The organism is Brevibacillus fluminis, from assembly GCF_003710825.1.
Lineage (GTDB): Bacteria > Bacillota > Bacilli > Brevibacillales > Brevibacillaceae > Brevibacillus_D > Brevibacillus_D fluminis.
The window spans coordinates 287965-345635 of the sequence record NZ_RHHQ01000008.1; the positions used below are offsets into that span (position 1 = coordinate 287965).

53 protein-coding genes (2 of these 53 only partly in view) are annotated in these 57671 nt (G+C 48.5%); 14 read left to right on the forward strand and 39 right to left on the reverse strand.

Features of this window, described 5'->3' with window-relative positions; translation table 11 throughout:
- Positions 1–272, reverse strand: the beginning of a protein-coding gene (locus EDM56_RS10795; RefSeq protein WP_122917914.1) for an EamA family transporter. 646 nt of this gene lie to the left of the window's left edge; the window shows 272 of its 918 coding nt (coding positions 1–272); the start codon lies at positions 270–272; its stop codon lies beyond the left edge, outside the window.
- 189 nt (positions 273–461) lie between these two features.
- Between EDM56_RS10795 and EDM56_RS10800 the strand changes: the two genes are divergently transcribed.
- The 3 genes from EDM56_RS10800 (at position 462) to EDM56_RS10810 (ending at position 4117) form a co-directional block, all read left to right on the forward strand.
- Positions 462–1154 carry a queuosine precursor transporter gene (locus tag EDM56_RS10800; RefSeq protein WP_122917915.1) on the forward strand — a complete coding sequence of 231 codons (693 nt, stop codon included), beginning with the start codon at positions 462–464 and terminating at the stop codon, positions 1152–1154.
- Positions 1155–1402: 248 nt separating this feature from the next.
- The gene (locus EDM56_RS10805) at positions 1403–2809 is read left to right on the forward strand and encodes an MBOAT family O-acyltransferase (protein WP_122917916.1); all 1407 of its coding nucleotides are present in this window, start codon (positions 1403–1405) and stop codon (positions 2807–2809) included.
- Positions 2810–2830: 21 nt separating this feature from the next.
- Complete coding sequence (locus tag EDM56_RS10810) at positions 2831–4117, forward strand: DHHW family protein (protein WP_122917917.1); 1287 nt, start codon at positions 2831–2833, stop codon at positions 4115–4117.
- A gap of 68 nt (positions 4118–4185) precedes the next feature.
- Here the strand turns inward: EDM56_RS10810 and EDM56_RS10815 are convergent, their stop codons facing one another.
- Entirely contained in the window at positions 4186–5064 is an 879-nt protein-coding gene (locus EDM56_RS10815) for an alpha/beta fold hydrolase (RefSeq protein WP_246009343.1), read from the reverse strand.
- Between the two features lie 354 nt (positions 5065–5418).
- Here EDM56_RS10815 and EDM56_RS32225 point away from each other — a divergent pair, with 354 nt between their 5' ends.
- From EDM56_RS32225 to EDM56_RS10835, 3 genes are all read left to right on the forward strand, one after another.
- Entirely contained in the window at positions 5419–5895 is a 477-nt protein-coding gene (locus EDM56_RS32225) for a 2'-5' RNA ligase family protein (protein ID WP_425456303.1), read from the forward strand.
- 821 nt (positions 5896–6716) lie between these two features.
- Entirely contained in the window at positions 6717–7301 is a 585-nt protein-coding gene (locus EDM56_RS10830; protein WP_122917920.1) for a TetR/AcrR family transcriptional regulator, read from the forward strand.
- Positions 7302–7356: 55 nt separating this feature from the next.
- Entirely contained in the window at positions 7357–8547 is a 1191-nt protein-coding gene (locus tag EDM56_RS10835) for an MFS transporter (RefSeq protein WP_122917921.1), read from the forward strand.
- Positions 8548–8700: 153 nt separating this feature from the next.
- On the opposite strand, the gene EDM56_RS10840 is transcribed toward EDM56_RS10835, so the two are convergent.
- The gene (locus EDM56_RS10840) at positions 8701–9087 is read right to left on the reverse strand and encodes a carboxymuconolactone decarboxylase family protein (RefSeq protein ID WP_122917922.1); all 387 of its coding nucleotides are present in this window, start codon (positions 9085–9087) and stop codon (positions 8701–8703) included.
- A 283-nt stretch (positions 9088–9370) separates the two neighbouring features.
- On the opposite strand from EDM56_RS10840, the gene EDM56_RS10845 reads away from it, so the two are divergent.
- On the forward strand, positions 9371–9604 hold the full coding sequence (locus tag EDM56_RS10845; protein WP_246009362.1) for a DUF3951 domain-containing protein: 234 nt from the start codon (positions 9371–9373) through the stop codon (positions 9602–9604).
- 124 nt (positions 9605–9728) lie between these two features.
- On the opposite strand, the gene EDM56_RS10850 is transcribed toward EDM56_RS10845, so the two are convergent.
- Entirely contained in the window at positions 9729–10130 is a 402-nt protein-coding gene (locus EDM56_RS10850; protein ID WP_122917924.1) for an NUDIX hydrolase, read from the reverse strand.
- Positions 10131–10189: 59 nt separating this feature from the next.
- On the opposite strand from EDM56_RS10850, the gene EDM56_RS31470 reads away from it, so the two are divergent.
- The gene (locus EDM56_RS31470) at positions 10190–10357 is read left to right on the forward strand and encodes a hypothetical protein (RefSeq protein WP_183192388.1); all 168 of its coding nucleotides are present in this window, start codon (positions 10190–10192) and stop codon (positions 10355–10357) included.
- Positions 10358–10538: 181 nt separating this feature from the next.
- Positions 10539–10958 (forward strand): coproporphyrinogen III oxidase, encoded by a 420-nt coding sequence (locus tag EDM56_RS10855; RefSeq protein ID WP_122917925.1) that lies wholly within the window; start codon positions 10539–10541, stop codon positions 10956–10958.
- 8 nt (positions 10959–10966) lie between these two features.
- Here EDM56_RS10855 and EDM56_RS10860 read toward each other — a convergent pair whose 3' ends face one another.
- Positions 10967–11347, reverse strand: coding sequence for an MmcQ/YjbR family DNA-binding protein (locus tag EDM56_RS10860; RefSeq protein WP_122917926.1), 381 nt, complete (start codon positions 11345–11347; stop codon positions 10967–10969).
- A 325-nt stretch (positions 11348–11672) separates the two neighbouring features.
- Here EDM56_RS10860 and EDM56_RS10865 point away from each other — a divergent pair, with 325 nt between their 5' ends.
- From EDM56_RS10865 to EDM56_RS10875, 3 genes are read left to right on the forward strand one after another with little or no spacing between them, the layout of a single operon-like run.
- Positions 11673–12563, forward strand: coding sequence for a PEP/pyruvate-binding domain-containing protein (locus EDM56_RS10865; RefSeq protein WP_183192389.1), 891 nt, complete (start codon positions 11673–11675; stop codon positions 12561–12563).
- A gap of 11 nt (positions 12564–12574) precedes the next feature.
- The gene (locus EDM56_RS10870; protein WP_122917928.1) at positions 12575–14209 is read left to right on the forward strand and encodes a PEP-utilizing enzyme; all 1635 of its coding nucleotides are present in this window, start codon (positions 12575–12577) and stop codon (positions 14207–14209) included.
- On the forward strand, positions 14196–15536 hold the full coding sequence (locus EDM56_RS10875; RefSeq protein ID WP_122917929.1) for an MFS transporter: 1341 nt from the start codon (positions 14196–14198) through the stop codon (positions 15534–15536). Before EDM56_RS10870 ends, EDM56_RS10875 begins: the two co-directional genes overlap by 14 nt.
- A 99-nt stretch (positions 15537–15635) precedes the next feature.
- On the opposite strand, the gene EDM56_RS10880 is transcribed toward EDM56_RS10875, so the two are convergent.
- From EDM56_RS10880 to EDM56_RS10990, 23 genes are all read right to left on the reverse strand, one after another.
- On the reverse strand, positions 15636–16964 hold the full coding sequence (locus tag EDM56_RS10880; protein ID WP_122917930.1) for an MFS transporter: 1329 nt from the start codon (positions 16962–16964) through the stop codon (positions 15636–15638).
- 216 nt (positions 16965–17180) lie between these two features.
- Complete coding sequence (locus EDM56_RS10885; protein ID WP_122917931.1) at positions 17181–17585, reverse strand: acyl-CoA thioesterase; 405 nt, start codon at positions 17583–17585, stop codon at positions 17181–17183.
- 48 nt (positions 17586–17633) lie between these two features.
- Positions 17634–18752, reverse strand: coding sequence for a cupin domain-containing protein (locus EDM56_RS10890; RefSeq protein WP_122917932.1), 1119 nt, complete (start codon positions 18750–18752; stop codon positions 17634–17636).
- Between the two features lie 17 nt (positions 18753–18769).
- Positions 18770–19270, reverse strand: a complete 501-nt coding sequence (locus tag EDM56_RS10895; protein WP_122917933.1) for a DinB family protein — start codon at positions 19268–19270, stop codon at positions 18770–18772.
- A 1-nt stretch (position 19271) separates the two neighbouring features.
- Entirely contained in the window at positions 19272–20216 is a 945-nt protein-coding gene (locus tag EDM56_RS10900) for a fumarylacetoacetate hydrolase family protein (RefSeq protein ID WP_122917934.1), read from the reverse strand.
- A 108-nt stretch (positions 20217–20324) separates the two neighbouring features.
- Entirely contained in the window at positions 20325–21878 is a 1554-nt protein-coding gene (locus EDM56_RS10905; RefSeq protein WP_122917935.1) for a class I adenylate-forming enzyme family protein, read from the reverse strand.
- A 24-nt stretch (positions 21879–21902) separates the two neighbouring features.
- Entirely contained in the window at positions 21903–23081 is a 1179-nt protein-coding gene (locus EDM56_RS10910) for an acetyl-CoA C-acetyltransferase (protein ID WP_122917936.1), read from the reverse strand.
- Positions 23082–23089: 8 nt separating this feature from the next.
- On the reverse strand, positions 23090–23869 hold the full coding sequence (locus EDM56_RS10915; protein ID WP_122917937.1) for an enoyl-CoA hydratase/isomerase family protein: 780 nt from the start codon (positions 23867–23869) through the stop codon (positions 23090–23092).
- Between the two features lie 34 nt (positions 23870–23903).
- Complete coding sequence (locus EDM56_RS10920; protein WP_122918269.1) at positions 23904–24770, reverse strand: 3-hydroxyacyl-CoA dehydrogenase family protein; 867 nt, start codon at positions 24768–24770, stop codon at positions 23904–23906.
- Positions 24771–24859: 89 nt separating this feature from the next.
- Positions 24860–27088: a helix-turn-helix domain-containing protein gene (locus tag EDM56_RS10925; protein ID WP_122917938.1), complete on the reverse strand. Its 2229-nt coding sequence runs from the start codon at positions 27086–27088 to the stop codon at positions 24860–24862.
- A 110-nt stretch (positions 27089–27198) separates the two neighbouring features.
- A complete protein-coding gene (locus tag EDM56_RS10930; RefSeq protein ID WP_122917939.1) occupies positions 27199–27786 on the reverse strand; it encodes a hypothetical protein in 588 nt (195 codons plus the stop codon).
- A gap of 75 nt (positions 27787–27861) precedes the next feature.
- Positions 27862–29094 (reverse strand): FAD-dependent monooxygenase, encoded by a 1233-nt coding sequence (locus EDM56_RS10935; RefSeq protein WP_122917940.1) that lies wholly within the window; start codon positions 29092–29094, stop codon positions 27862–27864.
- A 149-nt stretch (positions 29095–29243) separates the two neighbouring features.
- The gene (pgmB, locus tag EDM56_RS10940) at positions 29244–29897 is read right to left on the reverse strand and encodes a beta-phosphoglucomutase (protein WP_122917941.1); all 654 of its coding nucleotides are present in this window, start codon (positions 29895–29897) and stop codon (positions 29244–29246) included.
- 27 nt (positions 29898–29924) lie between these two features.
- On the reverse strand, positions 29925–31661 hold the full coding sequence (locus EDM56_RS10945; RefSeq protein ID WP_246009345.1) for a glycoside hydrolase family 3 protein: 1737 nt from the start codon (positions 31659–31661) through the stop codon (positions 29925–29927).
- 79 nt (positions 31662–31740) lie between these two features.
- A complete protein-coding gene (locus tag EDM56_RS10950) occupies positions 31741–33114 on the reverse strand; it encodes an MFS transporter (RefSeq protein WP_183192390.1) in 1374 nt (457 codons plus the stop codon).
- Between the two features lie 26 nt (positions 33115–33140).
- Entirely contained in the window at positions 33141–33869 is a 729-nt protein-coding gene (locus EDM56_RS10955; RefSeq protein ID WP_183192391.1) for a histidine phosphatase family protein, read from the reverse strand.
- 184 nt (positions 33870–34053) lie between these two features.
- Complete coding sequence (locus EDM56_RS10960) at positions 34054–36570, reverse strand: GH39 family glycosyl hydrolase (protein ID WP_122917944.1); 2517 nt, start codon at positions 36568–36570, stop codon at positions 34054–34056.
- Between the two features lie 29 nt (positions 36571–36599).
- The gene (locus tag EDM56_RS10965; RefSeq protein ID WP_122917945.1) at positions 36600–37724 is read right to left on the reverse strand and encodes an alpha/beta hydrolase; all 1125 of its coding nucleotides are present in this window, start codon (positions 37722–37724) and stop codon (positions 36600–36602) included.
- Between the two features lie 80 nt (positions 37725–37804).
- Positions 37805–39142: a glucose-6-phosphate isomerase gene (locus EDM56_RS10970; RefSeq protein ID WP_122917946.1), complete on the reverse strand. Its 1338-nt coding sequence runs from the start codon at positions 39140–39142 to the stop codon at positions 37805–37807.
- A 192-nt stretch (positions 39143–39334) separates the two neighbouring features.
- Entirely contained in the window at positions 39335–40948 is a 1614-nt protein-coding gene (locus EDM56_RS10975; RefSeq protein WP_122917947.1) for an amidohydrolase, read from the reverse strand.
- Positions 40949–40984: 36 nt separating this feature from the next.
- On the reverse strand, positions 40985–41806 hold the full coding sequence (locus tag EDM56_RS32080; RefSeq protein ID WP_122917948.1) for a methyl-accepting chemotaxis protein: 822 nt from the start codon (positions 41804–41806) through the stop codon (positions 40985–40987).
- 38 nt (positions 41807–41844) lie between these two features.
- On the reverse strand, positions 41845–42270 hold the full coding sequence (locus tag EDM56_RS10985; RefSeq protein WP_122917949.1) for a DUF3237 family protein: 426 nt from the start codon (positions 42268–42270) through the stop codon (positions 41845–41847).
- A gap of 269 nt (positions 42271–42539) precedes the next feature.
- Positions 42540–44171, reverse strand: coding sequence for an amidohydrolase (locus EDM56_RS10990; RefSeq protein WP_122917950.1), 1632 nt, complete (start codon positions 44169–44171; stop codon positions 42540–42542).
- 397 nt (positions 44172–44568) lie between these two features.
- Here EDM56_RS10990 and EDM56_RS10995 point away from each other — a divergent pair, with 397 nt between their 5' ends.
- Positions 44569–45990 (forward strand): sigma-54 interaction domain-containing protein, encoded by a 1422-nt coding sequence (locus EDM56_RS10995; RefSeq protein ID WP_122917951.1) that lies wholly within the window; start codon positions 44569–44571, stop codon positions 45988–45990.
- On the opposite strand, the gene EDM56_RS11000 is transcribed toward EDM56_RS10995, so the two are convergent.
- Genes EDM56_RS11000 through EDM56_RS11010 form a run of 3 tightly spaced genes read right to left on the reverse strand, consistent with a single transcriptional unit; the run spans position 45987 to position 49715 of the window.
- On the reverse strand, positions 45987–47138 hold the full coding sequence (locus tag EDM56_RS11000; protein WP_122917952.1) for a Ger(x)C family spore germination protein: 1152 nt from the start codon (positions 47136–47138) through the stop codon (positions 45987–45989). The two genes, EDM56_RS10995 and EDM56_RS11000, sit on opposite strands and share 4 nt — an antisense overlap.
- Positions 47139–47150: 12 nt before the next feature.
- Positions 47151–48245: a GerAB/ArcD/ProY family transporter gene (locus tag EDM56_RS11005; protein ID WP_122917953.1), complete on the reverse strand. Its 1095-nt coding sequence runs from the start codon at positions 48243–48245 to the stop codon at positions 47151–47153.
- Positions 48246–48263: 18 nt separating this feature from the next.
- On the reverse strand, positions 48264–49715 hold the full coding sequence (locus tag EDM56_RS11010; protein WP_122917954.1) for a spore germination protein: 1452 nt from the start codon (positions 49713–49715) through the stop codon (positions 48264–48266).
- Between the two features lie 121 nt (positions 49716–49836).
- Here EDM56_RS11010 and EDM56_RS11015 point away from each other — a divergent pair, with 121 nt between their 5' ends.
- Complete coding sequence (locus EDM56_RS11015) at positions 49837–50064, forward strand: hypothetical protein (protein WP_122917955.1); 228 nt, start codon at positions 49837–49839, stop codon at positions 50062–50064.
- A 33-nt stretch (positions 50065–50097) separates the two neighbouring features.
- On the opposite strand, the gene EDM56_RS11020 is transcribed toward EDM56_RS11015, so the two are convergent.
- From EDM56_RS11020 to EDM56_RS11055, 8 genes are all read right to left on the reverse strand, one after another.
- Positions 50098–50856, reverse strand: coding sequence for an HAD family hydrolase (locus EDM56_RS11020; RefSeq protein WP_246009346.1), 759 nt, complete (start codon positions 50854–50856; stop codon positions 50098–50100).
- Positions 50843–51655, reverse strand: coding sequence for a DeoR/GlpR family DNA-binding transcription regulator (locus tag EDM56_RS11025; protein WP_122917957.1), 813 nt, complete (start codon positions 51653–51655; stop codon positions 50843–50845). Before EDM56_RS11025 ends, EDM56_RS11020 begins: the two co-directional genes overlap by 14 nt.
- 18 nt (positions 51656–51673) lie before the next feature.
- On the reverse strand, positions 51674–52693 hold the full coding sequence (locus EDM56_RS11030; protein ID WP_122917958.1) for an ABC transporter ATP-binding protein: 1020 nt from the start codon (positions 52691–52693) through the stop codon (positions 51674–51676).
- Positions 52690–53496, reverse strand: coding sequence for an ABC transporter permease (locus EDM56_RS11035; protein ID WP_122917959.1), 807 nt, complete (start codon positions 53494–53496; stop codon positions 52690–52692). Before EDM56_RS11035 ends, EDM56_RS11030 begins: the two co-directional genes overlap by 4 nt.
- Complete coding sequence (locus EDM56_RS11040; protein ID WP_122917960.1) at positions 53493–54341, reverse strand: ABC transporter permease; 849 nt, start codon at positions 54339–54341, stop codon at positions 53493–53495. Before EDM56_RS11040 ends, EDM56_RS11035 begins: the two co-directional genes overlap by 4 nt.
- 74 nt (positions 54342–54415) lie before the next feature.
- Positions 54416–55234 carry an alkaline phosphatase family protein gene (locus EDM56_RS11045; RefSeq protein ID WP_122917961.1) on the reverse strand — a complete coding sequence of 273 codons (819 nt, stop codon included), beginning with the start codon at positions 55232–55234 and terminating at the stop codon, positions 54416–54418.
- Positions 55235–55246: 12 nt separating this feature from the next.
- Positions 55247–56359: an ABC transporter substrate-binding protein gene (locus EDM56_RS11050; RefSeq protein WP_122918271.1), complete on the reverse strand. Its 1113-nt coding sequence runs from the start codon at positions 56357–56359 to the stop codon at positions 55247–55249.
- Positions 56360–56525: 166 nt separating this feature from the next.
- Positions 56526–57671, reverse strand: the 3' portion of a protein-coding gene (locus tag EDM56_RS11055; RefSeq protein ID WP_122917962.1) for an amidohydrolase. 501 nt of this gene lie beyond the right edge of the window; the window shows 1146 of its 1647 coding nt (coding positions 502–1647); its start codon lies off the right edge, out of view — the gene reads right to left on this strand; it ends in the stop codon at positions 56526–56528.

Sequence of the window (57671 nt, forward strand, 5' to 3'; positions counted from 1 at the left end):
TGCTGTAGTGAAATTTGATAAAAAATACCTGTCATCGCATTCAGCGTACCGGCTAGCAACAACTGCACCAGCTGTTTGCGGTTTACTTTCTCCCATTGGCGGAAGAGCGTCGTGCCTACGAGCAATAGCATAAATCCCGAGAGCAGCTGCATTCCCAGCACATCCGAAAATGAGTAGCCGCGCTCATACGCCATCTTGATCGTAATTGACACAAAGCCGTATACAATAGAGCCGAAAATCACGAGTCCAATTGCTTTCCACTTTTGATTCATTTCGTTTTTTGCACCTTTTTTCTGCTGCTTTTGTCTAGTCGCAAGCTTTTTTACACAACCTTGCTATTGTAGCATACTTTTCGCTTGTACTTTATTTGTAAAAAAATTAAGATATAGTAATGTTTTGCCCGTTAGGTAAAACCATCGCGGTTCGAAAACTCCCGCGTTATCAAAACTAGGAGGCGCATCATGTTTAATTTTTGGTATGGCATTATTTTTGTTCTCGTCAATTTTTTCTTCTTCCTCATCTGTTACCGCATGTTCGGTAAAACCGGGCTGTACGCCTGGGTCGGCGTCGCTACGGTGCTGGCTAACATCCAGGTAGTCAAGACCATCGAGCTATTCGGGTTCGTGATGACACTGGGCAATACGATGTACGGGACGATCTATTTGACGAGCGATTTGCTCAATGAGAAGTATGGGGAAAAAGAGGCGAAAAAAGCGGTCTGGTTCGGCTTTTTCACGTTGATTATGACGACGGTCATCATGCAGATGGTACTGCTGTTTCAGCCGCAGGAAGGCGATGTGGCCCAACCTGCGCTGCAGACGATCTTCGGTTTGATGCCGCGGCTGGCGCTTGGTAGCCTGTGCGCATATGTAAGCAGCCAATTCATCGACGTCAAAATTTACTCGTTCCTCAAGCGGGCTTTCCCAAAACGGGAGCAGCTGTGGATCCGCAATAACGGCAGCACGATCATCAGTCAATTGATCGATACCCTGATCTTTTGCACGATCGCTTTCGCTGGCTTCTACCCAGCAAACGTCTGGTTCGATATCTTCATTACGACCTATTTGATCAAATTCGTGATCTCGGTTGCGACAACGCCGGTTTTGTACATCGCGCGCAATTTCACCTTTACCGGGGAACGGGCGAATTCATAAGAAAGCACGAGGCTCTCTGTTCGCAGGGAGCTTTTTCTTGTTTTCGTCCCACAAAAGCGATACCTGGGTATTTTGGAGTTTTTGGAAGGGGATTGAAGTATTTTGTCGAAATTCCACTAATTGAAGGTTTTTACGCTTATCTACTAAACGTATAATTCAAAGAGACTCATGAAAAGGATGCGTTTCCTTTCATGAGTTTTTGATGTTTGGTTATCGATTTGAATTGCCAGCCTCAGGAGGAAATCACATTGGTCTTTAGTTCCGTCAGTTTTTTGTTTTTCTTTTTGCCGCTAGTCCTTGCCTGCTATTTTGCCGTTCCGTTTCGATTTAAAAATACGATTTTATTGATTTTCAGCCTGCTCTTCTACGCCTGGGGTGAGCCGCGGTATGTTGTTCTCATGGTTTTATCCATTTTGATGAACTACGGCTTCGGGAGATGGATTGATCAAGCGGAACATCCTGAAAAAAAGAGGCCCGCGATTTTAACGTTCGCAATCATTGTCAATATTGGACTTCTGAGCTTCTTTAAATATGCGAATTTCTTCACAGATGTTGTGAATCAAGCCCTGCAAACGAATTTTCATGTAACACCTGTGCCGCTGCCGTTAGGCATTTCGTTTTATACATTTCATGCACTTAGTTATCTCATTGATGTTTATCGAAAAGTAGAAAAAGCGCAACGCAATCTGTTCAATTTGGCGCTTTATATTACTTTTTTCCCGCAGCTTGTCGCAGGCCCTATTATTCGCTACAATTCTGTTGCCGAACAGCTTGGAAAGCGCGTATTCTCTTCCATTCAATTCGCAGAGGGAATCAAACGATTTCTTTTGGGATTGGGGAAAAAAGTGCTCTTGGCTAACCCGCTGGGCTTTGCAGCAGACACCATGTTCGCAACGCCTGCGATGGATCTTTCAACAGGAGGCGCCTGGGTTGGAATCATCGCCTATACGTTGCAGATCTATTATGATTTTTCTGGCTATAGTGATATGGCGATCGGTTTGGGGAAAATGTTCGGCTTCGAGTTTGCGGAGAATTTCAATTATCCTTATATTTCCAAAAGTGTTTCCGAGTTTTGGAGACGCTGGCACATGTCTCTTGGCAGCTGGTTTCGAGATTATGTGTATATCCCGCTCGGCGGAAGCAAGGTAGCAACATGGAAAATCTACAGGAATTTATTGATCGTGTGGGCTTTGACAGGGTTGTGGCATGGGGCGAGCTGGACGTTCATTGCTTGGGGAATTTACTACGGAATCCTAATCGCTCTGGAAAAGGCTGGTCTCGAAAAGATGCTTCTCAGACTCTATCCTTTCAACCACGTTATCGTGCTGCTGCTTGTCATGATCGGGTGGGTTTTCTTTCGTGCCGACAACTTTGGGTATGCAACGGATTTCATCTTGGCCATGTTCCATTCACGCGGTAACCCAGTATTCGATTCCCAAGCGCTCGCACTGTTATCGATGAATTGGATTCCGTTTTCCATTGCGATTCTTTTCGCCGCACCGATATTTCCCAAGCTGCAAAAATGGCAATTCGGCAAGCCGATCAGACAAGTACAGACCGTTTTCGCCTTGCTGTTCCATTGCTTCCTCTTTGTGGAAGTAATCTTGTATCTGATCAATTCAACCTATAACCCTTTCTTGTATTTTCGATTCTAGCTTATCAAGAGGAGCACGGAAATGAGTAAACCCGTTTCAATCGCTTATATCGTCGCTTTCTTAACGATACTTTTCGGATTCACCATCGCCAGCATTTTCACGGCTCATAAAGACATCTCTGCCATCGAAAACAGAACGTTAAGCAAGCTGCCCGATTTTAGCTTTGCAGCTATTACAACACCCCGTTTTTTCGAAAACATGAATCAATATTTCAATGACCAGATCGTGTTTCGCAACGAAATGGTGAAACTGTATCAAAAGCAGCAAAATTCCAGTCTGTTTAACTCCATGCTGTTCGAAAACATGCTTCGCGATCGAACGCAATCCAAACCCGAAGACGGAACGGTCGTAAACGATTCGCGCACCGTGTCCAATTTGGTTCTGATCAATGAAAAGTGGATTATGCCGGTTCCGGATAAAACCGTTCATACAAACGAAATTGACGCTGCCACGGCAAAATTAAACGCAGCGTTCGCCAACGCCGAGGCTCAAAAAACCGAAACGTTTTTCGTTTTTAATCCGTCGAGAACGATCTCATTGATGCATTTGTATCCTCCTTACATGCAAACGGACGCTTATGCCAGATCGAGAGACTATTTCTTGTCGAAGCTCGACAAAAAAATAAACGTCGTAGATATTCGCAAAAAGTTTGATACCTTTACGAACGCGCAGCGGGAAGGCATGTACTTAGAAACCGACCATCATTGGAATATCAAAGGCGCCTTTACGGCTTATCAAGAAATGATACGCCAACTTTCAAGCAAGTCTGCCCTTTTTAAAGGTAAGCCGATGTCGCTCTACGATATCAACGTTTCATCTTTAACGGATGGCCGTTTCGACGGAAGCTATAACAGGCAAAGCAATAATGCTATTGATCCCCAAAACGCCGATCGAACGATGATTTATGAACCGAAAACGCCGTTTACTTTTCAACATTTTGAAGTGATTAATGGAGATGGAACCCAAACCATTCGAGATTTTCGCGATTTTTATGGATACAAAAAAGGACAAAGTACGGTTTCTTACGGCACCTTCTTTGGCGGAGACAGACGCAAAATCACGTATGAAAACCCGAAAGCAGGCAACCAGCTGCGGGTCCTGTTACTGAAAGATTCATTCATGAATCCGATAACACCATATTTGGCCCAAAGCTTTCACCAACTAACGGTTTACGACAATCGTTACTACCCGGAATTCAGCTTGAAAAAAATCTTATCAAGCGAGCACTATGACATCCTGATTATCGCTTTGCATGATGATAATCTGTTTAGCAACAATTATGATTTTGAAAAAAAGGTGAGCAAGTAAGAAAATCGTTTGGCCAACGCGAAATCACTTCTCTTGAAAAGTGATTCGACGTTGGCCTGTTTTATTTATCATGGAACGGGAACCGCCGACCTCTGCAGATCCAATGAAAGGGACGCGGCAAAACACCTGACCTCTTCATGAAATCGGTCCGGCACCTTTGTTACGATCTGATGGTTTACACCCGAAATAATGACAGTGCGGGCATTCGGCGCGTGCTTTTCGATCAACTGGGCATATGGGTGCATCCGCTGGTCTTCTTGACCGCACAGGAGAAGCAAGGGCGATGAGATTTCCGATAGACGCGCTGTACAATTTTCTGCATGCCCTGCCCGATACAGTTGGAGCAGTGTCGATGAATCCGTATTTTCCATATGGGAAATCCACTGTTTCTGAATCACCGGATCATCGACGTGAGAGGAAGCGATGGAACTGGCAAGAAGTCCAATGCCATGCATCGCAGTCAAAGCTTCGGCCATGTAGAAACGCGTATGTAGAAACAGTTCGTTCACCTCAGAAAATCCACTCACCAGAATGCCCCCGGCAAAAAGGTTAGGTGACGCAAGCAAGCATTCCAATGCAAGCGGACCGCCCTGCGAATAACCGCATACAATTGCTTTTTGATCGGTGATGCGGGCAAGCAGCTCACATAGCTGCCCCGCGATTGCAGATAAAGAAAAGGACTCAGGTATCGGTGAGCTGTCACCGTGGCCCGGTAGATCAGGGATGATCAGTTGAAAGTGGTCTGCCAAGGCATGTTGGGCGAAAAAATTTACGTGCCCGATAGCGGGTGCATGAATGAACAGAAGCGGCGCACCGCTTCCTAACTGCTGAAACGAGTAAACCTGTCCGTTCGCTAGCGTGATCTGGTTCAGTCGAGCCACATCCTTTCCAATATCTACAGCCTTTTGTATAGGATGAGCGGAATGATGGGATTTTATCTCCTTCATGTTTTCAAAAACTCATCCGATAGTACCTTCTTTTGGATGGGAACGATTGCCTACTGCATTTATGAGTGTCATTCGGTAAACCCGAATAGCTTCATGCCGGGAAACGGTTATTTAAACGTGCTTAATGAAGGGAATCCTTGGTACCCTCGCCTCATTGGTTTATTTCGTACTCGTTTTTTGGTATCAAGAAAAGTTCAAATATATGTTCATCACGCTTGGTATACTTGGAATACTGTGTTTCTTTCTCGGGTATCCGCTGTTGTTTTAAACAATAAATAAAACGATGTTTTACGGAGGCGATCCCTTATACTTCGAGCGGTTCATATCTTTCCTAAGTTCCCAAATCTCGATAAGATTGAAAAATTACGCAAGAAATATGATTCCTTATACGGTCTCATACCTCCTCATATCACCCTCGTATTTCCATTCGAAAGTGATCGTAGTCTGGCCGACCTTCATACTCATTTCGTTGCCTCCGTTGACAAAGTTCGACCTTTTAAACTTTGCGTAAACGGAATAACAGCAACATCAGACAATTATTTGTTTCTCAATGTGACTGAAGGTTCAAATAAAATAAAAGATCTTCATGACCGTCTATACACCGGCATTCTACGCGGTTTCTTAAATGAACAAATACCTTATACGCCACATATTACCGTTGGAAGATTCCCTTATACTGCTGCGCTTGAACGGGCTTTTGCGGTTACTCAAGGTTTTTCCGAAACATTTGAATGCTACGTCACAGAGATAACCGTCGAGAGCATAAAAGACGATCAAAGTTCAGTAATTGAATTCACTGTCCCATTGGGCATCAATGATTTTACTAAATAACGAAAAGTAATTTTGTGTTTTTAGGTAATATCCTTCTGTTAAACAAATGAATGAAAAGAGTGTTCAAATGGCCTACATCATCGGAACGATTATTTGGTTGTCTCTCGTCGGAATCAGTATCTTCATCTGGTTTTCACCAGATGGAATTTTCTTTATCCTTTCGAAATTGATCTCACTTGCTCTTGGCATTGGCAGTACTGTTGTTTATTTGATTTACCTCCTCATCATTTTTTTCATAAAACGAAATGTGGTCGGTATATGGATTGTCGTTGGACTCCTCATTTTTATAGTAGGATTTTTATGGAATGTGGGATTACTAAAAAGCTTCTTCCACTGACAAAATGGGCATTTTATTACGCTACAAATCTGTTCCACGCGGTAACATTATTCATGTAAGCACGTCAAATTAGTAACAACGAATTCGAGGTGAATACCTTTGTGGATGAAACTTTCTGCCCTCATTTTGAACATTCTGCTTGGGATCGCAGGGTTTTATGTTTTGATGTTTGTCTTACTAACTGGAGGTGCACTTGGTAGTCGGTCCCCAAGTCCCACTCCCTTAGGCTATTTGGTCATTCTCGTTTACGTTTTACTTTGTTTCGGAACCAATTATCCTTTTGCCAAAAGGTCCTCCAAAATTTGGAGGTACTGCCTGACGAGTGTTTTAGTATGGCTTTGTTCATTTTTCATTACCATTCTTTTATAGCTGCTGCCCATGTACAATGAAGTGTCGCTCGCACGCGGCACTTTTGGGCGCGGCAAATACTTGACTGACCGTTCTTAAAAGAGTATAGTCACGATAACAAGGCAGGTGAACGATCATGGCACGACATAAAGAGTTCGATCAAGAGGTAGCGCTGGATAAAGCGATGGAGCTGTTTTGGCAAAAAGGCTACGACCGGACGTCCATGCAAGATTTGTGTGAGCATCTGGGGATTCATCGGGGCAGCCTGTACGATACGTTTGGCGACAAGCACCAGCTGTTTTTGGCCTGCATCGATCGCTTTCAGGAGACGGCGCACGAGTCGTTTTATTCGATTTTGCAGGAAACCGGCGATTCCCGTGAGCTGCTCGAGCGCTTTTTCAACCGGGTGATCGACAGCTCCATCGACAACGCCAGCCTGCGTCGCGGGTGCTTTATGGCCAATGCGACGATGGGTGTCGCCGTGTTTGAGCCGAGCGTGGCGAGTCGGGTAGAAGCTTATTTTTTGCAGCAGGAGACATGGTTTTATCGCTTTTTGCTGCGCGCGCAAAAAAACGGAGAGCTGAAAGGAAAACAACATATCCGCGAGCTGGCGCGCTTTCTGGTGAACACGAAGCAAGGTCTGCATGTTTTGGCCAAATCCGCTTCGGACCGCAGCACAATGGATGATACCGTAAAAGTGACACTTTCGTTTCTGTTTTAATTTTTTTTACGCTTTTCTTGAACGATCATTCTTAAATTATTCGAGGAGGTTTCTCATGAAACGAATGCTCTGGGTTTTACTGGTGATGTCGATCGGGGCAACCTTTCCTTCATCTCTGTTCCCGCTTTACCAGGAACAGTTCCATTTGAGCAGCTTGCAGCTGACCATCCTGTTCGCATCGTACGCAGCGGCTTTGCTGCCTGCGCTGCTTATCATCGGTTCGCGCGGCAGCGCGTGGGGCTTGAAAAAAGTTCTGCGCACCAGCATCCTGCTCTCGCTTTTGTCGACGCTTGTGTTTCTTTTGGGCAATCAGGCATGGATGCTCTTTCTCGGGCGCATCTTGGAGGGAATTGCGTTCGGCGCCTTCACCGGGACGGCTGTCGCCTTTTTGCTGCAGCAAAGCCCGGCCCATGAAACTGGGAGAGCGCTGCGCTTCTCCGCCATCGTCAATACGGTCGGCTTCGGACTCGGACCTGCTATCACCGGATTAGTGATCCAATACATTCAGCTTCAGCCGATGCATCTCCCGTACGGCATTTTGACCGTGCTGCTTGCAAGCGGAGCGTTCGCGCTGGAGACGTTGGCCGATACAGCCTCGCCGCAAACAACATATGCTCCGGCGAAAATTTCACTCGGGGTCCCAAGTGCGATCCGCCCGTATTTCTGGTCGTTCATTGCACTGCCGATTTTCATGGTGTTCACGCTCAATGGCGTCGTACTCTCGTTGATCCCAAGCTTCGTCAAAAACGTGATCCACAGCTCCAACCTCGCTGTGTCCGGTTTGTTGATCCTCGTCCTGTTCGGAATCGCGGCTGTTTCCCAGCTGTTTGGCTGGCCCAGGCAGTCCATCACTCGCGTGCGGTTTGGCGTCGTCTTGCTGGCGTTGGGTGCCTGGTTTACCGTCATTTCCGGCCAGACGGCGAATCTTGGCTTGCTGTGGACCGGCATTTTCATTCAGGCGATCGGGATGGGGTGGACGTTCCAAGGCAGTCTGCAGCTGGCGGGGCGACTGCCGAAGCCGGAAGAACGGAACAAGGTGATCTCGACCTATTACTTGGCTGGCTATGCGGGGTTCATCGTGCCGATCGTCGGTGTGGGGATGCTTACCTTCCTTTTCGCCCTCAACCTGGCGCTCATTTTACTGAACATCGTGGCAAGCGCCGTCATCCTGTACATTTTCCTGTTTTCGTTCCGGTTTGAACGGTTTTACAACAAGCTGCACCAAACGAGCCATATGTCCGAGTAAAATAACTTTTTAGGGGGATCGAATACAGGAAACAGCCGCGGACTAAGACTTGAAAAATAATGTCTTAGTCTGCCGCTGCTGTTCTATTTTACGGATTCACTTCAATCTGAACGGTGGCTTTTTTCCCCACGTTCGGGAGTAGACTCCATCTGATTAACAAAAACATTCGGGCCCATTTTGAGATTTCTCGGGTTGTTTCTCTTCCCCCTCTTCAAAAGCAAGTAGAGCGTTAACTCCATGACTAAGAATAGCACCCGCTCGGGTAGAAGCCGCTACGAGCAATGCCTCCATAACTTCTTCCATGGAACCACCCAAACCCTTGAACTTCTTCACATGTACACCGATGCAATAAGGACACCCGGTGACGTGTGCCACGGTAATTGCGATCAATTCTTTGGTTCGCTCAGGCAGTACTTGTGCGGTTTGATACACCTGATGTTCAAAATTCAGAAAGGCAGCTGCTGCTTCAGGACTAAGCTTACCTAAATCCGGAATCCGTTGAAGATTTGCGGGATCATAATACGTTTTCACATCAATCAGCTCCTTATCATTCTTCAGAGTAGAACAATTTGTTCACTGGTCTGATTGTATTTGAATGACAAGGGCGTTATCTGTGACAAGGTCACCTTAAGATGAAATCTGTTCAAGCATATCACGCTAATACGGTTCCTTGCATTGCCGCCGGTTGGCGGCTTTTTTTGTTCATGAGGCTGATGCTTTCACACCCTCTTGTCTGGAATCAGCTTGCCTACATGTAACCGATTGCGCTGTCATTCGTACTAGATACCAGTTCATGTAAGTGAGCGGGTTTTCCGTGCTTTTCATGCTGTTCGTGATCGGTTCCATCGCGCTGCTCATCCTCGTCACGCTTGGGGTCGCGATTTATCAATCTTTCGTGAAGAAAAAAATGGTGGAGCATTACTACACGCCATTTGACCATATTTTCGGACAAACACAAGTGGAGTATCATACGGAAAAGGTGGAAAAGAAAGAGGAGGAAGAAGGGGAAGGCGATGATAAAGACAAAAACCGTCGTATAGCATCGACAACGGTTTGAAGGTGATTCCTGCTCGGCAATCTCGGTTCAAATAGGTGGATGCTGCGGGACGGACCGCTTTTTTCATGTAAATCTGCTTCTGTCTTGAAAAAAGCGATCCTTCTGCCTGCCTATGGCTTTATGTTCAAGCTTCCAAGCCATAAGTGGCATGATTGCGAAGCAGCTCACGAATATTGCTCAAATATGGCATGAGCTCCTCTGCGTCGGCAATCGACTTCCAGGCGATCTGCTGGATCTCATTATCGGTCGTGCCGATCTCACCGCCCGTTATTTCCCCACGGAAAGTGATGAATGTGGCATGATGGCTGCCGACCACCTTTTCGGTAATGTGCACGATATCCGACACTTGCACATGGAGGCCGGTTTCCTCTCGCGCTTCCCGCACCGCTGCTTGCGCCAAAAGCTCGCCATGCTCGCGTCTCCCGCCAGGCAGACTCCAATGCCTTTCATTTTTTACCGTCAGCACTTGATCGGTTGCTTCATCGTAGAGCAAAACGTAGACTACGTCGACGTGGAGTAGGTTCATAGATTTTTTCCTCGATTCTATTAAAAGATGGTTATGACGATAAGGAAGGAGCTTCTGCAATGAACGTACTTGTGCTCTTCCTGCCTGGGGGGCTTGTTTCATTACTGGCCGCGGCGCTTAATCTGCAGCTTTCATCTTGCCTATTTGGTCTGGTCTCGATAATCATCGGGATGATTGAGTTCTGCGCTGTGATCTACTTTGGAAAGAAAGGCTGTCGTTCTTCCTAGCGTTGGGTGAAGCTTTTGAGCGGCTGTTTAGCATTGAATACATTTGCGAATTTACTCTCACTCGGTTTGTGGCGGGATGGAATTATTTAAAAGAATTAGCACCACTGCTGGACAATCCGTTCAAACATCGGTATAAATAAATGCAAATCCTCGATCCAGTATCGACCGATAAGGTGATGAAATGGGACTTACGCATGAATTTTATCTAACCAATTTCCCCGCATTGCAAGAAACCGAAGATATGATTGTACTGCATGATGATCTCATCAGCTATATCTGGGATTCATTGAACTGGCTGCCGACGTTTAATGCTTCAACGAAAGAGGAGCATTCCGGCTTACACTATCACGGCATTACCTTAATTCCCAAAAACAGTGCCCCGCTTTTTAAATCTATCATTCTAGCATGGTGTTCGCTCTTTTCACTTGGCCCCCAAACAATTGAACTTACGGGTCGCTATGTCATCGATGGAGACGGCATGGGCAACTATGAAAAGTGCTTTTTTTCCAAAGACGAACTAGTGAAAACCTTGTCTACTCTTGCGGAATTGCTCGACCGAGTACAAGATGACAACCAGTGCATCCTCCATCACGGAATCTGACGGTTATCCTATCTTTTCCCCAACACCTGCTCCACCAGCCGCTTGGGGGCTGCGCGCAAATAAGCTTCCTTGATCAAGCCCTCTAGCATCTCCCAATTCTCGGGCTGCTTGACCGACACCCAGCCGTGTTGGCCGATGTACGGCGTTTTAAAAAATGGTTCCTGCTGAATCAAAAACGCCTGGTTCTCGCGGTTGGACTTGAAAGACAGGCTTGGCCCCTCATCGCTGTCGCCCATGATGATGAATGACTTCCCTTTTACTTTGCAGGTCGTATGGCCGAACCCGTCGACGATCTCCTCCACCTCCGGCAATGACCGGCAAATCCGACGAACCTCTTCGAGCATTTCCAAGCCTTTTTTCGATGTAATCGACTTCCCGTTTGACAACACGTGCACGCCCCTTTCACTTGTTCTTCTCATCGCACATTCGTTGGTTTCACGATCTTACCCATTATCACAACAAAAAACAAGTCACACCACCTGGCGTCTCTCTTCTTCCATTTCTATGAAAAGGCGAGATATCCCTTTCGTTTTCCACATCATGAACTGAATGGACGAGTGGCTCGGCTTTTTGTCGAACAAGGAGAAGATGATGACTTGTTCGGCCATCCGGACACGCCATGCTTTTCATTGTAAATTTTGGTTAAAATTGCATGTATTTTGTGTTAAGGTAGTACTGATCCACGTTCAAATCCACCATAAAGGAGTGCCCGGCTTGTATACCGTCTCTCTGGAGGCTGCCTTCCGCGAACAGAAGGACCGCATCGGCTCCAAGGCGTTGCAATTGTCCAGGCTGATGCGGGAACATTTTTACATTCCCGATGGGTTTGTCATCACCGCGGAAGCGTTGGCGCATTTTCTCGATGTACACCGCATGGCGAACAGCGCGGATTTTCAGGATCGCACAGAACGGTTTTTGCAAACTGCGATCCCCGATGAGATTCGTGCCGAAATCGCCGCTGCCTACCGCCGCTTGACCGGTTCCACCGGTTGCTCGGTCGCTGTCCGCTCCTCCGCCTCTGCTGAAGACTTGCAGGAAGCCTCATTTGCAGGTCAGTACGAAACCATTTTGCACGTCACCGATTTCGACCACCTCCTCTCCGCCATCAAACGCTGCTGGCTCTCGCTCTTTTCTGATCAAGTCGCCCACTACGCCGCCACCAAGCAACTATCGCTCACCAATTTCCCGATGGGAATCCTCGTCCAGCAAATGATCGCCGCTGATGTCTCCGGCGTCGTGTTCACCATGAATCCTGTCACGGGAAGCGCAAACGAAATCATCATCAACGCCAGCTATGGACTAGGCGAATCGATCGTCTCCGGCCTAGTCACCCCCGACTCATTCACTGTTCACAAACATACGGAACAGCTTACCAAAGAACTTGGGCCAAAAGAATTGAAAATCGTCCCAGCCGTTCGCGAAACCCGCGAAATGGAAACAACCGAATCAGAGCAAACCCAATTTTGCCTCGATGACACAGCCGTTCTCGCCATCGCGCGAGAGGCGCAACGAATTGAAATCTTGTATCAGCAGCCCGTAGATATTGAGTTTGCGATCAAAGAAGAGCAGCTCTACCTTTTGCAGGTTCGCCCCATTACGACTTAGGAGGGATCCGGATGCTTCAGCTGGCTGATTTCCAAAACAAGCTTTTGCTTGGCGACGAGGACAAAAAACAAGGCTTCTGGGTGCAGGATGATGTTCATCTTGCCCACGTCGTCAGCCCTCTTTTCGCCTCGTTCCAAATACCGGCCATGACCGACGGCACCAAAAAGGCGTTTGAACATCTTCAGATGCCGATGAGCCAGTTCGTCATGAAGCTATCGGACGGCCGGATTTATCAACAAACGCTTCCCTATCCCGGCGACGCCCAAGCGCGCATCGAAGCGCATAAAAAGGCGGTAAAGCCGCTGCTGCCTGTGCTCAAGCAGCGGTTGCTCGATTATGTAGAAGCCGATTTCCTCCCCTTTTACTCATCACTCGACCGCTCCACCCAAACGATCCGCACATTGGCAGAAGCACGCCAACAGGTGCTTGCGCTGCATTCATTTTACGAGCGCGCCTGGCAGCTCCATTTCGAGATCGTGATGCCGCGAACCTCGCTATCCATGGCTTTGGAGCAGCTGTACAGCCAGTTGACGGGCGATCCGCAAAGCACCTATGTGTATGAGCTTCTGACCGGCGTCATGAACAAAACGCTTGAGACGGACAGAGGGCTGTGGAAGCTGGCGCAAGCCGCTCATGACACACAAGAGGTAAAGACGCTCCTGCTGGCAACGCCGGTCAGCGAACTAGCCCACCGACTTGCCCAAAGCGAGGAAGGACGCGCCTTTTTGACACGCGTGCAGTCGTTTCTGGACGAATACGGCTACCGCACGCCCAATTCTCATGAATTTGTCGATGAGACCTGGGTGGAAAATCCGGTGCACGCCTTGTCCATCATCGTCTCGTACTTGCAAAAGGAATACGATTTTGATGCGCATTTCGCGCAAATCGTTTGTGAACGGGAAAGCAAGGCACAGGCGGTTTTGGACAAAATGCCGGAGGGGGATGCGAAGGAGCAGTTTGTGCATTTGTATCAATGGGCACTTGATTCGTGGGGATTGGATGAAGACCATCACTTTTATATCGACGCGATGCTTCCTGCCAAATCACGGCTCTTCTTGCTGCGGGTAGGAGAGCTGCTCGTGCAGGCGGAAGCACTTGCGGAGCGCAATGATATTTTTTATCTATATTTGGATGAGCTGATCTCCCTTTTGGATGAGCCCATACCTGCCGATTCGCTTATCGATTCTCGGAAGCAAGCGTATCAGGAGCAAAAGTCGGCCAAAGCCGTACCATTTTACGGAACCCCTCCGAAAATCGACGGAGATGATCCGGTGCTCGAACGGGTTTTCGGTACCAAGCAGGCTGCCGTGGATGAAACGAAGCAAAGCTTCAGTGGATACGCCGCTTCACAGGGCAGCTATACCGGGACTGTTAAAGTGGTGCGGGGGCCGGAGGAATTCGCCAAGGTGCAAAAAGGCGACATCCTCGTGTGCCGAACGACGACGCCTCCTTGGACGGTGCTGTTTTCGCTTGTCGGTGCAGTCGTGACAGATGCTGGCGGGATCTTGTCTCACGCAGGGACGGTCGCGCGGGAATACAAGCTGCCTTCTGTCGTAGGAACCAAAGTGGCGACATCGGTCTTGCGGGATGGGGATACAGTGACCGTCGACGGGACGAACGGAGTTGTCCATTTTGGGAGGGAATAAGCACCATTTCATCATTCTCGCCATCCTGGCAGGGACGTTTCTCGTTCCCGTCAATTCGACCATGATCGCGGTCGGCTTGCCTAGCATTTCGCAATCGCTCGGAAGTGGGCTTGCCAGCTCCTCCTGGATCATTACGGTTTATTTGATCGTGATGACCGTGCTGCAGCCAATCGCAGGCAAGCTTGGGGATCTGTACGGGAATCGGCGAATGTTTTTGCTCGGCATGTTTCTCTTTCTGCTGTCGTCCACGGCGTGCATCTTTTCGACGAATTTGCTGTGGCTCATCTCATTTCGCGCCGTGCAGGCCGTCGGCGGCGCTTTGGCATCGCCAAATGCCAGCGCGATTCTCCGCTTTGTCACACCTCGGGAAAGACTGGGTAAAGCATTTGGCGTCTTCGGCTTGACGATGGGGCTGGGTGCGGCGATCGGGCCTCTGGTCGGTTCGCTCTTAATCAGCCAGTGGGGCTGGACCTCCATCTTTTGGATCAATCTGCCATTCGCCTTGTTTTCGCTTTTGGCGGCATTCGTTTTGCTGCCCAAACGCACGCCAACCGTTCGCGCTGCGCTAGATTGGGTTGGCTCAGTGCTGCTTGCGATAAGCCTTGTCACACTGATTTTAGTCGTGTCGCACCCTGCATTTTTATCGGTTTGGACGATTGCGCTGTTCGGCCTTTCCACCGCCTTGTTCATCGTCCAGGAACGGCGCAGCGGCGCACCCTTGATCGAATTCGCCTTATTTCGCAACCGAGCGTTTACCAGCGCTAATCTGTCTATTTTGCTCAGCAACGCGGTTATGTACAGCACGATCCTAATCATGCCGATCTTACTGCAAACCGAGCTGCTTTTCCCCGTAACGACCATCGGCATGCTCCTGTTCGTCTTTTCGCTCGCTTCCTCGCTGTGCTCGTTTGCGGGCGGCCACCTCGAATCGCGTCTGGGCAAAAAGCGAACCGTGCTGCTCTCGTTTCTGTTTTCCGCGCTCGGCGCCCTGGCATATTTAGGCATCAGTGTGACGCACTCGCTGGCTTATTTGTACCTGGCGATGGCGATCGGTGGAATCGGCGCCGGCATCGGCATGGCCTCGATGCAGACAGCTTCCTTGACTTCCGTGCCCAAGGAGATGTCCGGGATTGCCTCCGGGATTTTTTCCACCTTCCGTTATGTGGGCGGCATGATCGCGTCAGTTCTGGTCAGCCTGTCCATCGGGCACGGGCTGCTTTTTTCCCTGTTGCTGCTGTTCGCGCTGGTCGGGGTTCCCGTCTCGCTTGGGCTGGGGGAAGCGATCGGGCCTGGCCACGCCGCGAAACAGAAGAATGTCGGCGCTTGAGAACGTGTTGAATACGTAAGGGGCATCCGCTTAAAGGAAGCTACGTGCTTCTTTACGGATGCCCCCTTTTTCATTTTTTAGCACGGCCGGTTAAGCCTCTCAACCCGCCGCTTGTAACAATTCCTCGCGATCTGCATACGCTTCCTGAACGAACATAGCGGCGATGGCTGCGATCAGTCCAGCGATCCCGATGAAAAGAAAGTTCATTTGGAAGGACAAATTCATGGTTAGCAGAACACCCACGAGTGTTGGAGCGACAACGCCGCCGATGCGGCCGAAGCCAAATGACATCCCCAATCCGGTCGATCTGATTTGCGCAGGGTAGTATTCGGCAACAAATGCATTTGCGATATTTTGAGCACCGATGGAGGCTGCCCCGATCACGGCGGTCAGCGTATAAATGACGGCAATGTCCAGCTTGAATCCCAATAAGAGAAACGCGATTCCACCCGAGGCATACAGCGGAACCAGCACTTTTTTAAAGCCAAACCGGTTCGTCAAGGTGCCAAGTACAATGGTCCCGACGATCGCACCCAGATTTAAAAAGACAACGAACATCATGCTGGATCCTAAATCATAACCCGCGCTCAGCATCAATTTCGGCAGCCATGTGCTCATTGCATAAATCAGGACAAAGGCGCAGAAAAAACAGATCCAAAACATTAATGTACTCACCGTACGCTTCTTTTCAAACAGTTTCACAATCGGAGAACCAGCGTGCTTGCTGCCCAGCTTTTCAAACGTGAGCGAATTCGGAAGCGGATTGGCCGGATTGGCACGGCGGAGAACCGCACGAAGCTCATCCTCTTTTCCTTTTGCTAGGAGCGAGCTGATCGATTCCGGCAAAAAGGAGACCAAAATGGGAACGAACAGAAGCGGAATGCCGGCGATCCAAAAGATCGGTTTCCAACCCATAGCCGGCAGTAGGCTTTTCCCAATCATCGCCGCCGCAACCGACCCGATGGAATACCCGCAGAACACGATGGATACCAGCGCATTTCGGATTGCTTTCGGCGTATAATCGGCTGTCAACGCGATCACATTCGGCATTACCCCGCCGAGCCCTAAGCCCGCTATGATACGGAATACGGTGAACATCACGGGTCCATTTGCAAAACCAGCCAATGCGGTAAATAGGCTGAACTGTAGCACGGAAAAAATGATGACTTTTTTTCGCCCGATCTTATCGGCAGCAAATCCGAACAAAATGGCGCCGATCGCCGTGCCAATGGCGGTGTAACTGCCAATCGCCCCGACCTCAATCGGTGTTAACGACCATTCCTTCATGAGAAACGGAACAGACAAGCCATATAAGACCACATCATAGCCATCAAAAACGATAATGAGAAAACACCAGAAGATCAACATCATGTGAAAGCGGTTAAATTTTGCTTGATCGATCAGCTGATTTGCACGAATTTGTTCCATCCAGTCAACCCCTTGCCAGCGCCCATAACGCTTATTTTTTGACTTATCTGTATTTTTATCGTAAAGCCTTTCCAACCGATAAGATACCGACACGACTTACGAAAATCGCTTTTCCTTTCCTACACGGCATACGATGAATAGGAAGATGGGAACGAAAAGAAGCAGTGCGCAAGAGGCATGATAGCCGCAATCGCACTGCTTGATGTGTTGTTCGCTTTATCGTATCAAAGAGGCCCGAACGGATTCGGGTATCGTCACTGCTTTTGGACTTCCTTCCGCAAAAGATGTCCACGCCCGCACTTCATATCCGCTTGCCAGCAACGTTTCTCCTCTATAGAAAGCATGCTCCAGTTTGAACACTTTATCTCTGAGCTCAAGCACCTGTGTTTCAACATGGATCTCGTCTTCAAAGCATGCCGGCTTTTTAAACACGCAATGCGTTTCTAGCAGCGGCAGGGCGATTTTTTCATGGACAAAAAGGGACGACAAAGGAAGCTCGATCGAATGAAACAGCCCCCCTGTCGCTTGATCCATCCACTTATAAAAATTGGGGTAAAAAACAATCCCTGCCGCGTCCGTGTCTCCCCACGCCACTTTGAACGTATACACCGATTTCAACATCCTGCTCGTCCCTTTCGCATGACCTCATCCTACCGTCGCATCTATGGTCTATGGCAGCAGCGGAAAAAATTCATCGAGAATTTCCTGATGCCCGTTATTTTCAGTGTAAGCCTCTTCTCTTTGCAGACCGAGCGCTTCCATTATCGGCAAATCGCTGGTCGAAAATAAATACGTATCGTCTGACGATAGATTCACATGCTCATGCCATGCCCAGTTGGGCACCACAAAGAAGTCACCCTGGGACCAATTATATTTCACACCGTTGATCACCGAATAACCGGTTCCTTTAAAAACATGATAGATGGTCGCACTGGTATGACGATGGGCTTTCGACCGGAAACCGGAAGGCAGCTTTTGCATCCACGAAGCGATATTCGGATGAGCGGTTGCTCCATTCGATGGATTGATATACTCCACTGCATGCCCATCAAACGGATCGGGCGCGAATTCGCTCAACCCCGTGAGCGACTGCTCCGTCCCCTTCCACTTATACGAACCAAGCGGTGCGATTTGAGGCTTCCGATCCGCGATTGGTCGCACCATCCCCCCCATGTAACGTTTGGCGGAATAGTTGTCGGGAAGTGAAGGTTGCTCAATTTTGTCAGGATACGATTCAAAAAAGGTCCCGCCTAGGCCGTATATGAAGGGGATATCGAGGCAATCCATCCAAATCATCGGTTTGTCTCCCGGGTGGGAATGACCGTGCCAGAGCCCTTGTGGAGTAATGAGGAAATCCCCTTCCTCCATGAAAATTCGCTCGCCTTGCACGATGGAGTATGCCCCTTCACCTTGTGTGATAAAGCGGAGGGCGCTTTGTGTATGCCGATGCGAAGGTGCGGTTTCCCCAGGAAGAATCAGCTGAACAGCCGCATAGAGCGTCTGGGTGGTAGATGCCCATCCCCAAGGCTGACGGTTGACCAAGCCCGGGTTTTGCAAATAGATGGCGCGCCGTTCGCCGCCCCGCTCAGGCGTGAAGATTTCGGTCGCTTCCATCAGCTTTGCATAGAGCGTTTCCCACTTCCACAGATAAGGAAGGGCTTGCGGCTGGGGCTGCTTATGCATGAGATCAGGGATTGCACTCCACAGCGGTCCCAGATGGTAGCGTTCTATGTCCTTGGTAAAATTCTGAACAACCGCGCTTTGAAAAAAGTCCAATTTCTCTGCCATATCATGTTACACCCCTTTTACTTATGTTGATTTGCGGACGCATAGTGTTCGACATTCCGCTTGATTTGGCCCAGATGCTTTTCCAAATGCTCTACCACCAAATGGTCGACGACAAATGACATGGACTTGGTCCCGAAGCGGGGATTGCGGCTTGGGGCCTCAATCGCCAAATCATCATCTGTAAAAGACAGCAGGATCGTTTCGATCTCGGGTAAGCTTTCCAAGAGGTTATGCCGTACACCCGATACCGATCGCTGTGGCGCTGTCGCCACGGCTTCCAATCTGCCCTCATGCTGCAGCCCGCGCCCCCATTCCGTGCCAGGGGACTGGATGACACGCTGCATCTCATACAGCCAATAGGGGATCGCTTCTTCCACATGGCACAACACCTCCATGATGGACCACGATTCGTCGGAAGGCTTCCAGCGAATCTGCTCTTCGGAAAGAGTGCCTGTTACGTTCACGATTTCCTTGAGCAATGCATGTGTTTCCTCAGTTGCTTTCTGACTGCGGCTCATGTCATCCCTCCTGTCCCGTTTTTTTCACCTGATTTTCCAGAACGCCAATTCGGTCGATTTCAATGCGCACCACATCACCGTCTTGCAAAAAAACTTGAGGATTGCGTGCGACACCGACTCCTCCCGGTGTTCCGGTCAAAATCACATCCCCCGGCTCCAGCGTCATGAGCCCAGAGAGAAACTCCACTAAATAAGGAACCGTGAAGACGAGGTTTGCGGTGTTCGAGCGTTGGCGTTCTTCACCGTTGACTGTGAGCACAACTTCCAACCCAGCCGGATCGCCGAGCTCATCTTGCGTAACGAGCCATGGTCCCATCGGGGCGCTTCCCTCCACCGTTTTTCCTTGCAGCCACTGAATCGTTCTTCTTTGAATATCACGATAAGTCACGTCATTGGCGATGGTATAGCCGGCCACGTAATTCAGGGCTTGATCAGCGGAAACATTTCTCGCACGCTTCCCGATCACAAATGCCATTTCAGCTTCGTAATCCAATTGCTCGGAGATCGGATGGAACGGAATCGGATCCTGTGGCCCCACGATGGTATTGGCGAATTTGGCAAAGACCACCGGAACAGGCGGCAGCTCCCGTCCCATTTCCAAAATGTGCTCGCGGTAATTATGACCGACACAAATCATTTTTCCGGGCTGAAGCACCGGGGCTTCCAGCTTTACTTCATCGACGGGGATCACGACCCGATATTTCTGCTCCCGTGAGTCCGTTTGAATAAATTCAACGGCTTCTTTGGCAAGGGACAAGCTGGCATCGCCGCCTTGCAGGAACTCCACCATATTGGGGGGAACGTACGCTTCCGCGATTTGTTTTGCGCGCAAATGCCCGAGCGATTCCAATAACGACTGGTACGCATAGTTCAAATCGATGACCTGATTGTCAATCAAGCACCCAATGCGTGTGTGACCGTTCGTTTGATAGGTGACTAGCTTCATATTCCAACTCTCCTATGTAACGAGGTCGCCAACAGGCTTCCCTCACCATCTTTTTGTTGTTTTATTTCCACTATTCAGAACGAAATGACCGAATTCATCTGCCGAGGGTCACCTTGGTTCATACGTTTCCATTAGCCTGTCTTTCAATCGTCCTTTTTGAATCTTTCCGCTTGCGGTCAATGGTAAGTCGTCGACAAAAACAATCCGGTTTGGCACCTTATAGTCTGCAAGCTGTTGCTTCAAGTAGGATTTCATTTCTTCTTCCGTTGCCACAGCATTTTCTCGCAGTCTGACAGCGGCACAAACAATTTCACCCATAACCGAATCAGGTAAGCCCACTACAGCAGCTTCCATGATTTTGGGATGACGATAAAGCAATTCTTCGATTTCTCTCGGGTAGATGTTATAGCCACCGCGGATAATCATTTCTTTTTTGCGGCCAACAATTCGCAAATAGCCGTTTTGATCGAGCGTTCCCAAATCTCCTGTGTAATACCAGCCTTCTGTGTCCAATGCTTGGTGCGTTTGCTCCGGCGCTTGATAGTATCCTTTCATGACGCCCAAACTGCGGCAAACGATTTCGCCCACCTGGCCCGCTTCCAGCGTTTCTTTCTGGTCATTCACAATCTTGATCTCCGCTTCAAAAGCGCCCTTTCCAACCGTTTCCAGGATGTTGGTCTCTTCATCATCCAATAAGGTGAAGGTTACGGCGGCTGATGTTTCGGTTGCTCCGTAAGAGACACAAATGTTCAAGCCCATCTTTTCACGCAGCTGCTTGATCGTTTCGGCCGGACAAGGAGCAGCGGCGATGATGCCTGTTCGCAAAGACGAAAGGTTAAAGGTGGAGAAATCCGGGTGGTTGAGCTCCAGAATAAACATGGTCGGCACAGCATGATGGACCGTTACCCGCTCCTGCTCGATCAAGCGCAATGCGTCTACCGCTTTGTATTTTTCTTGCAAAACCATCCTTGCTTGGGATAGCAGCGTTGACATGAAACAAGAGATCATGCCGAATACATGAAAGAGCGGGACGGGCACTAAAAATACATCCTCAGCACCACAAGCCAATGTTTCAACGGTTTGCGCCGCGGTATAGATCACATTTTGATGTGTCAGCATCGCACCCTTAGGGAATCCTGTCGTGCCTGATGTGTAAAGGATGCAAAAGACATCCTCCACTGGATCGATATCCACGACAGGAAGCGTGCCTCCTCTTCCTTCAAGCAAAAGCTGGGCATAATCAGCCGCCTCGCTTCTCTTAAATCGAACGGTCACCACGTGTTCAACCAACGGGAGGAGCAAATCGATCCCGATATGTTCAGCGAATTCTTCACACACGAAAACGACTTTTGTCTGGGCGTTCTGCACGATATGCGCGACTTCATGGGACCGGTATCGGGTATTAAACGGTACAACGATCGCGCCGATTTTGGCAACGGCCAAATAAATCGCGGCTGTTTCGTGCCAATTCGGCAGACAAACACCGATCCGTTCCCCTTTTCGTACACCCATCCGTACCAGAGCCGCGGCGAGCGCCTCCACCTCTTCTTGCAGCTCGCAATAGGTCATTCTTCTGAACAAATCATAGAGGACCTCGTGATCCGGCCTTTGCTCTGCTGCCTGATCCAGTATTTGTGATACGGTAAGGTTTTTCCACTTCATTTTCCTGCATGACCTCACTTCCGCCTACAATCTCTCCCAGATCGCAGCGATCCCTTGCCCACCGCCGATGCACACGGAGGAAGCCCCATACGTTTTCCCCCTGCGACCCAATTCATAAAGTAATGACAACGTGATTCTTGAGCCCGAAGCAGCAAGCGGGTGTCCGATGGCAATTGCACCGCCATTCACATTGCCGATTTCCGGATCAAATCCTAATTCTTTTTGGCAAGCCAAGTATTGCGCTGAAAAAGCCTCATTGATTTCGATCAAATCCAAATCCGCAAGCTTCAAATGAGCAGACTGCAAGGCGTTTTGAATCGCAGGGACAGGGCCGATTCCCATGAATTGGGGTTCGACGCCGACCACATTCCACGAGACGAGCCGCGCAATCGGCTTCAAGCCTCTTTTCGCTGCGTATTCACCCGAGGTGACGATAACGGCTGCCGCTCCATCCACCATGCCGCTTGCGCTTCCCGGTGTAACGACGCCGTTTTCGATAAAACGCGCTTTTAATTTCCCGAGCTGTTCGAGGCTGGTGCTGCGCGGATGTTCATCGTGATGGACCTGTTTGTTGCCTTTTCGTCCGGCGACCGTGACGGGTACAATTTCTTCAGACAAGTAGCCCTTTTCCATTGCCGCAAGCGCCCGTTGATGACTGTGCAAAGCGTGCTGATCGATTTCCTCACGGGTAAGCCCGTACTTCGCTGCCACGTTTTCCGCAGTGACTCCCATCGTGCAGCCGCCGAATGTGTCATAAAGTCCGTCCCACACCCAATCCTCGACGACGGGTGCCCCTAGCGGACTTCCCCACCGCATTCCGCGGATCACGTGCGGTACCTGGCTCATGCTCTCCGTTCCTCCTGCCAGCGCAACATTCGCATCACCGGTCAAAATCATACGCGCGGCAGTCAGGATGGTTTCCAGCCCGGTGCCACACAAGCGATTGATGGTCACGGCAGGAACATGCACCGGGAGTCCCGCCTTTAAGCCAACATGACGGGCTAAATAATGGGCATCCCGGCTGGATTGCTGGACATTGCCAAATACAACCTGATCAATCTCTGCAGGATCGACCTGCGCTTTTCGAATGGCTTCCTTTGCAGCGATGACGCCCAAATCGGTCGCCGTAATCTCGCGAAAGGAGCCGCTTATTTCAGCAAAAGGCGTTCGCGCCCCATCGATCAAGACAATTTCCTTATTCATCGAACGCCCTACCTTCCCACAAACTGCGGCTTTCTCTTTTCGGCGAACGCCGTCATTCCTTCGTTGCGGTCTTCACTGACGAAAGCATTGCCAAAGCAAGCGGTCTCCAGGTCAAGAGCGGTATTCAATTCAGTGCCTGCTCCGCGATTGACGGCAACCTTCAGCATTTTCATTGCGACGGACGGCTTTTCGGCAAGCTTCAATGCCCACTCATTGGCACGGTTCATCAGCTCTTCTACAGGAACTACTTGATTGACGATGCCATACGCATATGCCTGTGCCGCCGGGATTATCTCGCCAAAATACATCAATTCCTTCGCGCGCGCTTGCCCGATCAGTCTTTGCAGGCGCTGCGTTCCCCCTCCCCCAGGGATGATGCCGAGATTGATTTCCGGCAGTCCGAATTTGGCTTTTTCCGAACAAATGCGCAGGTCGCAGGCTAGCGCCAACTCGCAGCCTCCCCCCAAAGCCAAGCCATGAATCGCTGCAATGACGGGCTTCGATAAGCTTTCAATGCGCTCGGTCGCTCTGCGTGAAGCGACACCCATGCGCGCTACTTCCTCTGCATCCAGCTTCATCATCTCGGTAATATCCGCGCCCGCTCCGAACGCCTTCTCCCCTTTTCCCGTGATGATGACGGCTTTCACTTGATCATCCTCTTCGATCTTCTCGAGCAATTGAAAGAATTCCATATATAGCTGCTTATTGAATGGATTCATTGGTGGACGGTTCAACGTGATCGTCGCCACTTTATTCTCAACGAAATACTCCAAGGTTTGCCACTGCATGCAGATCATCTCCTGTATTTTTAATGTTCCGACATTATGAGTTGTAATCGTACCAACCAGCACCCGTTTTCTTGCCTAAACGTCCTGCGCGAATCAAGCGTTTCAAGCTGAGCGGAGCAGCGAATCGGTCGTCTTTGAACTCTTCATAAAAGTAATCCATCACATGCATGCCGATATCCACACCGGCGAAATCCTGCAGGGTAAACGGACCCATGGGGTAATTCAAACCAAGCGTGACTGCTTTATCCACATCCTCAGGACTTGCAACGCCCTCTTCCACCAGCCGGATTGCTTCAATGAACTGCGGGATCATCACTCGATTGACGATAAATCCAGGAGAGTCTTTCTTCACCTCGATCGGTTCCTTGCCCAAATCTCTGGAGATACTCATCAGCGTTGCGACGGTGTCGTCACTCGTTTTGTACCCTCGCACCACTTCCACCAGTTTCATGATTTGGGGCGGATTAAAGAAGTGCATGCCAGCTACGCGGTCTTGTCTTTTCGTCGCTTCCGCGATGGCGGTAATCGACATGGAGGACGTGTTGGTTGCGATAATGGCATCTGGCTGGAGGATATCATCCAAACGACTGAACATCTCCTTTTTCACGTCCAGATCCTCGACGATCGCTTCAATCACAAGTCCGGCTCTTTCCATCTGGCCGAGTTCCGTGGTTGTTGTCACCCGCGCCAACGTCTCATCCTTTTCGGCCTCCGTCATTTTTCCTTTGCTGATGCTTTTGTTCATCATGCCATTCATTCGATCAATGGCCTTGTTTAGCAACGTTTCATTCAAGTCCCACAAGATGACCGTAAAACCGCTCAGAGCCGCCAAATGAGCGATGCCTCCACCCATTGTTCCTGCTCCGACTATACCGATCACGCGTTTATCCACTATGTTCATCCTTTCTGAAGCTGATTTATAGTTGTCATTATAGATAGCTTCAGAAGAGGTGAATATGGTCATCGTGATGGAAAAAGATCCACTCTTTCCTATACCACGGACGATTCTGCCTTTTCATAAAGATCATAGAGCTTATAAGCAAGCATGAGGTTGAATCGCTCTTCGGCATCATCGATATCGCACTTTAGCAGCTCCGTTATTTTCCCTAACCGGTATTTCAAGGAGCTCCGGTGAATAAACAGGGCTTCCGCGGTCTCTTTTAAATTTCCATTCATCAGCAAATAGACGCGCAGGGTGTCAAATAAGTCCTTCCCTTTGCCGTTACCGTTTCCGTAGCTCTGCAGCGGCTCCAGAACATTTTTCACAAACATCTTCGCGGCGAGTGTCTCTTGCAGGTTATATAAGACGGAGTAGGAGCCAAGGCTTTCAAAGCTGAGAAATTTTTTGCTTGGATAATTCGTGGTTACGATTTTCAGCGCTTGCAAGGCTTGGCGCAAACACAGATAGTAGTCCTCCAACGTTTTCGTGCTTGTGCCGATTCCAAGTAAAATGTCCATCTCCTGCATGTTCGGCGGAATCATTTTTGTCATGCGCGAATAAAGCTTTTCCCAGTAGTCTTTGGTTTCCCGCACTTTTTTTTCAGGGACAATCAACAAGTATTTCCCTGCTTTTCGGGAGACCATCATGCCTGGATCGAATTGCAGAAGCTCCTCCCGAATGCGCTCCCACAACCATGTTTTCTTCGCCTCGATCGACAGTAAATCTTCTTCCTCGGAAACTCTCTGTTTGCACTCGATCGAAAAGACCGCAATTTTGTTCGATTGAAAAATATTTACGTTGAACAAATTCGCATATTCGATCAGCTTCTCTTTCTCCTCGATCTTCTCCGAAAACAACTGGTGGATGAACCCGTCCTTCACTTGTTCTTTCACGTCCAAGACGAGCTTCTGCTTGATGAACTGAATCGCATATACATCCAGCGCATGGTTGAGCGTGATGCGCACCACCATATCCACTTCATTTTTTCGGATGCTAACCCCGACATAGCCGAGACAATCGCCGCCTCCCATCACTTTCCATACGGCAAAATCATGCTGTGGCCCATATTTCAACCATTGCTCACGCTTGCTCGCGTTCAAAACAGCCCATTTCTCCTGTTCAACAGCTGCGAAAATCTGTTCAAACTCTTCCTGGCTCTCTTCCACCCTGAACGATGAAATCGGGCGCAAAAACCGGTCGAATAACACAACCGAACGACCCAGCATCTTCGAAAGCGATACGGTAATTTCCTGGAAGCCTTCACCGACAAGCGTCCGTTTAACCAGCTCCTGTTGATTTACCATCAGTTTTTCCAAGCGTCGCTTGTCTTCCATCTCTGCCTTGTACAGACGCGCATTTTCGATTAAGACGGAAATGTGGGATGATAATAGCTGCAGCAGCTCTAAGTCTTCACTGGTAAACGTCCCGGCTTCTTTTTTGACCACATGGAGCACGCCGATCGTTTTGAGGTTGACCGTAAACGGGATCGTGATTTCGCTACCACCTTCCCGGTCCACGTACGGAAAATGATGAAACAAGCTGTAATCCTCTTCGAGCTTCAATTTGGCCGTAACCGCCATCGGGCCAAACGCGGGTGGCTGATAAACGAAACTGTTATGATGGTCGTCGTACAAGTACACATACACCGACTCGGCACCGGTCGCTTTGCCTGCCCTTTCCGTGATGTTGGCCACCAGCTGTTCGATCGAAGAACCGAGATAGACATTGTCCTTCAGCCATTCCATTCCCTTGATCTTCTTCTTCTCATGCTCCTTTTGCTGCGCGATCCCGATAGCGGCTGCGATGTCCTCGCCGAATTCTTCAAACAGCTTGTCCGCATTCAAAATCAGCGGAACTTCCTCCTCATAGCCGATCACGCAGACGCCCATGCTATTGGAGCCGCTTTCTTTAATCGGAACGGTAAACCAGGTAGCAAAGCCTTCATCCTGCAAATGGGTTAGGAATTCGCATGTAAGCTCTTCGTCGATGGGATCGTGGCAGCATTTCGGCTCCGTCAAAAACAGCTCTGAACAGTGCGTCCGCTCCATCGGAAACCTTTGCTCAAACTTCTGTCCATCCCCTTTGCTCGCTTTACAAATCAACACATCCTTCATTTTCAGGATGATGGAAACATAGTGGCAGCCAAATTGCTTCCAAAACGACTCAATCAAGTAATGCAGCGTCTCATCTACGGTATCAAACTTGACCAGCTGCCTTGCTGTCTTTCGCAAGTGCAGATCGATATTGCCGATTCTCTTATTTTTTTCGCTAACGAGCATGCATACATCAACTCCTTTCACCAATAAAACAAGCAAAAATTATGCCATTTTCACAATATAGAAGAAAAAAACCGGCAGCGAATCGCCACCGGCATCATAATGAAATGTGATTACGCAATCATGAACTGATTGTGATAAAACCCTAATGGCCAATGCCCCGCTGCAAATGCTTCGAGGAGCGGCAGGTAAGGATTGGTTTCCCATCCAGGTAAGTCAGAGAGGGTCTCCCAGGCACAGGCTACCCCAAACAAATACATCGTCGCACCCACAGCGACTTGTACCACCCGCATTCCGTCCGTTTCAAATGCATGAAAGGCACCTTTAAAGGAATGGTGAAACAAAAACTCCGGCACGTAATCAATCACATGGTTCAACGCGTCCAGCCTGCCCGCTCCTTCCGCTTTTTCTTTGATCTTACGAGGGACCGATTCTATTTTCATCCAAAGCGGGCTTTGCTCCAATCTCATGTCATCTAGGAAGGAGGACACCTGCTCCCGTCCCAACCACTGTACCGGATCCCCTTCGATTCCCAGCAACCGCGAGCATTCGAGAACTGCTCGCTCGGTCGATTCCTGGTCAATCGCTTTTCCCACAGCCGAAAACCATTCGATTTCGGCAAGACGGTTCAGCAAGCTTACAACTTTTTCTCCATTTACACCAAATGCCTCGGCTTGTGAAGCATCTAAGATCGTAACCATGCGCTCAACTCCTGGTTCCAAAATGAAAGGAAGGTCAAAAGCTCCTATGCGTTGCACGATGCGCGTGTCTTTTCCCTAGTATTTCGTGCCTAGCTCGGGCGGGCCGGACTTCGGTCCATAGGGCCCTTCATCGAGCCATCTTCCCAGGCGCGGTATGAATGGAGAAAGAGAAGCTGCCACTTCCCGTTTCATATTCATGTAAGGAGAGCTACCTTGAATATGTTCAAGCGCTGTGTTGGATGCACCCCGGTTATACAAGCCAGCCGTTCTCCGTTCTTCTGCGCCTTTTGCAATGAAATCATTGGCTTCATCCGCATTTTTTGCTTCGCTGGCTGCTTTGATCGCTTTGGCGGCAACGATGGCATCCGGCACACCCGAATTCATTCCCCGCGCGCCAAACGGGGCGAAAAGATGTGCTGCTTCCCCTGCCAGCAATACGCGTTTATGGACATCCGTAAAGGACTTGGCGACGACTTGATAAAACTGGTACGTTGAAACCCATGTAACACGATCCGCGTATTTTGCATCCATCACCTTAGGCAGCCACTTTTTGACGCCGTCGATGCCGCCAAAGGCTTCCGGATCATCCCCTTCAAGCAGCTGCAAATCCACTCGCCAATGACCGGCAAACGGGACAAACATGACATTTCTTCCGCCCATGGCCGGATGCTGGTAGTGAAAAATGCGTTCGATCGGCATCGGATTTTCCTCGTCTTCTTTGACATCCACCACAAGGAAAAAGTCATTAGTACGCGGACCTTCCATCTCGATCCCAACAGTCTTGCGAACGACCGACCGGGCGCCATCCGCAGCGATGACGTAATCCGCCGTCCATACGGATCCGTCTTCCACGGTTAAGATTGCCCCGGATGGGCTCGTCTTCACCTCTTTGATCGGTGTATTCCAGACAAACTCTACTCCTGCCTCAAGACAAGCCCGATACAAAAGCCGCTCAATGACATCCTGGGGCAAGCTTGAAAACGGCGGGATTTCATCTGACTTCGGCGTGTCGTACTTCTTCACGTATACTTCATTGCCGCGAAACAGCGTCCGTTTGATCGGCCAGACCAATCCGTGTTTTGCAAAATCAAACCCCAAGCCGGGGGAGATTTCCTCCAAATGCTTTAATGTCGCTTTGTGTATATAGATGGCGCGACTTCCTGGACGCGGGCGCCCTTCTCGCTCTGCTTCCAAAACGGTAGCTGGTAACCCCAAGCTGCGAAGCGCCAATGCTGCTGTAAGTCCCACCGGTCCAGCACCTACGACCAGTACTTGTCGATTGAACGGATTGCCGTCTTGCGTATTCATCCTGATCTCCCCCTGACTCATTCCATCGATTCTCCTTGCAAGCCTCTAGTCGGAATTATAGCAATGAAGACAAAGGCAATCATACGTACACGGTTAACGAAAAACCCCTTCATCTTCCCCCGTCATGTAGGAGATGAAGGGCAGCTTTATCAAAAAAACTTCTCCATCTCAGCATGGTCCACTCTGTTCACCACGATGTCCGCTTCCCGCAAATGCTCCTCTTGGCCAATCCCTACCACGTACATCCCCGCTGCTTTAGCTGCTTGCACACCCGCCTTTGCATCCTCAAAAACGACGCAATCCTGCTGTTCGACTCCAAGGGCCCTTGCCCCCTCTAGAAAGACTTCGGGATCGGGCTTGGCCTTTTCCACTCTGTTGCCGTCGATAACCACATCGAACAAATCTTCCACTTGCATGCGCTGCAGGATCAGCGGAGCGTTTTTACTGGCTGAACACAGCGCGATTTTTACGCCCCTTCTCCTGAGCTTGACGATGTAGTCACGAACGCCGGGCAGCAGCTCCCCTGCATCCATTTGTTCGATGTATGTCACATACGTTTTGTTTTTTTTCTCTGCGAGCGCGATTTTGGTCGCTTCATCGCACTGTAAACATCCGATTTCCAGTAAAATGGCCAGCGATTCCATTCGGCTGACGCCTTTTAATCGCTCATTATCTTTTTCCGAGAACTCAATGCCCAGTTCATCAGCGACCGTTTTCCATGCCAGATAATGATAGTTGGCAGTGTCGACGATGACACCATCCAGATCGAATAGCGCTGCCGTGAATTTCCTTCCGTTCTCCATGTCGTGTTTTCCCCCGCTTGTCTGGAATTAAAGAGTTGCGTCCCAATAGCCACAAAACGGATCGATCGGGTTGATCCCCGTAAAGGCTGATTTGCCCAACAGCTTATCGACGATGGCCTGAATGACATATTCATTTCCGGACGAGTATCCATTGATAAATGTTTTGATCCTCGGCACATCCTGCAAATGATACGGGTTGGCGACAGAAATAAACATCGTGGGAATTTCCTCGATAAACCACGGCATATCAAAGCCGAACGGATTTTGCCACTCCAGCCGAACGACGGTCTGGTTGCTGTACGTTTCCAGATTGGAAAAATAGATGATGAGATCATGCTTCTGCTTAAACGCTTCAGTCGATTCCATCCAATATTCGTCAATCTCATCGTAGCTCTTGTTCGTATTAAATTTTGTAATGATAAAACCTTCTTTTTCCAAGGCGCTGGCGAATGCTTGGCTGACTGGCTTTTTATGGGCAATCGCGCCTTCCGAGTTATCCCCTTTTACGAACAACAAAATTCGTTTATGGGAATCCAGTGTAAGCGGCAAAAGCTGCTGTGTATCCTTCACCAGCGTCACGGATTTGTCAGCGCATTCTTTCGCCCACAATTGGTGTTCTTCACACTGCAAGAGGTCCAATGCCGAGGCACCCGGGACCAATGTCCCTGCCTTTTTTTGCTGGTGCAGCTTCAACGATGCCTTCGTCGCCAAAATTCTTCGGACGGCATCATCCAATCTTTCGGGGGAAATGATCCCTTTTTCAACGCCCTTCATCATGAAGGAGAAGTCTTCCTGCAAATTTTTCACGAAAAGAAACATATCGCATCCAGCGGCAATCGAGCCTGGAACCGTCTCCTCCCGTCTGCCTACCATCATCATGCCGCCCATGACAGAAGCATCTGTAACGATCATGCCGTTGAAGCCTAACTGGTTTCGCAGCAGCTGGTTCAACAATTCGGGGGCGAGCGAAGCGGGCAGAAGCGCTTCATTTTTTATGCCGTCCCGCAATTTTCGCGAGTATGCCGGCAGCATGATGTGCCCGGCCATCACGGTGTGCGCACCGGCTTCGATCATCCTCTCGTACACGTTCCCAAATGTTTCATCCCACTCCTCGCATGACAATGAATTAACCGTCGGATGCAGGTGCTGATCGCGCGCATCAATGCCATCCCCGGGCCAGTGTTTGATGGAGACAGCCAATCCCACTTCGTGAATCCCTTTCATATAGGCCTGTGCCATTCGGAGAACCCGCTTTGGATCGGAACCAAACGTGCGCGTATTGGTAATCGGGTTGACGTAATTCACATCAATATCGATGACAGGCGCAAACGCCCAATTGCAGCCGACAGCCCTTCCTTCTCTTCCTGCGACAATCCCCAATTTATAGGCCATGTCTTCATCGTCGGTAGCCGCCACCTGCATCTGCTTGCCAAAATAAGTGCCTTCCTGGGCAATGCCATTTCCGCCCGCTTCCAAATTGGCCGCAATCAACAGGGGTACCGAGGAATAATCCTGCAGATAACGGTGCGTTTTTTGGAGCTGTGCAGCGGCACCTGGTCTGTACATCACACCCCCGGGCTTGATTTCTTCCAGCAGTTTTTGCAGGTCTCTTTCGTCATGGACATCCCCGCCCTCCAGACAAAAAAGCTGCCCGACTTTTTCTTCTACCTTCATATCCGCCAAGGTTTGCTCGACCCATTCGATGTCTTCCTCAGTTAAAAAATACGGATTTCCTTTATAGTCGATCGGTCTCATCTGATCCATTGTTTTCTTCACCTTTCTCTTTCCATTCACGCAATGTTTTCTTTATTCCGAAAAATCACCGCGCACGAACACGGCGTTCTTATTGATTCCTCGATTTCAGCTCCGTGAGAATTTGCTTGTATTTCTCCTCATTCAGCGTGTAGAACATGATAGCAATGACGGACAGAACCGAAAGTGCAGCTGGAATCAGCGTCATCATATTTCGTATGCCTTCCAATGCCTGCGGAGTTTGCGCCGCATCGGCCACATAGCCTGTGTTCGCCAAAATGACTGCCGCTACCGAGCTGCCAACTGCCATCGCCACCTTTTGCAAAAAGCTGAAAGAAGCGTACAAAATGCCTTCCGCACGAACACCTGACTTCCATTCCGCATACTCGATGGTATCTGCACACATCCCCCACCCGATCGCAATCGGAACCATGGAGAAGATGCTGGAAATGGTGTTGGAAATGAACACGATTTCAACATTGGATGGCCCGCCATAGTAGGAAATCGCAGAAGCGATGGCTGAGATGGCACCGCCAAAGATCGAGGCATTTCGTTTCCCCATTTTCTTGGAGAGATAGGGAGTAAACATTGGCCCGAGTATCGACGCAACGCTGGTAATCGTAAAGAACGGGGTAACCAATTCTTCCCTGCCGATGTAATACTTGAAATAATAGATGACCACTGCCATCTGAATGCCGAAAGCGGCCAGCCCAAACATAAAAGAGAAGGAAACGGATAAAAACGGCTTGTTTTTAAAAATGGATCTGAGGATGTCAGCCAAACGATATTTTTCCTCTTTGACGACCACCCTTTCCTTCGTCGTCATAAAGCACATCAAATAAAGAACGCCGCCCACAATGGAGAAGATGACCATCGTCCATTGCCAGCCTTTCGCCGGGTTTCCTCCTCCCAGCATGTCGACCAATGGCATCGTAAGCGCAGAGATGATCACACCGCCGAGCATCGCAAACACCATGCGTACGGATGACAGTAAAGACCTCTCCTGAAAATCTTGCGTCATCCTCGCCGTGAGCGTTGAGTACGGGATGTTCACCAAGGAATAGGCCATTCCCAAAACAAAATAGGTGATGTAGGCATAGATGATTTTCCCCGTTTCATCTAAATCTGGGGTTGAAAAGCAGAGAATCCCGGAAATGATAAACGCAGGAGTGCCGTACAATAAATAGGGCCGGGCCTTTCCCCATCTGCTTTTCGTCTTGTCGATCAGCGAGCCGAGTACCAAATCAAAGATCGCGTCCCACACTTTCGTAACAAAAAAGAGCGTAGCGACGACTTCTGGACCGATTCCATAGACATCCGTATAAAAAAACATCAAAAAATTGGACGTCATCTGGAAGATTAAATTCGAAGACAAGTCCCCTACGCCATATCCGATTCGCTCTAGCCATGACAATTTGGGGATGGCTCCCTGTGTATTCGCTGCTGCCTTTACATCAATTTCCATTGCTCCACCTCTTTCCTCTGACAAGATTATTTTTGTTGTTCGCCTTTTTTGATATAGCTTTCGTCCCCGACCTTCAGCACTTTCAACGCCCCGTCTTTCCATTCCACGGTCGTTACGCTTCCGTTTGGCAATGGTCCATCGATGCTGATGCTTCTGGGATCAAGATGGTAAATGAAGTTCATAGTCGCCAGTCCATGTGTAACGACGAGCACATTGCCACCTTTTGCTTTATTCTCGCGTATGATCCGCTCGACCGCTGTTTGGGTGCGTTTCAGCAGCTCTGGAATGCTCTCTCCACCGACAGGGCTTTTGAAGCTTGGATCAAACTCCCAAATGGCTGGGTATTGTTCCATGATTTTTTCGGCGCTTTCCGCTTCCCATTCGCCAAAATTCATTTCCCGCAAATTTTTGTCCGTGATGAGCGGCACAGACCTTCCGTCCAAAAGGTACTGTGCCGTATCAATCGCCCGTTCGCTCGTGCTGCTGTATGCGGCGACGAAGGAGATGTCTGCCAGCCCTTTGCCCAAATGAATGGCGGTTTCCTTTCCCTTTTCCGTTAAAGGCGAATCTGACCATCCCTGCATGCGCCCCTGCTTGTTGAAAAGCGTTTCACCATGCCGCGCAAAATAAAGCGTGAGCGGTTTGTCCCCTTGCTGCCCTTCTTCGGATTGCCCGCCTGTACTGCTTGCTTGGCTGCAGCCTGCCACTACCATGACAATCGCAAGCAGCAGTCCTGCCCATTTCTTTCTCTTCAAAACGATTCCCCCTTCCGGCTCGTATGCAAGCGTTTGCAACTTGATTGTATAAAATTCGCCTGGCTTGCTCATTGACTATGTTGCTGTCTTTTATAGGGGTTATTTGCGGGTTTGCCAACCAGCCGAAAAAAAACAAGCTTCGGTTTCACTCCCGAAGCTCGTGCCCGCCATCCATTCTCAACTTTTATATCACTTGTTCCAAAACGATTAATTCGACACCGTGTGCAGGGAGTTGAACGATCGTCTCAAATTCCTCGGAGTCGTGCAAAACAACCATGTTCATCTGCGGATATGCTTTTTTCTTGAGATAGGAAACAAACTCCCCGGTCAACTCTGCTGGCGCACCCATGCGAACCCATTCATCAAAGGCAGATCCATGCTCCCGATTCAATACGTATGTCGTAACCCGATACGTCCCTTGAAGCCCCTTCAATCGGATTTTGATCCTCTTTGGCGGGCATTCTTCATACACCGAATATCGTTCAGTTTGGCTTAAGCCTGTTTGGTCACCGTTGCGGAAAAAATAATCAAAGTATACATAGTGATAGGCCAAAATCTGGATATCGCCATTCCGCTTCGTGACAATATAATCCTCGCCTTGCTCCAACAGCTCTTCGCCCAGTTTGGATAAGAGATAGTAAGCAAAATACGATGATTTCTTGATGCCATCGTGATTCATCAAACCGAAGCCGCCGTGGAAAGGACTCAAGCCGGCTTTAAACTCTTCAAAAATATCGGAACAAGTCCAATAGCCCAACGAATCGACCGCATCCACCGACTTCAAAACGTTGCTGATGATGAAAGGTGCCATAAATGCCGTATCTTGAATCAGATTCCGACTGGAATGGGAAACGTTCCATTCCGTCGTGTGCAGCTCCAATGTTTTGGCTGACGAAGCTCCGATTGTCTCCTTCATCCGTTTCGCCAGCTCACTGGTATGGTGTCGGCCGCAATAGTGCGAACCGTAGGAATCCCGCATCATCTCATCAAACATGCCTGACGTTTCGATGATACCGTCTTCCCTATCATCGTGCTCGCAATAAATATGGTACGAGATGAAATCCAATGGGACCTGATGGGAATCGCAGTGGTGCAAAAAATCCTTCATCCATCCCAGCTGCGAGGGAAAGGCGATCCCAGGCCCCCCTACCCGAAATTGTGTCGAGATCGCATGAATGGCCGTTGCCGTTTGTTTGTAAAGCTCAAAGTACTCCTCCTTGCTGCCCCCCCAAAAGATCCCTTCATAGTCGGGTTCATTCCAAACCTCGAAATACCAGCTCCGCACTTCTTTCATCCCGTACCGATTCACACAATGTTTGATCAGTGCGGTTACCAGTGCTGTCCATTGCTGCATATCCGCAGGGGGAGAAATGTTTCCTCTCCACCAAAAAACCGTTTCATCGCTCTTTTTCAATTCGGAAGGCATGAAGCTCAGCTCCAAAAAGGGCTTCATGCCGATTTCCTGCAAAAAATCAAACAATTGATCGACGTATGTCCAATTGTAGACGATTTCCCCTTGCGCATTGCGGTTGCATACCATCATGTCATCGTTGAAGATGCCATGGAACCGAACATACTCGAAACCGATCTCCTTTTGGATCTCCCGAAGCTGGTTGCGCAGATTTTCACGCATCCCTTCAGCAGCCCGGCCAAACGTGACAAGCTTTCTCCAATAATGCGCAAAAGGCTTGCCCTCTAACTTCAGGTGGACGACAACGCTTTTCTCTTCCGGGGGCAAAGAGGCATGGAACGGCCCTTCCACCTCCATTTGCTGGTACGCGAACAAGTTTTCAAAGATCGCCGTATGCTCGATATCCAGATACCCTTTTCGCGGAGGCGCCCCCTCCTCCTGATGGTGCGCTTTCTCGCTGTGCAGTTGTTTATATTCAAGCGGTTTGCATTTGTATTTCTTCTTAAAGTGCTTGTAAAAAAGCTTGCTGTCGGAAAAACCGCAGTTCGCGGCGATTTCCGTGATCGTTTTGTCGCTGTGAAGCAATAACTCCACTGACATTTGCAATCTTTTTTGGACCACATACTCTTGAAAGGATATGCCCACATGATCTTTGAAAAAATGAGACAAATAATAAACGCTCAAATATTCCTGGTTCGAGATTTCCTGCAACGATATTTTTTGCGCATAATGTTCATCGACATACTTGATGATGCGATCCAATCGCTCGAGATTTTTCTTGCGGCTCTTCACATTGCCGTCATCAATGAATGTAGGATTGAAATACTGAACCAAGTGCTGCAGTAGAGAATTGACCAGAATGACAAGCTGAAAGGGCGTTCCCTCGATCTTTTTGTTCAATACCCACATCATGTTGGCCAAATAGTGCCTGATTTTGTCAAAACGCTCTTGGTTGTGATCATCGATAAGAAACGATTTGACGTCAAACGCCATTTTTCCGAGTTCCGGATAATATGAGCTGCAAAACTTGGAATTGATTTGAAATGCTAGTAAAAGATTATCTTCTCCCGTTTGATACGTGCTGTGCACTTCATTGCGATTGATTAATAGAATGTCCTTCTCCTTGAGCACGTAATGATCTTGTCCCACCTTCATGCTGACAGTCCCCTTCAGGACAAAAATAATCTCCAATTCATTATGCCAGTGAAGTTCGACTTCGTTTACGCGATGAACAAAAATCCGGACGGGGAGACCGACTTGATACTCAATCAGTTCATAATTGCCCTGCATTCAATCCCTCCATGCAACGATGACTTCGCTTAGGAAAAGCGCCTTTTGATTTCGAGCGCGATTTCGCCCATGCAATCCTCTGCCTGCGGGTAAATTCCTAGCTTATCAATAAATGCATGATCCATGCCATTGTACTGAATGAGTTTGGTTCGGACACCGGAGCGGGACAGCTTTCTTGCATAGGCTTCGCATTCCAGCCGTAAATAGTCGAACTCCGCCGTGATGATCAGCGTTTCCGGCATACCGCTTAGATCGTCCGCTATCAGCGGGGACACATGGGGATTCGTGACTTCGGTCTTGCTTTGCAAATAAAGCTTTTCCAGCCACTCGCCGGACTGGCCGATTTCGCCGATTGCTGATCTGATCAGGTCCCGGTGATTGCTGATTTGGTAGTGCTCGATGTCCCAGCGAAAATCGTCCGTTTCGATTTTTCCCATATTGACGGTTGGATAAATTAACGCCTGATACTTGATGATGCCAGCTCCTGCATCCCTGTCCATCATGGCGCAAACCGTAGCCAGGTTGCCGCCCGCGCTATCCCCGCAAACCGCAATTTGACTAGGATTGACCTGTATCTCTTGGGCATGCTGATGCACCCACTGTACGGTATCATAACAATCCATCAGCCCACTCGGGAATGGATGCTCCGGGGCAAGCCGGTAATCGACGGAGATGACGACGGCACCGGCTTTTTCAGCCAGCGCTTTGCATGGATTTTCTACCGTATCGACCGATCCGCCGATAAAACCGCCGCCATGGTAAAAGAGGATCGCCGGAACGCTTTCGTTTGCCCTTGTTTCCGGTCGATAGATCCGCAGGGATATCAGCCCATTGCTCCCGCTTATCGTTCTGTATGTGGTTTGGATGTTTGTACGGGTCAGATCCTTGTTTTTCCACCCCATCATGGCACGAAATTCTTCGAGGGGAAATTCCTGGTTTTCCAAATCGATTTGCTCTATCGCGTTTTCCCCTTTAACAGATTGATGCATGATCGCCTGTTCGCTGCGAATTTGAAAAACTCGAGGGTCGAGCTCGCCTTCTGCATCCGAATCTGGGATTTTTTTGACGATCCCCTCCAAACCTTCCTGCTGCTTGACGATGGTTCGTTCGCTCAAACGCGAAACCAGCTTTTGATACATCTCTTGATGATCCATGAACCGCACACCCCTATCTTAGTGAAAGTATGGAACATTCTATCAATTCCATTCAAAATCTCATGCTGTCTCGAAACGAGTCACAGCATGAAGCGCTTCTCCAGCAGAAGCCGTTCTTTCTCAAAACCAGGTTTTCCGAGCAAGGCAAACATGTTTCGTTTGTAGGCTTCCACGCCCGGCTGATCAAACGGATTTACCCCGAGCAAGTAGCCACTTATTCCGCATGCCTTTTCAAAAAAGATCACCAGTTCACCAAATGTATATTCGTTCAGCTCGTCCATCTTAATGACGAGGTTGGGAACTCCTCCATCGACATGTGCCAGCAGCGTGCCTTGAAAGGCTTTTTGATTGACCTCGTCCATCGTCCGGCCTGCCAAAAAATTCAACCCGTCTGCATTCTCAGGCTCCGGTTGGATGGTCAGCCGAATGGGTGGGTTCTTGAGCAGCAGCACTGTTTCGATGAGATCACGCCGACCTTCCTGAACATATTGACCCATGGAATGCAAATCGGTTGAATAATCGACAGAGGCTGGAAAGAGGCCTTTCTGGTTTTTGCCTTCGCTTTCGCCAAACAACTGCTTCCACCATTCCGACACGTAGTGCAGGGAAGGTTCATAGGAAACGAGCAATTCAATCGTTTTTCCCTTGCGATAGAGAGCGTTTCGTACTGCAGCGTATTGATAGCTTTCATTCTTCCACATGTCTGGATTGCGATAGGCAAGCGATGCCTCACGAGCTCCCTGCATCATCCTGTCGATGTCCAAACCAGCCACCGCCATCGGCAAAAGACCTACCGCCGTTAAGACGGAAAACCTGCCCCCTACATTATCCGGAATCACGAAGGTTTCATAGCCTTCCACATCAGCCAGCTTTTTTAACGCCCCTTTTTCTTGATCGGTTGTCGCATAAATGCGTTTTCGGGCGCCTTCCTTCCCGTATTTCTTTTCCATGTATTCTCGGAAAAACCGGAACGCGATCGCCGGTTCCGTCGTGGTTCCCGATTTCGAAATGACATTGACGGAAATATCTTTTCCGTCCAACACATCCAGCAAATGGGATAAATAGGTCGAGCTCATGTTTTGGCCAGCGAAATACACGTGTGTCAAATGATTCTGTTGATTATGAAACGAATGCGATAATGCCTCGATCGCCGCCCTCGCCCCCAGATAGGAGCCCCCGATGCCAATGACAACAAGTGCCTGCGAATCCTTTCGAATGCGTTCCGCCGCTTTTTTGATCCGCTCCAGTTCGTTTTTTTCACAATCGAACGGCCATGTGACCCACCCCAAGAAATCGGAGCCAGGCCCTTGTTTTTCGTGAATCAGGTCGTGGGCGACTGTTACGAATTTTTGCAGGTGATCGATTTCACTTTTCGCCATAAAGGATAACGCATGGGAAAAATCAAATGATAGCGCCATCTTACGTTCCCTCCCGTCAGTTGTGTCTTTCGCTCTACATTGTATGGGATGAAACTGCCGCTCTCATTGACTTTGTTGCTGTTTTTGATGGGTGTTTTTTGCGTTTTCGTGACACGCGCTCAAGGAAAAAGCGTATGAAAAAAGAGAGGAAATGACGGTCCATTCCCTCTCTAGCAAAACAACTGCTTCTACCTATCCTTCATATTCAATACGTCCGTCCACCATAGTTAGCCCAACCTTGGCATGGAGCAATTCCTCAGTAGGGCCGTCAAATAGATTACGATCCAATACAACCAGATCGGCAAGTTTACCTTCCTCGAGAGTGCCCAATTCACGTTCCCGAAAGCTGCCATACGCCGGTCCATAGGTATAGGCACGCAACGCTTCCGCGAGTGTGATGCGGTCCTCGGGATTCCATACGCGATCCGGTTGGCCGCTGTTATCTATTCTTGTGACAGCCGAATAGATTTGCAGCAACGGATTGAGCGATGCAGCAATGGGAAAATCAGTACCGAAAGCGAGCGTCGCATCTGTCACTTTCAAGCGATTGATCGGAAAAACATGCTCAGCCCGGTCTTTGCCGATCCGTGCCGTAAATGCTTCGCGTTCGCACATAGCCAAATGGCTGGGCTGCATGGAAGCAATGACCTTACACTTGTGAAAGCGGGCGATATCATCCGGATGGATGACTTCGATATGCTCGATCGCATGACGCGTGTCTTTGTCCCCATTTGTTTTTCTCGCCTCCTCAAATGCATCCAAGGCAAGCCGGACGGCAGCATCGCCGATCGCATGAAACCGTATGCTGTACCCTGCCCGATCCGCTTCGACCACCCATTGCTTCAACGTCTCCAGTTCAAAGGAAGGCTCCCCGCGTGTTTCAGGATGATCGGTGTACGGCTCCAGCATATAGGCGGTATACCCCATAACGACACCGTCAATAAACCCTTTTAGTCCCGCAAATCGCAGCTTATCCGAACGATACTCTCGCTGCATGTTCCGCGCGCTCTCCAAATTTCCTTGAAACGCACAGGTCAGATAGATTCGCAGAGGCAGGCTATCCGTTTCATCCAATTCTTTCAGTAGGCCCGGATCCTGCAGCGTCTCATCAAACGGAGCATACATGTCATGGATGGACGTGATCCCCATGGAAGACGCCAAGCGGAAAAACGTTGCAATGATCTGCAGCTTTTTATAGCGGGAGAATTTATACGCCTTGTCTGTGATAAGCGCAATTGCATTTTCATAGAGAACGCCGGTCAGCTCTCCATTTTCCCCTTTTTCCAAGCTGCCATAGCTAGGAGCAGGGGTGCTCTCGTCGATATCTGCCATTTCCAATGCCTTGTTGTTCACCCAAGCAATGTGTCCGTCGGTATGAAACAAAATAACCGGGCGGTCCGGCAGCAATCGGTCGAGCGTTTCGCGCCGCGGTAATCGCTTGTTCTCCCAGAACGAAAAATCCCACTGCATCCCGATGATCCACTGTTCATCCGGACGCGACTCGGCATACTCATAAACCATTTGTGCGGCTTCTTCTTCGGATCGCGCCGCATGCAGATTGACACTGTCTAACGTCAATCCCGCGAACATCATATGCAAATGAAAATCATGAAAACCCGGCATGATCAACTGATTGCCAAACTCGTACACCTTCGTTTGCCCGCCGATATATGGCAAAATCTGCTCCTCCGAACCGATTGCCACGATTTTGTTGCCCTTGATGGCAATGGAAGCCGGATGCGGCTCGTCCAAAAGGCCGGTGAAAACAGCATGGCTTGATAAAACGACATCTGCCTTTTCCTTCATTGCAATTCGTTTCTCCTTTTTTCGTTATGTGCATCGTCAAGTAACGGAGTGTTTCTTCAACGTAGCAGCGATCTCGGACACTTGATGAAAAGCGGTTGTGAATTCCTCAAGCAGCGCGAGATTTTCTCGTGACTGCATGGACAACTCCTGAATTCCCTCATTGAGCGTTTTGATCCTCTCTTGCATTTGCAGCAGCTGACCTTCGATCTCGTCTACCGATTTTTTGCTATGCTCCGCCAATTTCCGAATCTCATTGGCAACGACCACGAATCCTCTCCCATGTTCTGCCGCCCGCGCGGCCTCGATCGACGCATTTAACCCTAACAGGTTGGTCTGCGTCGAAATGGTTTTGATAAACGCAAGGATGCTGCGGATTTCATTCATGCTTTTGGCAAACTCTTGGGATTTTGCAGCAACCGCCTGAAACCGCTCGGCCGCATGGTGCGTGGCTCCTTTAATTTCTTTTGAAGAGGATGACATTTCCTGAACAAGCGTCCCTAATTTTTCGGCCCCAAACCGGAAAAGGTCCACTCTCTCGGTGGAAGATAGCGATGTGAGTGCCCCAACGAGCTTTTGATCTTCATAGACAGGCACCGCAATTCCGATGTAGGGGATTCCAAGCGATTCTGCGCCTTTTTCCTCACGCACGACCTTCTCGGACGTAATCGCCATGTAAGAAACGGTGTGCTTTAATTTTTCCAGTGGCGTCCCGATCTCAAGCGCCTTAAGCTTGAACGCCTTCCCCGGAAGATAGGCGATCAATTGATGCAGATCAAATAACGCTAAACATGTATCATCTGGATAGCTTGCCTGAATGTATGCGAGATTGTCTTGCAAATCCTGAAGTCTTCGTGACATGGGTACCACCTCCTTCAAGCGGTGCTGTATGGCCCATCTTACGTAACCTTATAAAAACGGAGCCGAATCAACTCATCCTCAGCTACGACTTCCGCTTCGGCAACCATGATGGTGCGATTCAACCAGGCGTTCTGTTCACCACACGCACGAAACATCGGGGTCGTTCGGAAATAAATCACATCGGCCTTGGAAACACCATCATAGTAACCGCGATTTTCCACATAGATCTTATCCCCATCCACCGTCTCGATCGTGTACACGGCCTTCACTTCTTCAATCCCGTCAGGACGGGCCACAAGCCAATCTGCGCCGCCGGGCAAGACAACCCCTTTCAAATCCGGTCCGTCGATCGTCCCACCGGTAATGGGGATCATATGCTGGATGCCCAGCGGTGTTTCTCCTATGACAACCGCCCTCTCAATTGCCACATTAATTTCAAATGAAAATTGTAGTCCAATCGCCATTGGCTACTGCCCCTTTCCATACATGTGTTATCCCCGACCGTCAGCCAAGCTCCTCCCAGCATAAGCGAATAGGCATCCAACACCAGCAAATCGCTGGCAACGGCGCGCAATTATTAGAATTATACGAAAACGACCAACTTGAACCTACAACCACCAGTGACGAATTTGCTTTCGATTTTCGTCCATGGTAAAGGAGAAAACAAACGGCGCAACGCGCGGAAAAAGACTGACAACGAGGACGTCAGTCTTTTTCCTGAAAGATTGTTGCGTTACGTGAGGTCTTCCGCCGCATATACGATCGTTCCATCCACCATCGTCAATTTTACGGTTGTCGCTAAAATTTCTTCACTTGGCACGGCAAACAGATTTCGATCAAGAACGACAATGTCCGCCAGTTTGCCAACTTCCAGCGTACCCAGCTCATGATCGCGGAAGGTGCCGTATGCTGGGGTCACGGTATACGCTTTTAGCGCATCCGCCAATGAGATGCTCTGCTCCGGATTCCACTGCTGTTCATCGCTGTTATCGATGCGTGTTACAGCACGATAGATCTCGGTCATCGGATTCAAGCCGACGATGGGAAAATCGCTACCGATCACAAGTTTTGCTCCTGTTTCTAGGATCGATCCGGTCGCCCATGCGTATTTGCCCCGCTCCTCCCCGATGCAGGCTAGATAGGTTTCACGATCGGCAGCGTACATATGATCCGGTTGAATCGATGCAATCACGCCCAATTTGTGAAAACGGGGGATGTCATCCGGATGAATCACCTCGATGTGTTCAATCGAATGGCGGGAATCCCGTTTTCCATTCGCCTGCTGCGCCTCTTCAAAAGCGTCCAATGCCAAGCGCACGGCACCGTCGCCGACGGCGTGGAACCGAATGCTGAACCCTTCTCGGTCTGCGTCGCGCACCCACTTCTTGATGACGTCTGGAGGAAAAGCGGTGTCGCCGCACATTTCCGGCCGGTTTGCATACGGTCCAATCAAGTGTGCCGTATAGGCGGTCACCACTCCATCGATAAACTGCTTGAGCGCGACGACTCTCAGCATGCTTGATTGATACGTTTCTTTCAACTGCTTCGCCCGATCCAGATCGCTGTTCAAAGCCGGCAGCAAATGAATCCGTGCGGTGAGCTCTCCTTTGTCCTCGAATTCTTTGAGAATCTCGTAATCCTCCAAAATCTCATACACTTCCGTCGCATACAGATCATTCATGGCTGTGACGCCAAGACAAGCCGCGTGCCGCAAGAAATTCGTAATGGTCCTATGTTTCTTTTCCTTGGTTAGTTTGTAGGCTCCTGCAGTTATCAATGTCATCGCGTGCTCGGATAAAATCCCGGTCGGTACTCCATTTTCATCCTTTTCGATAACCCCGAATGGGGGATTTGCCGTGTCTTTGGTGACATTCATCACTTCTAAGGCTTTGCTATTCACCCAAGCGTAGTGGCCCTCATTGTGGAAGAGAATCGCTGGACGGTCAGGCAGCACTTGATCCAATGAGGAGCGATGAGGCCACTGTTTCTTGTGCCAAAATCCCGCATCCCAGCTGAAACCGATGATCCACTCTTCATCAGGATGCGACTCGGCATATTCCTTGACCATTGCCGCCACTTCTTCTTCCGAACGTGCGTCATGCAGATAGATGCTATCTAGATGAATGGCGCCCATAATGATATGAAGATGAAAATCGTGAAAGCCCGGCATAATCAACTGATCGCCAAACCGATAAATTTTGGTCTGTGGGCCGATCCATGACTCTAGTTCTTGCTCTTGGCCAATGGCAACGATTTTATTGCCCTGTATGGCAATCGCTGCAGCCATCGGTGTATCGGCAAGTCCTGTGAATACAGCGTTGCTGGTAAGAATAACATCTGCTTGATGCTGGTTTTCCATCGACATCGTTATCATCCTCTCTCATTGAAACAAATTGAACCTCATTGGTTCAGGCCATCGTTTTCAGTTTTATGAATTAATAGGTTGAATATTCCGTCTCTTGATTTGCTGTTCCACTTTTTTTGTACACGATTTCTCCTCTCCTTGCTTACTGTAATGGTCCCGCTATGGGAACATGTAAATTGCAACACCCATGCCAACGTTCCCCTTTGCATGGATAGCTTAAGCGAGCAAAGGTCGCCAGTATTTACTTAAAATTCAAACTACTTTGTCGTATAATGAATGGAAATCGGTTCAATTGAAGCGTTTTTGGTTCGGTTTTTTTGTTGATGTAGCAAGGTTCACTCCCCATTGAACCGTTTGCGGTGCGAAAACGGTATCTGTTCCAAGGAGGATGCAAACGATGTACGACATTCCTGACCAAATTGAAACGAAAGATCTTCTAAAAATTATGGATACCATTTCAAGTGGGATTAATATCTGTGACAGAAACGGAACGATTATTTGGGTGAATCAAGCGTGCTGCAAAATATTAAACAAAAGCAGGGTAGAGTTGATTGGCGGCAATGTCGTCCACATGAAAAAAGAAGGAGCGTTTACTCCTTCCGTAATCGAGATGGCTTTAAACGCCAAACAATCTGTCGCAACCGTGCAAGAGATTACCGGGGGAAATAAGGTGGCAGTAGCAGCGGAGATTATTTTTGATGAAGAGGACAACCCCAAATACTGTTTGGCGCATGGCAATGATATAAGCAACTGGGTGGATCATGTATCCAAGATCCACTGGGACGACATCCGCCCCATATTAAAACGGTACATGCAAGAAATAAAGAGTATGGATACCCGACTGATTTTAACCAAGGAAGCGCAGCCCTACGTCGGGCTAAGTAAAGCACACGAACTGCTGGCTGATATCATGGGAAGAGTGGCACGAGTTGATTCAACTGTGCTGATAACAGGTGAAACCGGTGTTGGGAAAAACGTAGCGGCAAAGCGTATTCACGATTTGAGCGAACGGCGCAATCATCCATTTGTTCACTTAAATTGTGCAGCGATTCCGGATTTACTGCTCGAATCAGAAATATTTGGTTACCACAAAGGAGCGTTTACAGGGGCGAATCCAACTGGCAAACCAGGGCTGGTCAAACTGGCTGAAAAAGGAACGCTTTTTTTGGACGAGATCAGTGAACTTCCGATCCATTTGCAGTCCAAGCTGCTTCAATTACTGCAAGACAAAACCTATATGCCCATTGGCGGTTCCCAGCTGCTCAAGGCTGATGTTCGCATCATCGTCGCTACGAACCGCGAGATTGAGGAAATGGTGCGGGAAGGCAAATTTCGAGCTGATCTGTATTACCGCCTCCATATTTTGCCGGTTACCATTCCACCGCTACGTAAGCGAAAAGAAGATATTTTACCTCTACTTCACTACTATCTGAAAAAAAGCAATCAGATGCACAATCAAAAACGGACATTCTCCAAGCAAGTGCTCGATGTATTTCAACAATATCAATGGCCGGGCAATATACGCGAGCTGGAAAATACGGTTGAGCGACTCGTCATCATGGCAAAAGAGGAAGAGATCGCGGTTCACGATTTGCCTCACTCCTTTCTTACCACAACGATGAAAACGGAAACCATCGAGTCTTTGAGAGAAGGCAAAACGTTAAGCGAGATTCTCGAAAGTGTCGAAAAGAGCATTATTGAGCACGCATTCATAGAAAATAAGACAACGCGAAAAACGGCAAAAGCCCTTGGAATTACCCAAACCTCGCTGATGCGTCGATTAGGCAAGTACAAAATCCGCAGCGAAATGAATCTTTAATTCGCGTTCATCGATAGCAAGCTAGTATGCTCAATATGGCTGTTCACCACGATCCGAAACTGGACATGCGGAAACATTTGCTCCCATTTCGCTTTCATGGTTTTCCAAGCTTGCGGATGCTCCCGATGGATCAGTTCGCCAACTCCCAATAGATCAAGATTATTTTTTTGCATATACACGATGAATTCTTGCATTTGCTGTTTCAATTTTTCATTCAGGCGCTGCTCCATTTTCTCAATTTCTGTAGTGGTGATCTCGGTCCCACACTGAACGTCTACGATATTGAAGTCGCTGAACAGCTCAATGGTAAGCTGCGGCGCCTTCCCTTTCAGGACGCTGCTTATTTTTGAATGATTGTGTGTATTTTCAAAGGTGATTTTTCCGGTTGGTTTCTCACAGGAAAGCGTTTCGACTGCACCACTCGCTTCATTGATGGCACGAAGATAGGATTTGGTTTTGCCTGCATCCATGTATGAATGGAGCTTATCACCCTTAAAGGCGAAGAGACCCACGGTTCGGATCGATTTTTGATTGGAGATTGGCAGTTTGAACATTTGAACCGCGGGTATCGTTAAATCATGGTATTGATTGATCAACGTTTGCGATACTTGGATTTGGGTCATCTTTTTCGTGTTCGCTGTGGTTTTTTGAGCGTCGACTAGCCCTCTTAACCCAGTGGAAATGAACGCTTGCTGAGGGATACGTGTTCCAAGGAGGTCTGCAGCCCGCTGTTCCGCGATGAACACGTTCATGGTATTGCGAAAATGGCGCTGCCGCATAAGCACATCAAAGTACTTCCTAATTCCTCCTTTGGCCAAATCCTTGCTGATGATGAGCGCGTTCGCATGGCCCCAGATCAAATAGCGCGAGGAGCTGTTCCGGAGTTTTCTTGCTGCTTCGAATATCGACTCTCCTGTAACCGTGAGAAAAACAGGCTTTCCTTTTAAACCGATGGGCCCTTGAGTCTGACTCTGAGAAACCAAGTCGGATATCTCAATGGTTAATCGAATCTGGTTGCCCTTCTCTTTATCAACCGCTACGGTATGAATAATAGCAACGTTGTTTAACTCTTCCCTCCCCCAGCATCCTGTCATCGTGATCAGGAGGAGAACAATCATCAAAACAACGACAATCGGATGTCTGTTCATATAGATCCCCCATCAAGCGGATTTTTTGTTTATTTGATTCACAATGATTGCCAGGAGAAGCACGAGTGAGGGAATGGCGAGTTGAAACACGGAAAAATACCAGGCGCCTGCGGAGTAGACATCATCAAGTTGAGCAAAGGTTGGCACTTTGAACCGTGTGATCACAATCATGGAGAGAGCGATTGGGATGATGATCGCTCGAGGATTGCTTATCTGCAGAATCGTTGAGAGAGCCTGCACGCTTCCCATAAAATAACTTGTGATCTTAACGAAAACCCCAATCATCCACATCGTGATGATTAAGATATCCAGGCGATCTAGGATATTCGCAATGTTAATGTTCTGGATCAATGAAAACGTAGGGTATGTAAGGGTTGCAGCGGTTTCTGCGCCCACTAGCATAACGACAGAAACGACTGCGGAGCAAATGAAAAACATCGTCAAGCCAATTCCTGCAGTCGCATACAAGGGCGTAAATTTCGTTTTACGAACATGATTGATGATCATCGAAATGATCATCACGTCCCCAAAGAAGGTTTCCGTAACAAGGAATTGCCGAAACGGTGCAGCGATCCCATTTTCTAAAACAGGGAGCAAATAGTGCGGGTGGTACTCATTAACCAGTAAACAAAAACTAATAAAATAGATGCCAACGATAATCGGAAATAATAACTCTGATACGCTGGCAAACACCTCTACACCATGAAAGGTCGCGTACACTGCCATGAGCAAGGCGATGATCGCGTAAACGAAAAATGGCGTTGACGGTTCAACGGTAATCAACAAAAAGTCTACGAATTCCCGTATCACCCAGGTAGATATATCGATAAAGTAAAAGAGATAAACAAAATTGAGCAGCCCCCCAAACACTTTTCCCAGCAGCTGTTGATGAATTTCCATCAGATTTTTTCCTGGGTACAATCGCTCCATCCATAGGAATACATAGAGATTGAGCAAGCCTACCAAACCAGAAACGAGAACAACCAGCCACCCATCCCTCCCCGCAATTTGGGAGACTGCTCTGGGGATGTACAGAATCGATGATGCGATTGTGATGATCGAAATGAGAATCATGAATTGACGATTCGTAATAATTTCTTTTCTCATTTCTCCATCCGCCTCTCCCTATGACCGTTTTGTCCGAAAGAAAGTGTGCCGCTTTTTATTCAAATTAAGTGGTCGACGAATCAAAACATCGCTCATGTGAGTCAAATTGGCGGGAGCTACTGGAGATAGATAAGGGACACCGAATGAACGCAGGGAGGCCATATGAATCAGCAAGAGGATCCCTATGGTAATCAGCCCGACGTAACCGAGGAATCCGCCAACGATGATGACGAGAAAACGCAAGATTCGTATGGCATACGCCCCATTATTCGATGGTAACGTAAACGAACAGATTCCCGTGAATGCAACCAGAAGGACTGTCACTGGGGAAACAATGCCTGCCTGCACAGCTGCCTGACCCAATACAAGTGCCCCTACGATGCTGACAGCAGACCCCACTTGTCTAGGCAAGCGGATTCCGGCCTCGCGAAGAATCTCGAACACCCCTTCCATCAGCAAGACTTCGACAATGGTCGGATAGGGAACCGGTTCCCTTCCTTGCGCAATTGTCATCAAAAACGGGGTAGGCAGAAATTCATGATGAAACGTAATGGTTGCGACAAAAAAAGCAGGCAAATACAAGGTGACGAATGCGCAAAACAGACGCAGAAGCCGCAGCAGGGAAGAAATATGATACCGCCAATAATAATCTTCGCTTATCTGAAACGACTGTAAAAATACGAATGGTGCCAAAAGAGCCGTCGGAACACCATTTACCATCAGGGCCACTCTGCCTTCCAATAGCGCTCCGACCACCCGGTCAGGCCGCGAAGTAGACTCAAGCAAGGGAAAAGGCGTCATGCGGTCGTCCGTGATCCATTCCTCTATATAATTCACATCTAAAATGGCCTCGTTGGGGATACTTGCCAAACGACTGCGTATTTCCTCCAAAAGCTGCTCGGAAACAATTCCTTTCATTGATAAAATGGCTATCTTGTTTTGAGTGACCGTGCCAAGCTCGTGGTATTCCACCGTAAGTAGTGTCGACGGGCAGTGAAAACGCACAAGTGCAATGTTCGTTCCCAATAGCTCAATAAAACCATCATGAGGCCCTTTAATCGTAACCTCGCTTTCCGGTTCTTGAATGGAACGTGTCTTGATGGCTGCAGTTTCGACGGCGATTGCATGGTCAACTCCTTCAAACAAAAACAACGAGTTGCCGTTAATCAATATTGTCATCGCTTCATCAAGCGTATTGATTTTGATTACGGACCGCGCTTCTGTGACCAACAGTGAAGCCACCATGTTTTCAATCGGAGTGCTGATGAATGCAGTCTGTGCCATTGTCGTTAGCAATGATTTCAGCAAGTTGCTGGGATCGGATAAATCAGAGAAATACAGCACGGTAAAGGAATGATGCTCATCCACTTCCACCGTTTTTACGATGAGGTCTTGCGTGTAATGTAAGCATCGCTCGATCGCTGCGATGTTTTCTTTCACATTGGTTTGTAGGTTGAGATCAACTTGCATAGCAGGTTACGATCCACCTCCTGTGACAAGTATTTTTTCCCAATTGATAGGTTTTATTCTATCTGCATGACCTCGAACAAAAAGGGAAATCTATATGAAAACTTTGTTTTAGGGGACCGTGATGAAATCTTTTCTGTTTGTGCATCTACTATCGCTTGTCTGGGTGTTGCTCCTTATCTGGTATTTACCTGGCAGTCCTTTTTTGTCGACCAAAGAAACGAATATGTGGATGTTTCTGTTGGTCGACGCCATCGCATTCGTGCCCATACTCTGCTTGATCTGTCTGGCCGTTTGGATGGAAAAAAGGAAAACGGGGAAGCAATCTGCAACGACAAAAACAGCGGAATAGCAACTCTATCCGCTGTCGTTATCAAGACATCAATTATTGCTGCTGGGCCTCCCAAATCAGTCGCCCATCTTCTCCAACGATTTCTCCTACGGATGTCAGGAGAATATCGGCCAATTCCCTGAGCTCATCAGAACCACTTACGCCTGACAGTACGCCTACCGCAAGTCCGGCTGAACCATTTTTGGCAAGCAAGAGGTCGACCGTTGTATCCCCCACCACGGCGACTTCTGTCTCTTTCAATTGCGTCTTCTCGCAAAACGCCTCCAGCATGCTAGGATCCGGTTTTTTCCGATAATGATCGGAAGTTCCGATGAATTCGAAATAATCCTTGACCCCCAAATTTTCTAAACAAGTAATAGTCGATTCCCAGTCATCCGCAGTAGCAATTCCCACTTTGATTCCAAGGGTACGAAGCTGGTGAAATAGCTTTTGCAAATCTGCCGTTGGAATAATGTGTTGGGTATTCGATTGGGTCAATTGGTAGATAGTTTCGGTAATCCATGTTTCCAAGTTTTCGAATTGATTCGGATCGACATGATTGTTTACTAGCTGTTGGCAAAATGCCGTATAGATGTCTTTGGATGTGCCGCTGGCAAGAATCCCTTTCGGATCAACCTGATTGCCGTTCAAACCGATCGATTGTAACAATTTTTCTTCAAGCCTGGCGTGTGTTTCAAGTCCATGCTCATGAAGAAACTGCTCCACCAGTTGTGTGGCAAGAGGAACAAAAAAAGGATGAAAATCGAGTAACGTCCCATCCTTGTCAAACAAGATGCCTTTAATCCGACTCACTGTTGTTTCCTCCATTTTCTTCGATTCCGGCTGTGATCCATTCGATTTGTTCCAACTGTGATTCCCACCCATTCGGAACCTCTTGATCACAAACAATCACATCAATCTCCTGCAGCGGAGAAATTTTGCATAATGCTTCAATTCCTAATTTCGAATGGTCCACGAGAATGATCACTTCTTTTGCGACGCCAATCATTTTTCTTGAAATGGCTGCCTCCTCGATCTCATATTCCGAAAGCCCGGATAAAGCGATTCCGCCTGGCGACACAAACGCTTTGTTTACTTTCAAATGATCTAACATGATTTCACATAAAGCACCTCTGGAGGAATGCTGTTCTGCATGCAACGCACCGCCTACGAAAATCACCTCTCCGCTAAACAAACCTTGATTCAATGAGTCCATGAGAACATTTGCTGTGGGAAGGGAATTCGTGACGATGGTAAGCTTTGTTAAACCACGTATATGATTCGCCATTTCCAATACCGTCGTACCGCCACCCATGACGAAGGTATCACCGTGATTGATGAGTTTTGCTGCACACTTTGCGACTTTTTGCTTGGACGCGGTCCGCACATTTTGTCGTTGCGCAAATGGCGGTTCCCCAAGATCAAAATTGCTTTTGACCGCCCCACCATGCACGCGTTTCAAATAGCCTTCCTTTTCTAGCAAATCAAGATCCCGACGAATCGTTTCCATCGAGACATCGAACACGCGAGACAGCTCGGAGGCATTGACTTTCCCGCTCGTTTGCAGTTGATCCAGAACGAACTTTTTTCTCTCTACAGCCAGAATCGACACGAACCTTTCACCTGCCAGTTATAATAATATGCATTCGCCCTCAGGCAACCTTGCTTGGACAAAGGCCCCTTCTTGGAAAGGAGGGATTTGCGGAACATTGAGTTCATCTACATAAATCACCCGATTATTTGCCTGAATTTCGTACCGGCGAACATTTCCTCTCGTGATTTTATTCCGAATACAACCACGTACCCAATATCCTGATGTCTTCATCGCGGAAGGAATCTCGTCGCTATATAACTCAATCACCTCAGGTCGTACCGCATAAGAACCTGCTTGGACCTTCTCCCCGGAAAGGTGATACAAATCTTCATCTGTCAACACGTTATAGCTCCCGATAAAACGGGCGACAAATTCATTTGCCGGCGACGCATAAATGTCTTCCGGTTTGCCGCTCTGGACAATCTCACCTTGATTCATCACAAAGATACGGTCGGAAACCGTCATGGCTTCCTCCTGATCGTGCGTGACAAAAATCATGGTCATTTGTAAGCTTTTCTGTATATTCCGTAATTCGACCTGCAAGGTCTTGCGAATTTTTGCGTCGAGCGCGCTTAATGGTTCGTCCAACAGCAAAATATCGGGTTCGGATACGATCGCTCTCGCCAGCGCAACACGCTGCTGTTGTCCTCCAGAGAGCTGGTGGGGATACGCGAATTCTTTTCCTGTCAAATGAATCAGCTCGATGACTTGCGCTACTTTTGTGGCAATGTCGCTTTTCGTCACCTTTTTCATTTTCAAACCAAAAGCGATATTGTCAAAGACGGTCATGTTCGGAAATAACGCATAGGATTGGAATACCATCCCCACGTTTCGTTTTTGTACAGGCAAGTCCGTGATGTTTTTGCCATTCACGCTGATCAAGCCGCTGTCAACCGTTTCCAACCCGGCAATCGCCCTCAGTAACGTGCTCTTTCCGCATCCGCTAGGGCCAAGCAATGTAACGAATTCACCTTTTTCGATTTCAAGCGAGATATTTTGAAGCACCGCCGTTTCTGCGAAATTCTTTCGAACGTGGTCAATGTGTACGTAGCTCATGATACGCGCTCCTTTCGTTCATGGTTTTGCAGTCTCGCCCCCAGCTTCAACATGACAAGGGAACTGATCAAAACGATCACAAAATACGTAATGACGATGGCGCTGGATAAATGGCCATTTTCTTTGAGACGCTTCATGAGATAGATTTGAATGGTTTCGAAGTGGCCGCCAACAAGCATATTCGCCAACACAAATTCTCCGAACAAGATCGAAAGCGACAACAGGGACGAAACGAGTATACCGGGAATCAAATTCGGCAAAACAACAAGGACAAACGCCTTCCATTTGCTCGCTCCCAGCATCTCTGCGGCTTCAAGCAACCGTTTGACATCGATGGTTCTCAGGCTGTTTCTGATTCCTTGATACATATACGGCATAATCAATACATAGTAAGCACCGATAATGATCCAGATGGTTCCGGTCAAGACAATCGGCTTGCTCGCATACATCTTGATCAATCCAACGGCAGCCACTACACCTGGAATGGCATATGGCAGCATGACCAGCGCTTGGATGAATCGCTCCAACTTGGGAACATACACCGTAACCACAAAAACAGTCAGCACCATGGTAATCACGCTAAGCAACAGGGCGAGAATACAGATCAATGCCGTCCTCCCCAATGCATCGATAAACCGTTGATCGGAAAAAAGCTGCTCATACCAGGAGAGCGTATAGCCTGTAGGCAAGATCGTGTTTGCCCATGTTTGGGAAATCGAGTACAAAAATGTGGCTACCAAAGGCAGGACCAGATAGAACCCTACAACCAGGATGACAAGATAATGGATCCATCCTTTTCTCATCGCAAATCTCTCCTCACGCGTCGCATCATCCGTTCGTTAATCCACATGGCTCCGATCATCATCAAGCCGAGGATAACAGCGAGTGCACTCCCCAAATGTGGCTGGCTGACAACATCTCCACTCATTAACGCACCAATGCGTATCGGTAAAAGGTTATAGCTGCCGCCAACGAGTGCATAGGCCGTCGCATATGCTCCCATCGCGTTCGCAATGAGGATGCTGAACGTCCCTGCTATGCTAGGCAATATCACGGGAATACCAATATAGCGCCAAAATTGCAGGGGAGACGCACCCAATAACGCTGCGGATTCACGCCATGAGCGTTGAATTCCGGCATAAGTCGGGTAAAGCAGAAGGATGGCTAAAGGCACCTGGAAGTACACATACGATGCGATCAGTCCACTCCAGCTATATAAATCGAACGACGATTGGATATTCCAACCGGCTTCCTGCGCCAACAAGGTAATGATCCCACTGGTTCCAAGCAAAATGATATACCCGAAGGCAAGCGGGATTCCGGAAAAGTTGGACGTCATGTTGGAAAATGTGATCATCGCGGTTTGGATTTTTTTCGGCATTTTCGTAATGGAATAGGAGGAGAACAGCGCGATCACAATCCCAATCAGACTGGAGTACAAAGAAATGAGCAAACTATTGATCATTCCTTTTCGATAGTAGGCATTTGCAAAAGCCGAGACATAATGGTTCAAGCTGTACGCCTGGCCCCCATCATATTGGAAGCTGTCAATGACCATCCGAATCAGAGGCACCAATTCAAAAGCACTGACCAGCACAACAAATGGAAGCAAGGCTGCAACAGCAAACCATGCAATCTTCTGTTTCATGTGGACAACTCCCGGTTGTAATGATGGAAGGCCATTCTTTATAAGCAACGGCCTTCCTTTAACAAGTTCGCTGATTACCGGATCATATCGGAAAAATCATAGTCAAGCATGGCTTCAGACGGCGCGATTTGCAGCAATTTGCAGATCAGCGGTGTAATCGCCAGCTGTGGAATAACCTGTTCGTAACATCCTGGTTTGACTCGCTCGCTGATCATAAATAATGGCACATCTCGCTCATCGCTCCCGGTACCACCATGCTCCCCATCCGTATTCATCCCGTGATCGGCCGTGACCACGATGTGGTACCCTTCTTTCATCCAGATCGGGATCAACTCAGCAAGGTAACGGTCCATATTGATCGCTGTTTTGCGGTATTGCTTGGAATCCGAGCCATAGATATGCCCTGCATTGTCAACCCCCATCGTATGGATATAGAGGAAGTGCGGGTCATGTTTTCTTCGCAGCACTTCAGCATCCAAGAGCAGATGGGAATCAGGATAAAAATCATCGAAATAGAACGTTCCATATTGAATCGCTTTGTCTTCGTTAACCTGTTGACGATCCTCCACTTTGTCAAACGGTGTTCGATTGTACAGCTCGCTCACCCAATAAAAAGCTGTAGCAGCATTGCGCAGCCCGTTCTCTTTCGTCAAATGGAACAAGCTTTTTTGTGTCGACAATCGAATGGAGTCATTGCTTGTAATTCCATTGACCGAGGCTGGCGTCCCTGTGAGAAGCACTTCATAGAGCGGGCGAGACATGCTTGGCAATTCAGATTTCACTTTGTAAAACGCTGCTTCGTTGCGTTCCACCAGATGGTTGATAAAGCCCATTTGAGTAGCTGCTACGTTATACTGCAAACCATCGATGACAACCATGATTACCTTGTTCATACGAATTCCTCCCTATTTTATATTGACCAAAACTTGTTCTTCCCACATTTGCGGAAGCTTTTTGGCCATATCGGCCCATACCTTGTAATCATGAATAGGCTTTGCGTTCTGGTACTGCTCGGCAGGAATCAGCTTTTTGGTTACGTCTTCCGGCATTTTTACATTCGTACGAATCGGACGAGCATAGCCTTTGGCAAGATTGATCTGACCTTCATCGCTCAAAATATACTCGCGTGTCAACATCGCTGCATGAGGGTGTGGAGCGTATTTATTGATAATGGTTGTATAGCCGCTCACGACGCTACCTTCTTTCAAAATGGAGACTTCATAACGATTCGGGTCGATTTTGTCGCGGTAGCCAAGAGCGGTAAAATCCCACAAAAGCGCAACAGGAACCTCACCTTTTTCCAAGTTGGTTGGTTTCACATCCATAGACGCCAACCGTCCTTGCTTTGCCAATTGGGCAAAATAGTCCAGACCTGGCTGAATGTTGCTTTCACTGCCACCATGTGCCATCGCTGCAGCTAAGACGGTCATTTGGGCTTGGTTGGATTTGGCTACATCATCCACAACCACTTTATAATCGCCCTTTAGCAAATCATCCCATGATTTCGGTGGGTTTTTGACCAATTTTTTGTCCGTCAAAACAGCGATCGTTCCTTGATAAGCGACCAGCCAATTTCCTTTGTCGTCTTTTGCCCAATCCGGAATGTCGTTCCAATGGGAGGTTTTATAGGGGATGGTCAATCCCTTCTCCACAGCAAGCGGACCAAATGAAATGCCTACGTCGCCGATATCTGCAGTCGGATTATCTTTTTCCGCTTCAAATTTGGCGAGCTCCTCCGAACTCGACAGGTCCGTATCAGAATGAGTGAGCCCATACTTGTTAGTAACGTCATTCCATGTATCTTTCCAGTTGGCCCAGCCGTCAGGCATTCCTACACTGACTACTTGTCCTTCCTTTTTTGCCAGGTTCGTAATCTCTTCTAAAGACAGCTCTTTTTGCGGGTTATCTGTCGCTGTAGCAGCACCTGTGCTAGAAGCAGGTGGAGTTGTCCCATTTCCGCACCCGGTAATTCCTAAGGTCAATACTCCCATGAGTAACGTCGCTTGCAGAGCTTTCATTTTGCTCACGTTCTTCTCCTCCATTTGCGTTTTTGTGTGTTTTTTTGTTTTTTGTCCTAAACACAATATATATTCGCAATATTAACCACAGATTAACTCGTGTGACGATATGTTTAATTTCTTGTAACGAAATCATGAAGAAAAAGGCGCAAACAAAAAACCCCTCTCATAGGAGGGGGGGGTTCGTGCTGACAGTGTCAGCCTTATGAACGATTTTTCCATCTACAATGGTCAGGAGCACCTTTGCGTCTTTGATCTCTTTTTCCGGAATCGCAAACAGATTCGTATCCAGGACGACCACATCGGCCAGTTTTCCTGGTTCAAGCGTCCCCAATTCATGCTCTCTGGCGTTCCCGTAGGCGGAATGCAGCGTATATGCTCTCAATGCTTCTGCCAGCGTTATGCGTTCTTGTGGGTTCCAGACCGACTCTTCCTGACCGCTGCTATCGATTCTTGTTACGGCGCGAAAAATCTCCAGCATCGGCTCCAACGGAACGACCGGAAAGTCGCTGCCCAAAGCCAGCGTTGCGCCCGCTGCCTGTATCGAACGAAGCGGGAACGTGTATGTTTCCCTTTCACTCCCGATCCTCGCTACATACATGCTTCTTTCCGCCGCCGCTAAATGTTCCGGCTGCATCGATGCAATGACCCCAAGCTCATGAATGCGCGGGATATCCTCAGGATGAATCACCTCGATATGCTCGATCGCATGGCGAGCATCCGCTGTGCCATTTGTCCGTTGCGCTTCTTCGTAGGCATCCAGCGCCAAACGCACAGCCCCGTCTCCGAGAGCATGAAGGCGGATTCGGAAGCCCTCCGCATCTGCGTCGACAATCCATTTTTTCAGCGTCTCAGCAGGGAATGTCGTCTCCCCCCTTGTCTCAGGGCGATCGGAGTACGGTTCCAGCATGTATGCGGTGTGCCCCGTTACCACTCCATCAACGAATTGTTTCAATCCGGCAATTTGCAATCTGCTGGATCGATACGAATCTCGAAACTCTTTGACACGATCGAATTCGCCGTTTAATGCCGGGAATACATGGATGCGTGCAGTAAGCTCATTTTTCTCGTCAAACTCCTTGAACAAAGCGAAATTTTCCAGTAATCGGTCTTTCCCCATCGCGTAAAGGTCATTGACGGATGTCACACCGACACTGGCTGCATAGGAGAGGAAATCACGGAGCAGTTGACTGCTTTTTTCTTTGGAAAGTTGAAACGCTACATTCGCCACCAACTGGCTCGCCTGCTCATACAAAATGCCTGTTGGCTCTCCATTCTCATCTTTGGCAATTTCGCCGAACGGAGGATTTTC

What these genes read in the sequence shown, in the direction of transcription:
- EDM56_RS10850 (WP_122917924.1), bottom strand. Translation starts at nt 10,130, where the DNA reads ATGAACCTACTCCACGTCGACGTAGTCTACGTTTTGCTCTACGATGAA.
- EDM56_RS10835 (WP_122917921.1), top strand. Translation starts at nt 7,357, where the DNA reads ATGAAACGAATGCTCTGGGTTTTACTGGTGATGTCGATCGGGGCAACC.
- EDM56_RS10975 (WP_122917947.1), bottom strand. Translation starts at nt 40,948, where the DNA reads ATGAAGGAAAAGGCAGATGTCGTTTTATCAAGCCATGCTGTTTTCACC.
- EDM56_RS10970 (WP_122917946.1), bottom strand. Translation starts at nt 39,142, where the DNA reads ATGGCGCTATCATTTGATTTTTCCCATGCGTTATCCTTTATGGCGAAA.
- EDM56_RS10995 (WP_122917951.1), top strand. Translation starts at nt 44,569, where the DNA reads ATGTACGACATTCCTGACCAAATTGAAACGAAAGATCTTCTAAAAATT.
- EDM56_RS11050 (WP_122918271.1), bottom strand. Translation starts at nt 56,359, where the DNA reads ATGAAAGCTCTGCAAGCGACGTTACTCATGGGAGTATTGACCTTAGGA.
- EDM56_RS10945 (WP_246009345.1), bottom strand. Translation starts at nt 31,661, where the DNA reads ATGGATCAGATGAGACCGATCGACTATAAAGGAAATCCGTATTTTTTA.
- EDM56_RS10810 (WP_122917917.1), top strand. Translation starts at nt 2,831, where the DNA reads ATGAGTAAACCCGTTTCAATCGCTTATATCGTCGCTTTCTTAACGATA.
- EDM56_RS10935 (WP_122917940.1), bottom strand. Translation starts at nt 29,094, where the DNA reads ATGAATACGCAAGACGGCAATCCGTTCAATCGACAAGTACTGGTCGTA.
- EDM56_RS11040 (WP_122917960.1), bottom strand. Translation starts at nt 54,341, where the DNA reads ATGAAACAGAAGATTGCATGGTTTGCTGTTGCAGCCTTGCTTCCATTT.
- EDM56_RS11030 (WP_122917958.1), bottom strand. Translation starts at nt 52,693, where the DNA reads ATGAGCTACGTACACATTGACCACGTTCGAAAGAATTTCGCAGAAACG.
- EDM56_RS10880 (WP_122917930.1), bottom strand. Translation starts at nt 16,964, where the DNA reads ATGGAACAAATTCGTGCAAATCAGCTGATCGATCAAGCAAAATTTAAC.
- EDM56_RS11015 (WP_122917955.1), top strand. Translation starts at nt 49,837, where the DNA reads ATGAAATCTTTTCTGTTTGTGCATCTACTATCGCTTGTCTGGGTGTTG.
- EDM56_RS11045 (WP_122917961.1), bottom strand. Translation starts at nt 55,234, where the DNA reads ATGAACAAGGTAATCATGGTTGTCATCGATGGTTTGCAGTATAACGTA.
- EDM56_RS10985 (WP_122917949.1), bottom strand. Translation starts at nt 42,270, where the DNA reads ATGGCGATTGGACTACAATTTTCATTTGAAATTAATGTGGCAATTGAG.
- EDM56_RS10895 (WP_122917933.1), bottom strand. Translation starts at nt 19,270, where the DNA reads ATGAGCCGCAGTCAGAAAGCAACTGAGGAAACACATGCATTGCTCAAG.
- EDM56_RS10885 (WP_122917931.1), bottom strand. Translation starts at nt 17,585, where the DNA reads ATGTTGAAATCGGTGTATACGTTCAAAGTGGCGTGGGGAGACACGGAC.
- EDM56_RS31470 (WP_183192388.1), top strand. Translation starts at nt 10,190, where the DNA reads ATGAACGTACTTGTGCTCTTCCTGCCTGGGGGGCTTGTTTCATTACTG.
- EDM56_RS10965 (WP_122917945.1), bottom strand. Translation starts at nt 37,724, where the DNA reads ATGGATCATCAAGAGATGTATCAAAAGCTGGTTTCGCGTTTGAGCGAA.
- EDM56_RS32080 (WP_122917948.1), bottom strand. Translation starts at nt 41,806, where the DNA reads ATGTCACGAAGACTTCAGGATTTGCAAGACAATCTCGCATACATTCAG.
- EDM56_RS10950 (WP_183192390.1), bottom strand. Translation starts at nt 33,114, where the DNA reads ATGGAAATTGATGTAAAGGCAGCAGCGAATACACAGGGAGCCATCCCC.
- EDM56_RS10915 (WP_122917937.1), bottom strand. Translation starts at nt 23,869, where the DNA reads ATGCAGTGGCAAACCTTGGAGTATTTCGTTGAGAATAAAGTGGCGACG.
- pgmB (WP_122917941.1), bottom strand. Translation starts at nt 29,897, where the DNA reads ATGGAGAACGGAAGGAAATTCACGGCAGCGCTATTCGATCTGGATGGT.
- EDM56_RS10830 (WP_122917920.1), top strand. Translation starts at nt 6,717, where the DNA reads ATGGCACGACATAAAGAGTTCGATCAAGAGGTAGCGCTGGATAAAGCG.
- EDM56_RS10960 (WP_122917944.1), bottom strand. Translation starts at nt 36,570, where the DNA reads ATGCAGGGCAATTATGAACTGATTGAGTATCAAGTCGGTCTCCCCGTC.
- EDM56_RS10845 (WP_246009362.1), top strand. Translation starts at nt 9,371, where the DNA reads ATGCTGTTCGTGATCGGTTCCATCGCGCTGCTCATCCTCGTCACGCTT.
- EDM56_RS11010 (WP_122917954.1), bottom strand. Translation starts at nt 49,715, where the DNA reads ATGCAAGTTGATCTCAACCTACAAACCAATGTGAAAGAAAACATCGCA.
- EDM56_RS10910 (WP_122917936.1), bottom strand. Translation starts at nt 23,081, where the DNA reads ATGAATAAGGAAATTGTCTTGATCGATGGGGCGCGAACGCCTTTTGCT.
- EDM56_RS10925 (WP_122917938.1), bottom strand. Translation starts at nt 27,088, where the DNA reads ATGCTCGTTAGCGAAAAAAATAAGAGAATCGGCAATATCGATCTGCAC.
- EDM56_RS10890 (WP_122917932.1), bottom strand. Translation starts at nt 18,752, where the DNA reads ATGGCAGAGAAATTGGACTTTTTTCAAAGCGCGGTTGTTCAGAATTTT.
- EDM56_RS11035 (WP_122917959.1), bottom strand. Translation starts at nt 53,496, where the DNA reads ATGAGAAAAGGATGGATCCATTATCTTGTCATCCTGGTTGTAGGGTTC.
- EDM56_RS10815 (WP_246009343.1), bottom strand. Translation starts at nt 5,064, where the DNA reads ATGAAGGAGATAAAATCCCATCATTCCGCTCATCCTATACAAAAGGCT.
- EDM56_RS10990 (WP_122917950.1), bottom strand. Translation starts at nt 44,171, where the DNA reads ATGTCGATGGAAAACCAGCATCAAGCAGATGTTATTCTTACCAGCAAC.
- EDM56_RS10800 (WP_122917915.1), top strand. Translation starts at nt 462, where the DNA reads ATGTTTAATTTTTGGTATGGCATTATTTTTGTTCTCGTCAATTTTTTC.
- EDM56_RS10920 (WP_122918269.1), bottom strand. Translation starts at nt 24,770, where the DNA reads ATGAACATAGTGGATAAACGCGTGATCGGTATAGTCGGAGCAGGAACA.
- EDM56_RS10855 (WP_122917925.1), top strand. Translation starts at nt 10,539, where the DNA reads ATGGGACTTACGCATGAATTTTATCTAACCAATTTCCCCGCATTGCAA.
- EDM56_RS11000 (WP_122917952.1), bottom strand. Translation starts at nt 47,138, where the DNA reads ATGAACAGACATCCGATTGTCGTTGTTTTGATGATTGTTCTCCTCCTG.
- EDM56_RS10905 (WP_122917935.1), bottom strand. Translation starts at nt 21,878, where the DNA reads ATGAAGTGGAAAAACCTTACCGTATCACAAATACTGGATCAGGCAGCA.
- EDM56_RS11005 (WP_122917953.1), bottom strand. Translation starts at nt 48,245, where the DNA reads ATGAGAAAAGAAATTATTACGAATCGTCAATTCATGATTCTCATTTCG.
- EDM56_RS10930 (WP_122917939.1), bottom strand. Translation starts at nt 27,786, where the DNA reads ATGGTTACGATCTTAGATGCTTCACAAGCCGAGGCATTTGGTGTAAAT.
- EDM56_RS10870 (WP_122917928.1), top strand. Translation starts at nt 12,575, where the DNA reads ATGCTTCAGCTGGCTGATTTCCAAAACAAGCTTTTGCTTGGCGACGAG.
- EDM56_RS10900 (WP_122917934.1), bottom strand. Translation starts at nt 20,216, where the DNA reads ATGAAGCTAGTCACCTATCAAACGAACGGTCACACACGCATTGGGTGC.